The organism is Azospirillum largimobile (assembly GCF_977007025.2).
Genome location: NZ_CDRMUA020000004.1, coordinates 390,765 through 447,344 on the forward strand (window position 1 = coordinate 390,765; position 56,580 = coordinate 447,344).

The window sequence follows — 56,580 nt, forward strand, 5'->3', positions numbered from 1 at the left end:
TTTCGCGCGTGCGGTTGGAGGTGAGGATGACGATGGGCGGCTCCGGCGCGTGGACGGTGCCGAATTCGGGGATGGAGACCTGATAATCGGAGAGAATCTCCAGCAGATAGGCCTCGAACGGCTCGTCGGTGCGGTCCAGTTCGTCGATCAGCAGCACCGGCGGTCCGGCGAGGTCGGGTTCCAGAGCCTGCAGCAGCGGACGCTTGACCAGAAAGCGTTCGGAGAACAGGTCGGCGGCCAGCGAGTCGCGATCCTGTCCGCCCGACACCTCGGCCAGCCGGATCTCCATCATCTGGCGGGCATAGTTCCACTCATAGACGGCGGACGAGGCGTCCAGCCCTTCATAGCATTGCAGCCGCAGCAGCTTGCGGCCGAGCGTCGCCGACAGGACCTTGGCGATCTCCGTCTTGCCGACGCCGGCCTCGCCCTCAAGGAACAGCGGCCGCTTCAGCTTCAGCGCCAGGAACAGCGCGGTCGCCAGCGAGCGGTCCGCGACGTAATTGCCGCGGGTGAGAAGCGCCAGCGTGTCATCGACGGAGGCGGGGAGGGGGGTGGTCATGAAGGGCCTTTAGGAGCCAACCGGCAAATCCGCCTCTCCCCCCTGGGGAGAGGTCGGGCGGCGAAGCCGACCGGGTGAGGGGGGCGGACCCTCTCCCTCGGGGAGAGGGTGGCGCCGAAGGCGCCGGGTGAGGGACTTTGCATTGCTTGGACGATCCACGCAACGCATCCCCCTCACCCTAACCCTCTCCCCGCTTTCGGCGGACCAAAGGTCCGCCTGTCGCGTCAGCGCAAATAGAGTTTGCGCGAGAGCGGGGGGAGAGGGGACTCTCCACATCACCCAGCCGCTTCGACTGCGCGCTTCGCCATCACGGTGACGAGGTGGGCGCGGTAGTCGGCGCTGGCGTGGATGTCGGCGTTCAGGCCGGCGGCTTCCACCGACAGGCCGTTCAGCGCCTCCGCCCGGAAGTCGGCGGCCAGGGCCGTCTCGAACGCCGTGGCGCGGAAGACGGAGCCGGCGGCGCCGGTCACCGCCACCCGCACCTCGGCGCCGAAGCGGGCGACGAACACGCCGACGATGGCGTAGCGGCTTGCCGGGTTGCGGAACTTGGCGTAGGCCGCCTTGTCGGGCCTGGAGAAGCGCACCGACTTGACGATCTCGCCCGGCTCCAGCGCGGTTTCGAACATGCCGGTGAAGAACTCATCGCCGGAGATGGTCCGGCGGTCGGTCGTCACCACCGATTTCAGCGCCACGACCGCCGACGGATAGTCGGCCGACGGGTCGGCGTTGGCGATGGAACCGCCCATCGTGCCCATGTTGCGGACCTGCCGGTCGCCGATGCCCTCGGCGAGGCTGGCCAGCGCCGGGATCACTCGCTTGACGAGGTCGGAATGGGCGACTTCCGCATGGCGGGTGAAGGCGCCGATCTCCAAACCGCCATCCGCCTCGCGGATGCCCTTCAGCTCCGGAATTGCGCCGAGGTCGATCAGGTCGGTCGGCCGGGCGAGGCGCTGTTTCAGCGTCGGCAGCAGGGTCTGGCCGCCGCCCAGCAGCTTGGCCTCTTCCGCCTGGATGGCGGTCGCCGCGTCGGCAAGCGTTGTCGGCCGTTGGTACGTGAACGCGTACATTCTCTAGCCTCCTTCTTCTTCGGCCGTCTTATTCCGCCGCCATAGCCGGGGCAGGGGCGGGAGCAGCGTCGCGGATCGTCCGCCAGACCTTCTCCGGCGTCGCCGGCATGTCCATGTGGGTGACGCCGTACTCCGACAGCGCATCCACCACCGCGTTCATCACGGCGGCTGCGGCGCCGATCGTCCCGGCCTCGCCGCAGCCCTTCACACCCAGCGGGTTGTGGGTGCAGGGCTGGTCCTCGTGATAGCGCACGGTGAAGGATGGGACATCGTCCGCCCGCGGCATGCAATAGTCCATGTAAGACCCGGTGACGAGCTGCCCCGATTCCTCGTCATAGACACAATTCTCGTACAGCGCCTGCCCGATGCCCTGGACGAGGCCGCCATGCACCTGCCCCTCGACGATCAGCGGGTTGATGACGTTGCCGAAATCGTCCACCGCGGCGAAGCTGACGATGGTGGTGACGCCGGTGTCGGGATCGATCTCCACCTCGCAGACATGGCAGCCGTTGGGGTAGGTGAAGTTCTTGGGATCATAGAAGGCCTGCTCGTCCAGCCCCGGCTCCAGCTCGTCGAGCGGGAAGTTGTGCGGGACGTAGGCCTGCAGGGCGATGTCGCCGATGCCCAGGCTCTTGTCGGTGCCGGCGACGGTGAAGCGGCCCTCCTTCACCTCGATGTCGGTCTCGGCGGCTTCCAGCATGTGGGCGGCGATCTTCTTCGCCTTGCGCTCCACCTTGTCCATCGCCTTCACCAGGGCCGATCCGCCGACCGCGAGCGAGCGCGAGCCGTAGGTGCCCATGCCGAAGGGGATCTTGTTGGTGTCGCCGTGGACGATCTCGACATTCTCGATCGGGATGCCGAAGCGGTCGGCCACGATCTGGGCGAAGGTGGTCTCATGGCCCTGGCCGTGGCTGTGAGCGCCTGTGAAGACCGTCACCGAACCCGTTGGATGGAAACGGACTTCCGCGCATTCATAAAGTCCTGCGCGAGCGCCGAGCGCACCGGCGACGTTGCTGGGGGCGATGCCGCAGGCCTCGATGTAGGTGGCGAATCCGATGCCGCGCAGCTTGCCGCGCGCCTTCGATTCGGCCCGGCGCTGCTGGAAGCCGGGGTAGTCGACCAGCGGCAGGGCGATGTCGAGATTCTTGGCGAAGTCGCCGGTGTCGTATTGCAATGCTACCGGCGTCTGGTAGGGCATCGCCTCCTTGGGCACGAAGTTGCGGCGGCGGATTTCGGTCTTGTCCATGCCCATCACACCGGCGGCGACATCGACCAGCCGTTCGATCAGGTAGCAGGCCTCCGGCCGGCCGGCGCCGCGATAGGCATCGACGGGGGAGGTGTTGGTGAAGACCGCCTTCACCTCGGCGTAGATCGCCGGGGTCTTGTACTGGCCGGCCAGCAGGGTGGCGTAGAGGTAGGTCGGGATCGACGGCGCGAAGGTTGACAGATAGGCGCCGAGATTGGCGAGCGTCGAGACGCGCAGCGCCAGGAAATTGCCGTCGGCGTCCATCGCCAGTTCGGCATGGCTGACATGGTCGCGGCCGTGGGCGTCGGTCAGGAAGCTTTCGGAGCGGTCGGCGGTCCATTTCACCGGCCGGCCGACCTTGCGCGCCGCCCAGGTGACGACGGCCTCCTCGCCGTAATGGAAGATCTTCGACCCGAAGCCGCCACCGACGTCCGGCGCCACCACCCGCAGCTTGTGTTCGGGAATGCCCAGCACGAAGGCGCCCATCAGCAGGCGGGTGACGTGCGGGTTCTGGCTGGTGGTGGTCAGCGTGTATTCGCCGTTGGACTGGTCATATTCGCCCATCGCCGCGCGCGGTTCCATCGCGTTCGGCACTAGGCGCTGGTTGACCAGATCGATCCTGGCGACATGGGCGGCATTGGCGAAGGCGGCATCCACCGCCGCTTGGTCGCCCAGATGCCAGTCGTAGCAGACATTGTCCGGCGCATCGTCATGGACCAGCGGCGCACCGCCGGCGACCGCGCGGGTGGAGGAGCCCACGGCCGGCAGTTCCTCGTAATCGACCACCACCATCTCGGCGGCGTCGCGCGCCTGCTCGCGGGTTTCGGCGATCACCACCGCCACCGCATCGCCGACATAGCGCACGCGGTCGCGCGCCAGCGGATAGTGCGGAGGCTCCTTCATCGGCGAGCCGTCCTTGGAATGGATCTGCCAGCCGCAGGGCAGGCTGCCGACCTTGTCGGCCTCCATGTCGGCCCCGGTCAGCACGGCGACCACGCCCGGCATCGCTGCCGCGTCCGTGAAGTCGATGCCCAGGATGCGGGCATGGGCGTAGGGGGAGCGCACATGGACCGCATGGGTCATGTTCGGGCGCTTGAAATCATCCGTGTAGTTGCCGCGGCCGGTCAGAAAGCGCTGGTCTTCGCGCCGGCGCACCGAGGCGCCGATGCCATTGGGGTTCGCCATCTCGTGTTTCCTCCCACAGGAACGCGTAAGATGCGGGAATACCTGGACTTTGGGCTTTTCGCCCTTATTCGGCCGCGACCGGCGCCGGTTGTGCGCCCGCCATCGCGTCAGCCCCCGCCTTCACCGCCTTGACGATGTTGTGGTAGCCGGTGCAGCGGCAGATGTTGCCTTCCAGCCCCTCGCGGATTTCGGCCTCGGTCGGATTCGGGTTGTCGCGGACCAGATCGACCGCGCTCATCACCATGCCCGGCGTGCAGAAACCGCACTGCAGCCCATGATGCTCGCGGAAGGCGGCCTGCATCGGGTGCAGCGTGCCGTCGGCCGCCGCCAGCCCTTCGATCGTCGTCACCTCCGCCCCGTTGGCCTGGACGGCCAGCGTGGTGCAGGACTTCACCGACCGGCCGTCGACATGCACGACGCAGGCGCCGCACTGGCTGGTGTCGCAGCCGACATGGGTGCCCGTCAGGCCGAGATGCTCGCGCAGGAAGGCGACGAGCAGGGTGCGCTCCTCCACCTCGCGCGAGACCGTCTTGCCGTTGACGGTCATCGAAACGGTACAGGACATCGGTTTTCCTCCCGCTGGCTGAAGTCTGGCTTGCAGTCGTTTGGCGTGCAGTTGGGACTTGTGACTGTCGTGTGACGCGCCTTGAGCCGGAGCCGTGGTGGTGTCGGCTTCGGCCGGCGGTCTTCCGCCACAAGGATAGGGGGTGACTGGCCGTCGAGGTCAAGGAGCCTCTGCATGCCTTGGCCGAAAGAATGGTGCACGGACCTTCATTCTATCGGATTGTACGTACTGGCGCGCAATTTTGTGGCGCGTTACAGTGGGTTGGGGCTGCCCGCACACTTGCGGGCACACGAACAAATCAGCCCGGCACCGATCCGGGTGCAGCAACGATAATGGGGAGAGCCGCTATGAATCGCCCGTCCGTGAAACGTCACGTCCTGGCCCTGTGCACGGCCGCAGGCCTGGGACTCGGCCTCGCCGCTCTGCCGGCCAAGGCGGAGACCTTCATCACCGTGCTGACCGGCGGCACCAGCGGCGTCTATTACCCGCTGGGCGTGGCGCTGTCGAACGTGTACGGCAAGGCGCTGCCGGGGGCCAAGGTGACGGCGCAGGCGACAAAGGCATCCGTCGAGAACCTGAACCTGCTGCAGGCCGGCCGCGGCGAGATCGGCTTCACGCTGGGCGATTCGCTGAGCGACGCCTGGAAGGGCAACGAGGAGGTCGGGTTCAAGCAGAAGCTGGAGAAGCTGCGCACCATCGCCGCCATCTATCCCAACTACATCCAGGTGGTCGCCAGCAAGGAGTCCGGCATCAAGACCCTGGCCGACCTGAAGGGCAAGCGCGTGTCGGTCGGCGCGCCGAAGTCGGGGACGGAGCTGAACGCGCGAGCCATCTTCGGCGCCGCCGGGCTTGCCTACAAGGACTTCGCCAAGACCGAGTACCTGCCCTTCGGCGAATCGGTCGACCTGATCAAGAACCGGCAGTTGGACGCGACGCTGATCTCCGCCGGCCTCGGCGTGGCGGCGATCAAGGATCTGTCGGCCTCGCAGGAGGTCACCATCGTCAGCATTCCGGCCGATCTGGTCCAGAAGGTCGGCGACGCCGCCTACATCACCGAGACGATCCCGGCCGGCACCTATCCGGGCCAGACCGAAGCGGTGCCGACCGCCGCGGTCCGCAACCTGCTGGTCAGCCATTCCGGCGTGTCGGACGATGCCGCCTATGCCATGACCAAGACGCTGTTTGAGAATCTCGACGCGCTGGCCGCCGCCCATGTCGCCGCCAAGCAGATCAAGCTCGACCAGACCGCCACCCAGTCGCCGGTGCCGCTGCATCCGGGCGCCATCAAGTATTTCAAGGAAAAGGGGCTGATGTAAGCGGCGGCCGGGCGGAGAAGACGCAGTGAGCGCAAACAAGACGCAGGCGGACTCCGAGATTCGCCAAGCCATCGACCGGGAAAACCCCGCCACGGTCGCCGCATTCGAGGGGTTCGACGGGCGGGCCGTTTTCGCCATCGCCGTCGCCTTCTCCGCCTTCCAGATCTGGACCGCCGCCTTCAACCCGGTGTCCACCATGGTGGTGCGGGCGGTCCATGTCGGCTTCCTTCTGCTGATGACCTTCACCCTGTTCGGCTTCCGCCAGACGTCGGTGCGCAGACGGGTCCCCTGGTACGACTGGCTGCTGGGACTGACCGCCTTCGGCATCGGTCTCTATCATTACGTGTTCGAGGTCGACCTGATCCAGCGGGCGGGCGATCCCAGCACCACCGACCTGATCGTCGGCACCGTCGCCGTGGCGCTGGTGTTCGAAGGGGCGCGGCGGATCATGGGAATGGCCCTGCCGATCATGTGCGGCGTGTTCATTCCCTACGCCCTGTTCGGCCGTCATCTTCCCTTCGGGCTCGCCCACCGCGGTTACGACATCGATCAGGTGATCGACAATCTGTATCTGTCGACGGAGGGCATCTACGGCACGCCGACCTTCGTGTCGGCCAGCTACATCTTCCTGTTCATCCTGTTCGGCGCCTTCCTGGAGCGCGCCGGCATGATCAAGCTGTTCAACGACGTGTCGCTCGGCCTCGTCGGCCATGCCAAGGGCGGGCCGGCCAAGGTGGCGGTGATCTCGTCGGGATTGATGGGCACCATCAATGGCTCCGGCGTCGCCAACGTGCTGACCACCGGCCAGTTCACCATTCCGCTGATGATGCGATTCGGCTATCGCCCGGCCTTCGCCGGTGCCGTGGAGGCCACCGCCAGCATGGGCGGGCAGCTGATGCCGCCGGTGATGGGTGCCGCCGCCTTCATCATGGCGGAGACCATCGGCGTGCCCTACAGCGAGGTGGCCATAGCCGCCGCGATCCCGGCGATTCTCTACTTCGGCAGCGCCTTCTGGATGGTCCATCTGGAGGCGGGCAGGCACAACCTCGTCGGCCTGCCGAAGGACCAATGCCCAAGCGCCCTGCGCGCCGTGGTGGAGGGTTGGTACCTGATCCTGCCGCTGGCCGCCCTGGTCTACCTGCTGTTCTCCGGCTTCACCCCGCTGTTTGCCGGCGTGATCGGCATCGCGGCGACGGCAGCCCTGATCCTGGGCACCACCATCGTCGGCACCATTGGTCCTATCGCGCTGCGCATCGCCTTCTGGGTGGCGGTGGGGCTGGTCGCCGCCGGGCTGTGGAAGCTGGGATTCCGGACAGAGCATCTGGCCTTCGCCATGGTCGTCCTGCTGGTCGTTCCCTGCCTGCTGTTCAAGGGCGGGCGGCAGACCCTGGTGCTGGTGGTGAACAGCATCGCCGACGGTGCCAAGAACGCCGTCGGCGTCGGCGTCGCCTGCGCGCTGGTCGGCGTGCTGATCGGCATGATGACTCTGACCGGGCTGGCCTCCAGCTTCGCCTCCACCATCGTCGACTGGTCGGGCGGCAACCTGCTGGCGGCGCTGGTGCTGACGATGATCGCCTGCATCGTGCTGGGCACCGGATTGCCGACGACGGCGAACTACATCATCACCGCCTCCATCGCCGCGCCCGCCCTGCTGAGCATGGGCGTCCCGCTGATCGTCAGCCATATGTTCGTCTTCTATTTCGGCATCATGGCCGATCTGACCCCGCCGGTGGCCTTGGCGGCCCTGGCGGCTTCGTCGATCTGCAAGGCCAACCACATGGACATCGGCTGGATCGCGACGCGGGTGGCGATGGCCGGCTATGTCGTGCCCTTCATGGCGGTGTATGACCCCGCATTGGTGATGCAGACCGGAAGCTGGCTTGCAGTGGCCTACGTCTTCTTCAAGGCCTGTGTCGCCATCGCCCTGTGGGGTGCGGCCACCATCGGCTTCTTCTGGACGCCGTTGCCGCTGATCGCCCGCCTGTATGCCGCGGTCACCGCCTTCCTGTTCGTCGTGGCATTGCCGATCACCGACGAGGCCGCCTTCGTCCTGACCGGTCTGTTCCTGCTGTGGCAGCACCGCCGCCGGCGCAGTGTCCCGGCGCCCGCACCAGCCTGATTCAGGCAGGGTGACGTGGCCGGTCTCTGCCTGCTCGCCCTCGGCGGCGCGCTTCTCGCGTCGCTGCCGGGGACGGATTTCACCCTGTCCTGGACCCATTCCGTCGAGAAGACCGAATGGCGTGAACGCTGGTCGGTGGAAGGCGGACGGCTGCGGCCGGTGGAGGCCCGGATCCGCGGCACCGGCGCCGGCATGGAACCGGGGCCGGACGCCCGGCTGACCGGCGACGGCTGGCTGGCGTGGGTGCCCGGCCTGCCGCCGCAGGAGAGCGTCGCGCTGGCGGCCTCCGGCTTCACCGGCGAGCACCGGCTGTGCGCGGATGCCGATTGCCGGCCGCTGTCGGGCTGGACCGGGGTTGCGGATCAAGCGGTGGTGATGCGGGCCTGCCGGTGATGCGTTCCTGCGTCAGTCCGCGAAAGTTGGTATGGTAGCGTCCCTTCCGGCTTGGCTTACGTTCTGTCAGTCCGCATACTCCCGGTCCTTTCGTCAGCCTACCGTTCGGACCGATGACCAACTCCTCCCCCTCCCGCCGCCCATCATTTTTCCCGGCCTTCTTCGCCGTGGCGCTGGCCGCCGGCGGCCTGTTGCTGGGCACGCATGGTGCCCTGGCGGCGGAGGTCGCCCATGGCGGAGCACCTCATCTGGACGGTCGGATGCTGAGTGCCGTTTGGGTGGTGCCGTTCGCCGGCATCCTGCTGTCGATCGCGCTGTTTCCGCTGCTGGCGCCGGTGATGTGGCACCATCATTTCGGCAAGATCTCGGCCGTATGGGCACTCGCCTTCCTGGTGCCCTTCGCCGCGACCTTCGGGCCGGAACTGGCGACCTACGAGCTGCTGCATACGGTCCTGCTCGAATATATCCCCTTCATCGTTCTATTGACCGCACTGTTCACGGTGGCGGGCGGCGTGCGCGTGACCGGATCGCTGGTCGGGACACCGCTGGCCAACACGGTCGGGCTGGCGCTCGGCACCGTCCTGGCCAGCCTGATGGGTACGACCGGCGCCTCGATGCTGCTGATCCGCCCGATGCTGCGTGCGAACGAACACCGGCGCGATAAAGTTCACACGATGGTGTTCTTCATCTTCCTGGTGTCGAATGTCGGCGGATCGCTGACGCCGCTGGGTGACCCGCCGCTGTTCCTGGGCTTCCTGAAGGGCGTCGATTTCTTCTGGCCGACGGTCCACCTGTTCGCGCCGATGGCCTTCCTGTCGGTCCTGCTGCTGCTGATCTATTTCGTTCTCGACGTCGTGCTGCACACCCGTGACCCCGGCAAGCACCCGCTGATCGAAGGCGTGCACGAGCGGGAACCGATCCGCATTGAAGGTTCGGTCAACCTTCTGCTGCTGGTGGCGATCGTCGGTGCCGTGCTGCTCAGCGGCGTCTGGCATCCCGGGATCGGCGTCACGCTGTACCATGTGACGGTGCAGCTGGAGACCATCGTGTCGAACCTGCTGCTGCTGGGCATCACCGGCCTGTCGCTGGCCCTGACCAGCAAGCAGAGCCGCCGCATGAACGGCTTCAGCTGGGGACCGATCCTGGAGGTGGCGAAGCTGTTTGCCGCCATCTTCCTGACCATCATCCCGGCCATCGCCATCCTGAAGGCCGGCACCGACGGCGCGTTGGGCGCAATCATCTCTGCGGTGAACGAGGGTGGGAAGCCGAACCCGGCCGCCTATTTCTGGGCCACCGGCATCCTGTCCAGCTTCCTCGACAACGCACCGACCTACCTGATCTTCTTCAACACGGCCGGAGGCGACGCGAAGGTTCTGATGACCGACCTGTCGCTGACGCTGACCGCGATTTCCGCCGGCGCGGTGTTCATGGGCGCCAACAGCTACATCGGCAACGCCCCCAACTTCATGGTCAAGGCCATCGCGGAGGAGCGCGGCGTCGCCATGCCCAGCTTCTTCGGCTATATGGCCTGGTCCTGCGGCATCCTGGTGCCGCTGCTGGGCCTGACCACGCTGGTGTTCTTCGTCTGACGCAAGCGCCTGTCACACCCCGAAGGGATAGGTGTCGGGCACGTCCGTCCGGGCGTGCTCCGGCCCCAGCGGGGTGACGGCGGCCGTCTCGTCGAACCAGACCCAGGCGTCGAACTGGCCCGGCAGGGTGGCTTCCGAATAGTGGCTCCACAGCTCCGTCTCGGGCCGGTAGATGACGCCGATGAAGCGTTCCAGCCGCGGCGTCAGCAGGGCGCGCCGCACCGCCCCGTTCCGCTCCGCCTGAAGGTCGAGCAGGAAGCGCTGCACTCCCGCGTCGTGGCAGAGCCGTTCATAGCTGTCGCTGCGCGACGGGCGCACCCGCTTCACCTCCATGGCGCCGTTCCAGTCGGTGGCCGCGGCCACCGTGCCGCCATGGGTGCCGAAGCCGATCAGCGCCGCCTCCGCACCGAAGCGCTCGCGGCAGAGCTGGCCGATGTTCAGCTCGTCGCGGGTGATGCCCATGTCGGTCTGGCGGGCATCGCCGATGTGGGAATTGTGGGCCCAGACCACCGCCTTCGCGTCCGGCCCCTTGGCCTCCAGCAGGTTGGCGAGGGTTTCGAACATATGGGTGTCGCGCAGGTTCCAACTGTCCGCCCCGCCGTAATACATGATGCGGTAATAGCGCTCGGCCGAAGCGATCAGGCGGGCGTTCTGGGCGGCGTCGAGGAAGCGGTCGCCGTCCTCCCCCGCATAATCCAGCCGCTTTTCGAGCAAGGCCCGGCACTGCTCGATCACCGCCGCCTCGCATTTGCGGAATCCGCCGGACAGCGCCGCGCGGCCATAGGTGGCGGGATCGCGCTGCCAGGGCGTCAAGCAGCCGTAGCGCTCGCGCGCCGCCGCCGCCGCCTCCGGATCGACGCGGTCGAGATAGTCCAGCACCGCGGCGATCGAACCGCCCATGTTGTACATGTCCAGCCCATAGAATCCGGCGCGCCGCTCCGGCGGCTGGCTGCCGTTGCGGTCATGCAGCCAATCGAGGAAGGCGGCGACGTCGGTGTTCCGCCACATCCAACTGGGGAAACGCTGGAAGGGCGGCTCCTCCGCCCGGCCGCCGGGGCGCTGGCGGACATAGCGGTCGATTACGGCGGCGTCCGGCCAGTCGGCTTCCACGGCGACGATGGTGAAGCCGTGCTGCTCGATCAGCCTCTTCGTGATGGCGGCGCGGGCGCGGTAGAACTCCGAGGTGCCGTGGCTCGCTTCGCCCAGCAGCACGACGCGGCGGTCGCCCCAACGGTCGAACAGCCGGCCGAAGTCGGGGCTGTCGAAATCCGGCAGGGGTTCGGCGGCATCGGCGATCATCTCCGGCAGGGTGGCCGGTGGCTCTCCCGGCCGCCGTCCCGGGCTGTGGTTGCTGGCCGAGCGCGTGCCGTCCTCCGCCCAGCCCTGGGCGCCGATCAGCGGCACGAAGGACACGCGGTCCCGCTCCTCCCGCTCGAATTCGGTTTCACTGTGGCGGACGACCTTCACCAGCGTCTGGTCCCGGCGGGCGCCGACCGGGATCACCATCCGCCCGCCGATGGCGAGCTGGTCCATCAGCGCCTTCGGCACCTCCGGCCCACCGGCCGACACCAGGATGACGTCGAAGGGCGCTTCCTCCGACCAGCCTTCGGTCCCGTCGCCGGTGCGCACCGTCACGTCGCCGAACCCAAGATCCTGCAGCCGGCGCCGTGCCGATTGGGCCAAGCTGGGGTGCCGTTCGACCGCGAAGACGCGGCCCCGGCCCTGGCGGGCGATGTGGCCCAACAGCGCCGCGACATAGCCGGAGCCCGCCCCGACCTCCAGCACCCTGTCGTTCGCGCCGACCTCCGCCGCCTCGATCATCGCGGCGACGACGCTGGGCTGCGAGATCGTCTGCTCCTCCCCGATGGGCAGGGGCGAGTCCTCATAGGCGAACTCGACCATCTCGGGCGCGACGAAATGCTCGCGCGGGACGGCACGCATGGCGTTGAGGACGGGTTCGGCGCGGATGCCGCGGCGGGCGATCTGGGTGTCGACCATCCGCTGGCGCTGGCGATTGACGTTGGCCACGGTCTTCTCCCCGGGGCAGGAATGCGGCGATCAGCTGTTTGATGGCCCAACAGGTTGCGAGCCGCGGCGTTCCATCCCCCGTACCGGTGCGGACCGGATAAGGGGCAGCAAAAAAATGCGCCCGGAAGCCAATGCCGCCGGGCGCAAAGTCACAGTACGAAAGAGGATCATCAGCAGTGATGATGCAATCGGGAGATCGATTGTGGAGGCACCCTCGCATGGGGCGCGGGGGCATCCCTTGACCGCGGTCAAGCTTGAGCGAAAGAGTTGGTTATCAATCCCCCAGCGCTGGATTGGGCAGCGCGCCGTTCACCCCGGTGTCTTCCACCTCTTCCCTTTCCGGCCGGGGCACGCGGAACCAGGCGGCGTAGAGCGCCGGCAGGAAGAAGATCGTCAGCACAGTGGCGCCGGCCAGACCGCCCATGATGGCGACCGCCATCGGACCCCAGAAGACGCTGTGCGTCAGCGGGATCATGGCGAGGATCGCGGCGGCGGCGGTGAGCGCAATGGGGCGGGCGCGGCGCACCGTCGCCTCCACGATGCTGTCCCAGCGCGACCGGCCGCTGCGGATGTCCTGCTCGATCTGGTCGACCAGGATGACCGAGTTGCGCATGATGATCCCGGCCAGCGCGATGACGCCCAGCATGGCGACGAAGCCGAAGGGCAGGTTGAACAGCAGAAGCGACGCGGTGACGCCGATCAGCCCCAGCGGTGCCGTCAGCAGGACCATGAACACGCGCGAGAAGCTCTGCAGCTGCAGCATCAGCGTGGTCACCATGATCAGCAGCATCAGCGGCATCATGGCGTTGATGGAGTCCTGGCCCTTGGCGCTTTCCTCGATGGCGCCGCCCATGGTGATGGCGTAGCCGTCGGGCAAGGTGGCGCGGAGCGCGTTCAGCTGTCCGTTCAGTTGGGTGCTGACCACCGGGGCCTGCAGGCCGCCGGTCACGTCCCCCTTGATCGTCATCGTCGTCTCGCGGCCCCGGCGCCACAGCACCGGTTCCTCCAGCTCGTAGCGGACGGCGGCGACCTGGCTCAGCGGCACGGTGGTGCCGCGGCTGGTGCGGATGTTCAACTCGCCCAGGCGCGACAGGTCCGCCCGCTCGTCCGGCGTGGTGCGCAGCAGGACACCGATCAGCTCCGTCCCTTCGCGGTACTGGGTGACCGACATGCCGTTCAGCAGCAGTTGCAGGGCGTTGGACAGGTCCTGCTTCGACACGCCCAGCGCGCGGGCCTTGGCGGTGTCAACCTCCAGCCGGACGCGCTTGGACAGCTCGTCCCAGTCCAGATGGACGTTGGCGGTGTTGGGGTGGCCGCGCATGGTATCGCGCACCTGATAGGCGATCTTGCGGATGGTGGCCGGGTCGTCGCCGGTGACGCGGAACTGCACCGGATACCCGACCGGCGGTCCGTTCTCCAGCCGGCTGATGCGGACGCGGGCGGCGGGGAAGTCGGATTCCAGCGTCGGCTCCAACCGCTGCATGAAATGTTCGCGCTCCTCCAGCCCCTTGGTCATCACCATGAACTGGGCGAAGTTGGCGGTCTCCAACTGCTGGTCGAGCGGCAGGTAGAAGCGCGGGGAGCCGCCGCCGGTGTAGGCCACCCAGTAATCGACGTCCGGATCCTTGGCCAGCACCGCTTCCATCCGCTTCACCTCGGCGGACGTCGCCTCGAACGACGAGCCTTCGGCAAGGCGGATGTCGATCAGCAGCTCCGGCCGGCTGGCGGAGGGGAAGAACTGCTGCTGGACATGGCCGAAGCCGACCAGCGCGGTGACGAAGGCCGCCACCGTGACGCCGATGGTGAGCCAGCGCGCCCGGACGCAGGCCTCGATCATCCGGCGCAGGATGCGGTAGGTCCGCGTGTCGTAGATGTCCAACTCGTGCCCATCCGGCACCACATGCTTGGGCTTGGGCAGCAGGAGCCAGCCGAGATAGGGGGTGAAGATCACCGCCACCACCCAGGACAGCATCAGCGACAGCGCCACCACCCAGAAGATGGAGTTGGTGTATTCGCCGGCCGCCGACGCCGCGAAACCGACGGGCACGAAGCCGGCGGCGGTGACGATGGTGCCGCTCAGCATCGGGAAGGCGGTGGAGGTGTAGGCGAAAGCACCGGCCCTCAGCCGGTCCCATCCCTGTTCCATCTTCACCACCATCATCTCCACCGCGATGATGGCGTCGTCCACCAGCAGGCCCAGCGCGATGATGAGGGCGCCCAGCGAGATTCGCTGCAGGTCGATGTGCAGGATCTGCATCGCCACCAGCGTCATCGCCAGCACCAGCGGCACCGCCAGCGCCACGACGATGCCGGTGCGCCAGCCCAGACTGACGAGGCTGACCAGGATGACGATGCCGAGCGCTTCCGCCAGCGACTTCATGAACTCGCCGACCGAGTTTTCGACCACCGTCGGCTGGTCGGCGATCTGCGCCACCTCCAGCCCGACCGGAAGCTCCGCCTTGATCTTCTCCATCGCGGCGTCGAGCTTCTCGCCCAGCTTCAGCACGTTGCCGCCCTTCGCCATGACGACACCGAGCCCGATGGCGTCGCGCCCCTTGTAGCGCAGGGTGTAGCGGCGGGGTTCGACATAGCCGCGCTTGACGTCCGCCACGTCGCCGATGGTCAGCAGCCGCCCGCCGCTCTCCACCGGAATCGCGCGCACCGCCGCGGCGGTTTCGAGGCCGAGGTCGAGGCGGACATAGACCCGCTGCGATCCGGTATCGATGTCGCCCGACGCGGCGATGGCGTTCTCGCGCTGAAGCGCCTGGATCACCGACTCCACCGGCAGGCCGAAGCTGGCGAGCCGCTGGCTGGAGATCTCGACATAGACCCGCTCCTCCTGCGGGGCGATCAGGTCGATCTTCTCGACGCCCGGCAGCTTCAGCAGGCGGGCGCGCGCCTGTTCCGCCACCTTCTTAAGCTGGGCCGGCGTGAAATCCTCGCCCATGAAGCCGTAGATGGCGGAATAGACGTCGCCGAACTCGTCGTTGAAGAAGGGGCCGACCACGCCGTCGGGCAGCGTATAGGTGATGTCGCCGATCTTCTTGCGGACCTGATACCACAGGTCGGCCACCATCTTCGGCGGGGTGTAATCCTTCAGCTGGACGAAGACCACCGACTCGCCCGGCTTGGAATAGCTGCGGGAAACGTCGTAATAGGGCACTTCCTCCAGCTTCTTCTCGATGCGGTCGGTGACGAACTGCTCCACCTCGCGCGCGGTGGCGCCGGGCCATTGGGTACGGACCACCATCACCTTGAAGGTGAAGGACGGATCCTCCGCCCGGCCCAGATTCATGTAGGCGAGCGCGCCGGCCAGAACGCTGGCGAGCATCATGAACAGCACGAGCGTGCGGTGCGCCAGCGCCCAGGCCGACAGGTTCATGCGGGAGTGGTTCATCGCGCCGGCTCCGTCCAGATGCGGACCTTCTGCCCGGAATCGAGCTTGTGCACGCCGGCGGTGACGACGCGTTCGCCGTCCTTCAGCCCGCCGCCGATCAGCGCGAGGTCGCCGGCATAGGCGGCGACGGTGACGGGGCGCAGCTCCAGCCGGTTGTCGGGAGCGGCCAGCACCCAGACCGCCGGCTTCTGTTCGCGCTGGGTCAGCGCGCTGAGCGGCAGGCGGGCGACGGGCGCCCCGTGATCGGCGGCGGCGGTGACGGTCGCCGTCATGCCAAGCTGGACCGTCGCCGGCGGATCGGCCAGCGCGATCTTCGCCTGGAAGGTGCGGGTGCTGGCATCGGCGCTGGGCGAAACCTCGCGCAAGCTGCCGGCGATACTCTGGCCGGGGTGGGACCACAGCTCCACCGCCAGCTTCTGGCGGGGCAGGGCGCCCACCTGCTGTTCGGGGATGTTGGCGACCGCCTCCAGAGCGCCCAGCCGGGCGACGCGCAGGGCGGTCTGGCCGGATGCCACCACCTGGCCCGGCTCGACCAGCGTCGCGGTGACGATGCCGGCCTCATCCGCCACCAGCGTCGCATATTGGGCGGAATTGTTCAGGACGCGCAGCTGCGCCTCCACCTCCCGCACCTTGGAATCGGCCTTGTCGAGGGTCGTCTTGCGGCGGTCGTATTCCTGCCGCGTCGTCCATTCGCCGTTGCGCAGGCTGGCATAGCGCTGGAAGTCGCTGCGCGCGTTGGCCGCGTCGGCCTGCGCCGAGGCGAGTTGCGCCTGCGCGGCGCGGATCTGCAATTGAAGGTCGGTGGGGTCGAGGCGGGCGAGCGGCATGCCGGGTTCGATGCGGGTGCCGACCTCCACCAGCCGGGCGGTGACCTTGCCGCCGACGCGGAAGCCGACATCCGCCTCCACCCGCGGGCGGATCACCGCCGGGTAGCGCACGCTGTCGACCAGCGGCTCCAGGGCGACGGTGGCGACGCGTACCGGCCTGACCTCTCCCTCCGCGGGAGTGGAGGCGGAGTGCGTCTCGTTGCAGCCGGTCAGCAGGCCCGCCACCGTCAGCATGGCGGCGGTCGCCATCAAGGTGGACGCAAACCGTCTTACGCGGAATCGGGCCATACCACGTCTCCCCACTGGACTGGACTGTATCGTACTGCTACCGTCCTACTCCGGCATCCGAGCAACGTCAAGAGTGAACGGTACAGTTCAGTGCAGTCATTGGAGCAAAAAGCGTCCCAGCCGTCCGCCTCCCATGATGCGAAGGCGGAACAGATCGTTGCCGCCGCGCGGGAGGTGTTCCTGGAGCTTGGCTACGCCGCGACCTCGATGGATCAGGTGGCCCAGCAGGCGCGGGTATCGAAGACAACGCTCTACACCCGCTTCCCGTCCAAGGAGGAACTGTACACGGCGGTGATCTCCGCCGAGTGCGAACGGCGCGGCTTGAAATTCGCGCCGGACATGTTCGACGACATGCCGCTGCGCGAACTCCTGGTTCAGGTCGGCCGGCGCTTCGTCGACCTGATCTGGTCGGAAGCGGCGATCCGCGTCCACCAATCGGTGGCGGGGGAGGCGACGCGGATGCCGGTGGCGGCACAGCTCTATTTCCGGGCCGGGCCGGAGCAGGGCATCGCCAACTTCGTCGCATTGTTCACCCGGCTGGCCGAACGCGGCGTGATCGCGACCGACGATCCGGCCTTCGTCGCCCGGCAGTTCCTGGCGGTCCTGCAGGGCGGCTCATACTGCCAACTGGTGCTGGGCCTCTGCCCCCAGCCGACGGAGGAGGAGCGCTACGCCTTCGTCGACAAGGCGATCGACCTGTTCCTGCACGGCGTGGCACCTGCTACACGATAGCCTGTTGCGCTTGCTTCAGATGGAATGCCTGTCCATGTCCGCCTGCCCCTGCGGTTCCGGCCGCGCCTTCGACCTTTGCTGCGGCCCGATCCTGGCGGGGGAGCCCGCGCCGAGTGCCGAGGCGCTGATGCGGTCCCGCTACACCGCCTTCGTCCGCCACGACATCGACCATATCGAGCGCAGCTGCGCACCGGAAACCCGCGCCGCCTTCAGCCGTGACGATGCGGTCCGCGTGGCGCAGGAGTGCGAGTGGGGACCGCTGACGGTGATGAAGACGGAGGAGAACGGCGACGACGGCATGGTCGAGTTCTTCCTGACCTTCCGCCGCGACGGGGAGGACTGGCCGCTGCACGAACGGTCGCGCTTCCGCCGGATCGATGGCCGCTGGCTCTATGTCGACAGCGTGCTGAACCCGAAGGACCCGCCGCGCCGCGTGGTGAAGGTCGGCCGCAACGATCCGTGCCCCTGCGGGTCGGGGCGCAAGCACAAGGCCTGCTGCGGGCGGTGAGATGTGACGCAGAAGAGAATCCCCTCTCCCCGGGGGGAGAGGGAGATCTTTGCAGTGATGCCTCAGCTCATCCCCAAGTACCGCCCGGGCTTGTGGTTGATCGCCAGCGTCAGGTTGACGATGGCAGCCCCCACCACCGACAGCAGCAGCCGGTCCGGCGCCAGAACGAAGAAGGCGCCGGCCAGGATCGCCAGATCGACGCCCAATTGGAAATAGCCGGCGCGGATGCCGTGCTTCTCCTGCAGGTAGATCGCCAGGATGTTGACGCCGCCGAGCCCGGTGCGGTGGCGGAACAGCATCAGGAGGCCGGTGCCGCACAGGCCGCTGCCCACCACCGTCGCATAGACCGGATCGAGATGGGCGAATCCCACCCACTGCTCGGTCAGGCGCGAGAAGATCGTGACCAGCCCAACCGCGATGAAGGTGCGCGCGGTGAACTTCCAGCCCAGCCGCTTCCAGGCCAGCCAATAGAAGGGCAGGTTGATGACGAAGAAGATGATTCCGAACTGAACCTTGGTGACATAGCTCAGCAGCAGGGACAGTCCGGCGGTGCTGCCGGTCAGCAGCATCGTCTTCGAATAGATCAGCATGCCCAGCGCGATGAACAGCGTGCCCATCAGCATGGCGAGCGCGTCTTCATACAGCTGGTGACGCTCCACCGCCGCGGGCGGGGCCTGAAGGGTCGCGGCCATTCTGGTCGTCTCCCGGCTCAGCAAAGTGCGGCGAACTTCGCGACCACATCGTCCACCTCGGCCGTCTTCAGGCCGGCGATGTTGATGCGGCCGGAGGTCGGCATGTAGATGGCGTGGTCGGCGCGCAGGCGCAGCACCTCCGCCTCGGTCAGCGGCAGAAGGGAGAACATGCCCTCCTGCTCCGCCACCGCGGTCAGGGTGGGGAAGGTGCCGGCCAATCCGGCCGCCAGCTTGCGGCGGATGCCGGTGATGCGGGCGCGCATGCCGTCCAGTTCCGCCGTCCAGTCGGCAGTCAGGGCGGCGTCGCTCAGGATGGTGCGGACAACCGCGGCGCCATGGTCGGGCGGCATGGAATAGCTGGTGCGGGCCAGCGCCATCAGGTTCGACTTCGCGAGATCGGCCGGCGCCTGCGTCGCCGACACGGCGAAGATGGCGCCGGTGCGCTCGCGATAGAGGCCGAAGGACTTGGACGACGACACGGCGACCAGCGCCTCCGGAACCGCGCCGATCAGATGGCGCAAGCCCTCCGCATCCTCGTCAAGCCCGCGGCCGAAGCCCTGGTAGGCGAGGTCGACCAGCGGCAGCACGCCGCGCTTTTCCAGCACCGCCGCCAGGGTCTTCCACTGGTCGAGCGACAGCGGCGCGCCGGTCGGGTTGTGGCAGCTGCCGTGCAGCAGGGCGACGTCGCCGGGCTGCGCCGCCTCGAACGCCGCGACCATTCGGTCGAACAAAACGGTCTGGCTGGCGGTGTCGAAGAAGGGATGGCTGACCACCTCCAGGCCGGCGGCGGCGAAGATGCCGACATGGTTCGGCCAGGTCGGCTGGCCGACCAGCACACGCTTCGATCCGCCGCGCAGGACGAGGTCGGCGGCCAGACGCAGCGCGCCGGAGCCGCCGGGGGTCTGCACGCCGGCTGCGGCGACCTTTGTGCCGGCATCGCCGCCGACCAGCGACCACAGACGCTCCAGATACAGCGCGTCGCCTTCCAGCCCCAGGTAGGACTTGCTGTCCTGCCCGTCGAGCAGCAGGCGTTCGGCCGCCTTGACCGCGCGGAAGACCGGGGTGCGCCCCTCCTCGTCACGGTAGACCCCGACGCCGAGATCGACCTTGCCCGGCCGCGGATCCTGCTTGTACAGCCCGATCAGGGCGAGCAGGGCGTCATCGGGCTGGCGGGAGAGCGCGTTGAACATGGCGGTTCGTCCGGTCCTTGCAGATGGAAGAGGCGATGGCGGCGGGCAGGCCCTGATAACGGGAAGCCGGCCCGGCCGCGGCGATCCTCCACTTTTGCGGCCCCGCCGACAATGTCGAAGATCTCACCGGCGCATTGTCGCGGCGCATTGCCGCCGTGCGACACCTCCGCGCATGTCGGGCCGGTGCGACGGTCACTGCGTGAAGAACATCGCCGCGAACACGGCGACCGTGGCGGCGATGGCGGTCACCAGCCCGTTGCGCCCCAGCGCACGCTGGCGGTAGAGCGCCACCGCGAACACGATCACGGCAAGGCTGGCCACGAGCAGGCCGAGCTTGAATTCGGTCATCGTCCGTTATCCTTGAAGTTCATCAGTGCGGCCCGACCCAGCCCAGCGCCCCGGCGGCGGTGACAAGCAGGATGGCGCCGCACAACAGCACCAGCCAGACCGTCATCAACAGGCGCCAGCCCGGACCGGCATGGTCCAGTTCCAGGTAATGCAGAAGGATCTCCCTTCCCTTGGCCACGGCGAGCGCCAGCAGCAGGGCCGCACCGGCGATGCCGACCCCGCCGCCCGCATCGCCGTGGCGGGCGAACAGCAGGGTCACGGCGGTCAGCCCCATCAGCACCAGCCAGGACAGCGTCAGCCGGTCGATTTTCTTGAGCAATCCCATGGCCGGCCTCCTCAGCGGATCAGGTAGACGAGCGGGTAGAGGATGACCCAGACCAGATCCACCATGTGCCAGAAGGCGGCCCCGGTCTCCAGATTCTCCACCAGCGTCTCCGGTCCGGATCGGGAGACCAGCAGAAGGATGACGATGCCCAGCACGACATGCAGGGCGTGGAAGCCGGTCAGCAGGAAATAGAGGGTGAAGAAGGTGTCGCTGTCGATGGTCAGCCCGGCGCCGAGCGTCGCGGAATACTCCACCGCCTTCACCGCCAGGAAGACCGACCCGACCGCTGCGGCGGCCAGCATCGCCCGGCGTGCCTGCTTCGCGGCGCCGCGCCGTCCGGCGGCGACGGCACGGGCCGCCAGATAGCCGCTGGTGACCAGCACCATGGTGTTCAGCGCCCCCAGGGTACCATTCAGGTGCGCTTGCCCGGCGGCGAAGGTGGCGGGATCCAGCACGCGGGCGATCGCAAAGCCCAGGAAGGCCACGCCGAACACCGCCAGCTCGCTGAAGATCAGAATCCACATCATCAGGTTGCCGGGCAGGGCATCCAGTCCGCCCGGCCTGTCCTGCTGGGCCGTCATGTCGACGTCGGCCATGTCCGATCCTTCTCATCATGTGTGCGAACGATATGCCGGCACCGCTCCGGCCGGCTTGACCGCGGTCAAGGAATGCCCTCCTTCCACGGTCAATTATTCGCTCGACCCGTGGCGGTAAGACGCTGCGACGCCCGGCTTCCGGCCCCCGGCCTCGCGCACCCAACGCCTTCCGAACCGACCCCACTCGACGAAAATTCGAGATTGCCAGGGATCCCGAGCGATGACCGAACGCTTTACCAAGGCGGCCGCGCGAAACATCTTCTATGGCGGATCGCTGTTCTTCTTCGCGACCTTCATCGCGTTGACCGCGCTCAGCCACAATTACATCGTCAACACGAGCACGGACGAGAAGACGCTGTCCGATGCCGTCACCCGCGGCAAGCATGTGTGGGAAAAGAACTCCTGCATCAACTGCCACACGCTGCTGGGTGAAGGCGCCTATTTCGCCCCCGAGCTGGGCAATGTCTGGCTGCGCTACGGCGGCGACAAGGACCACGACGGCGCCGTCATGGCCCTGAAGGGCTGGATGGCCGCACAGCCGTCCGGGATCGAAGGGCGGCGCCAGATGCCGCAGTTCAACCTGACCGACGCCGAGGTCGAGGATCTGGCCGCCTTCCTGGAATGGACCAGCCGGATCAACACCCAGAACTGGCCGCCCAAGCTGTCCGGCTGAGGAGAATTCCGTCATGAAGTACGAATCGCAAAAAGTCGCCATCTATTACTTCGCGGCGGCGATGGGACTGTTCGGCGTGCAGATCCTGGTGGGTCTCCTGGCCGGGGTCGTCTATGTCCTGCCCAACACGCTTTCGGAACTGTTGCCCTTCAACGTTCTCCGGATGATTCACACCAACGCGCTGATCGTCTGGCTGCTGATCGGCTTCTTCGGCGCCGCATACTATCTGATTCCCGAAGAGTCGGAGACCGAACTGCACAGTCCGAAGCTGGCGCTGATCCAGCTGGGCCTGTTCGTCTTCGGCGCGCTGGCCGCCGTGGTCGGCTATGTCTTCCGCATCCATGAGGGGCGGGAGTTCCTGGAACAGCCGACCTGGATCAAGGGCGCCATCGTCGTCGTCGCGCTGATGTTCCTCTACAACATGACGATGACGGTCATCAAAGGCCGCCGCACGGTCATCACCAACATCCTGCTGGTGGGCATGTGGGGCATCGCCATCTTCTTCCTGTTCTCCTTCTACAACCCGTCGAACCTGTCGCTGGACAAGATGTACTGGTGGTACGTCGTCCATCTGTGGGTCGAAGGCGTGTGGGAACTGGTGCTGGCCTCCATCCTCGCCTTCCTGATGATCAAGATGACCGGCGTCGACCGCGAGGTGGTCGAGAAGTGGCTGTACGCCATCGTCGGGCTGGCCCTGTTCAGCGGCATCCTCGGCACCGGCCACCACTATTACTGGATCGGTACGCCCGGCTACTGGCAGTGGATCGGTTCGCTGTTCTCGACGCTGGAAGTCGCCCCCTTCTTCACCATGGTCGTCTTCGCCTTCATGATGGTGTGGAAGAGCGGCCGGCGGCATCCGAACAAGGCGGCGATGCTGTGGTCGCTGGGCTGCGCGGTGTTCGCCTTCTTCGGCGCCGGGCTGTGGGGCTTCCTGCACACGCTGGCCCCGATCAACTACTACACCCACGGCACCCAGGTGACGGCGGCGCACGGGCATCTCGCCTTCTACGGCGCTTATGCGATGATCAACCTCGCCATCATCACCTACGCCATGCCCTATCTGCGCGGCCGGCAGCCCTACAACCAGGTCCTGAACATGTGGAGCTTCTGGTTGATGAGCGGTGGCATGGCCTTCATGACCTTCGCCCTGACCGTGGCCGGCGTGGTGCAGACCCATCTGCAGCGCGTCCTGGGTATGGACTACATGGAGGTGCAGGCCCAGATCGCGCTGTTCTACTGGATGCGGCTCGGCGCCGGCGTCGCAGTGGCGGTGGGCGTGCTGGTCTACCTCTACGCCATCTTCGGTCCGGCCCGCGAGGAGCGGCCTGCATCGATCCCGGCCAGCTACCAGCCGGCCGAGTGACGTCCCCTCCGGCCCCTGCGCTCCGTCGGCCATCCGATACGCGCAGGGGCCGTCTTTTTTGGAGTTCCGCTGCGATGCCCGACGCCGCCGTCCCGATCCGTCCCTCCCTGTCCCTGCCCTTCTATCAGCCGACCGGCGACGAGTGCGCGCTGTTCGAGCATGCCTACCACCACCGGCTGCCCCTGCTGCTGAAGGGACCGACCGGCTGCGGCAAGACCCGCTTCGTTGCCCATATGGCGGCCAAGCTCGGCCGGCCGCTCTACACCGTGTCCTGCCACGACGACCTGACCGCCGCCGACCTGACCGGGCGTTACCTGCTGAAGGGCGGCGACACCGTTTGGGCGGACGGGCCGCTGACCCGTGCGGTGCGCGAGGGCGCCATCTGCTATCTCGACGAGGTGGTGGAGGCGCGCAAGGACGTCACCGTCGTGCTGCACCCGCTGACCGACGATCGCCGCATCCTGCCGCTGGACCGCACCGGCGAGACGCTGGAGGCGCCGCCGGGCTTCATGCTGGTGGTGTCCTACAACCCCGGCTACCAGAATGTGTTGAAGGCGCTGAAGCCCAGCACCCGCCAGCGCTTCCTGGCCGTCGAGTTCGACTTCCCTGAGCCAGAGCGGGAAATCCCCATCGTGGCGACCGAAAGCGGCTTGGCCGAGAACCGCGTGGTCCCGCTGGTCCGCCTCGCCAACGCATTGCGCGCGCTGAAGGGCCAGGATTTGGAGGAGGGCGTGTCGACCCGCCTGCTGATCTACTGCGCCACGCTGATCCGCTCCGGCATGAAGCCCGAACGCGCCATCCGCGCCGCCCTGATCGAACCACTGACCGACGACCCGGACATCCGCGCCGGCCTGCTGCGCGTGGCCGAGGTCACGCTGGGGTAGGGTGGCGGGTTCGAGTTTGAAACCGCTTACGAAGCCGGATCTCCCCACTGCAGCCGTCATCCCCGCGGAGGCGGGGATCCAGTCGTTTCCGCGGCCTGTCTGCCGGGAACGCATGGATTCCCGCCTTCGCGGGAATGACGGCCGACACAGATCCGTGCATTGGGCAGATGGGTTGGGAGTGTGCGCATCATGCTGGAAATCTTCGAGCCGGAAGAGACCGTCGGCCGCTTGTGGCACCGCCTGATCGGCGGACGGTCGAGCTATCCCCACCATCCGGACGCGGCGGTGACGCTGGAGACGATGCGGCCGCGGCTGGCGGTGTTCTTCCGCGCTCTCGGCGGCGACCGCGGGGTCCGGCTGGCGGCCGGCACGGCAGCGGTTTCGGGGCACCGGCTTCCGCTGCTCGACCGCATCGGGCTGGGGGCGGAGCGGGTGGAGCGGGCGTCGCTGGACGGCGATGTTCTTCAGCTGCCGGCCGCCATCGACCTGTTCCCGGATCCGGCGCTGAACGAACGTCTGTACGAATGGCTGGCCGCCTTCTTCGCCCATGCCGAACATGTTCCGCTTCCCGCCGACCCGCTGCAAGCCGACATACAGCTTCTGCGCAGCGCCGCGGCGACCACCGCGACGGTGCTGACCCGCTGGCCTGGCCTGCGCCGTCCCTATGAGGATCTTGCCCGCGCTGTCGCCGCCATCCGCCCGGTCCGGCGCCTGCCGCCGGTGGAAGCCGAAGTGGAGAGCGCCGTCTTGGCGCTGCTCGGCGCCGGAGCCGCCACGGCGGAAGCGGCGCGGATGCTCGCCCCGACCATCCCGCTGTCGGACTTCACCGCACCCTACGGCTACGCCCGCCTGCTGCCGGTTCCGTTGTGGGGACTGGTGGCGCCATCGAACGAGCGCTCGCTCGCCGCTGTTGCCGAAAGTCCGGGCGAGGGAGGACAGGCGGCGGAGGGCGACCAGCGCCGCCGTGCCGCGACCCGGCGGCAGACCGACCAGATCCAGCGCAACGACCCGCTGATCCTGAACCGTTTCGAGAAGATGCTGAGCCTCGCCGAGGCGCTGAACATCCCGCGCGCAGTCGACGACGACGATGCGGAGAACGCCCGCAAGGCCGCCGACGACCTGGACGAGATCGCCGTCGGCACGCACCAGCGCAAGGCCTCCACCACGCTGAAGCTCGACCTCGACCTCGGTGCGCAGGCCGTCGACGAGACTCCGCTGACGGCGACCCTGACCTATCCCGAATGGGACCACCGCCGCCGCGCCCATCTGCCGGACCATTGCCGGGTGGTTGCGGAGACGGCACCGGCGGACGGCGAGTCCTGGCAACCCGACGTCGCGGCGCTCCGCCGGATCCGGCAGGTCCGCCGCCAGTTCGAGGCTCTGCGCCCGAAGCGCATGCTGTTCACTGGACAGGCCGACGGCGACGAATTGGACCTGACCGCCCTGGTGCGCAGCCGCGCCGACTTCCAGGCCGGCGGATGCGGCAGCGACCGGGTGCATCAGCAGGCGCGCAACGCCGCCCGCGACCTCGCCGTCGCCGTGCTGGTCGACGGTTCGCTGTCCACCGACGGCTGGATCGACGGACGCCGCGTGCTGGACGTGGAGAAGGAGGCTCTGCTGGCCCTGACCCATGGCCTGACCGCCTGCGGCGACGACCATGCGATCTACGCCTTCACCTCGCGCCGGCGCGACTGGGTGCGGGTGCAGACGCTGAAGGGCTTCGACGAGCCGCTGGGCCCCACCGTGACCCGCCGCATCGGCGCGCTGAAGCCCGGCTACTACACCCGCATGGGCGCGGCGATCCGTCACGCCTCCGCCCAGCTGGCGGAGCGGCCGAACCGTCATCGGCTGCTGGTTCTGCTGACCGACGGCAAGCCGAACGACGTGGACCATTACGAAGGCCGCTACGGCATCGAGGACACCCGGCAGGCCATCCGCGAGGCGCGGCGCGACGGACTGGCCGTTTTCGCCATCACCGTCGATGCGATGGCCCGCGATTACGTGCCCTATCTGTTCGGACGCGGCGCCTATGCCATATTCCCACAGGTCTCCCACCTGACCAAGGCGCTGCCGGCACTGTACCGGCAGGTCGCCTGCGCCGCCTGACTCCATGAGGACCCTGGATTATGACCGACGCCAATGCAGCGACTCCCGCACCGGTGAAGATCGGAATCGTCACCATCTCCGACCGTGCCAGCCGCGGCGTCTATGAGGACAAGGGCGGGCCGGCGATCCGGGAGGAGCTGACACGCTTCGTCGCCTCGCCCTGGATCGCCGAGGCTCGGGTCATTCCGGACGAGCTGGACCTGATCGCGGCCACCCTGGTCGAGTTGTGCGATGTGGCCGGCTGCGATCTCGTCGTCACCACCGGCGGCACCGGACCCGCCCCGCGCGACGTGACTCCGGAAGCGACGGAGCGGGTCTGCGACAAGATGATGCCGGGATTCGGCGAGTTGATGCGATCGGTCAGCCTGCGGGTGGTGCCGACCGCCATCCTGTCGCGCCAGACCGCCGGCATCCGCGGCCGCAGCCTGATCGTCAACCTGCCGGGCAAGCCGTCCGCCATCCATGACTGCCTGGAGGCGGTGTTTCCCGCGATCCCCTATTGCCTGGACCTGATCGGCGCCGGCCGCATTGAAACGGACCCGGCCGTCTGTGTCGCCTTCCGTCCGAAATCGTAGTAGAAAAATCCTTATTGGTTGTAAGGAAATAAAAAAGGCCTGCGACAAAGTTGCGTCCGGGCCTTTCACTTGACGGCGGTCAAGAAGAGAGTGGGGGAACGGGAGGAGTATTACCTCACAAGAAACAAACCCCGAGACGACGCCATGAAGACCTCGCGCTCCCTCGTCACCGTCAGCGCCGCCGCCCTGATGATCCTCTCCGGTATCGGTGCCGCTTCGGCGGCGGACACGCTCTACGCCGACCCGAAGGTCAAGCAACCCACTCACAGCGTCGTCATGGACCCGGCGTCGGTTCCCGCCCCGGAAAAGGCCGGAAAACGGGCGCCGAAGACCCACAAGGTCTCGCTGTTGACCACGGAAGTCGAATCCAAGCTGGATGACGGCACCACCTACACCTACTGGACCTTCAACAACACGGTGCCCGGCCCGATGGTGCGGGTGCGGGTCGGCGACACGGTGGACGTCTCCATCGCCAACGCGCCGGAATCGACGATGAACCACTCCGTCGACTTCCATGCCGCGACCGGCTTCCTCGGCGGCGGCCAGATCACCCAGGTGGAGCCGGGCCAGACCAAGGCCTTCACCTTCAAGGCACTGACCCCCGGCGTCTATGTGTATCACTGCGCCACGCCGATGGTCGCCCACCACATCTCCAAGGGAATGTACGGCCTGATCGTGGTGGAACCGGAAGCCGGCCTGCCGCCGGTGGATCACGAGTTCTACGTGATGCAGCAGGAAATCTACGCCACCAAGGCGAAGAACATGACGAACGCCGAGGACGACTATGACGGTCTCGTCAACGAGCGTCCGAGCTATCTGGTGTTCAACGGCACGGTCGGCGCGTTGACCAAGGACAAGCCACTGAAGGCCAAGGTCGGCGAGACCGTTCGCCTGTACTTCGGCGTCGGCGGCCCGAACCTGACCTCCTCCTTCCATGTCATCGGCGAGATCTTCGACCGCGTCTACAACATGGGCGGATTGGAGACCGAACCGGCCAAGGGCATCCAGACCGTCACCGTCGCCCCCGGCGGCGCCACGATGGTGGAATTCAAGGTCGACTATCCCGGCAAATACGCCCTGGTCGACCATGCGCTGAGCCGCGCCACTAAAGGCCTGATCGGCATCCTGGAAGTCGAAGGCAAGGCCGACGACACCATCATCCTCGACAAGACCGGCGACTCCCGCAAGCAGATGGGCGAGATGCAGCACTGAGGGTCAGTTGGGCGGAAAGCTCGCGTCCCCTCACCCCAACCCCTCTCCCGCAAGGGGAGAGGGGCTTTCTACTTATCCTGTTGCTCGATAGCTGCCAGTATGGTTGCCAACACGTCATCGGTGCAGGTCAGGATGTCTGTGTTCCAAAAGCGCAGCACCCGCCACCCGTGCTCCGCCAGCCATACAGTGCGGCGCGCGTCGGAAACGCTGTCGGCGTGTTGTCCGCCATCGGCTTCGACGATCAATCGACATTCAAGACAGGCAAAGTCGGCGACGAAAGGACCAATCGGGAACTGTCGCCGGAACTTCGCGCCTGCAAGTTGGCGGTTGCGCAACCGCGCCCAGAGCCGACGCTCCGCATCGGTCATAGTAGTTCGCAACCGACGAGCTGTAGCTATGCCAGTCATGCAGCGAAAATGACGATACTGGTCCAAAAACACAACAAAAGCCCTTCTCCCCTTGCGGGAGAAGGGTTGGGATGAGGGGGGCGGCCGGCCGAAGGTCGGTGGAAGCATAGACTTGCAACCCCTCACCCCCAACCCGCGGGTCGGCAAAACGCCGTTGGCGTTTGGCCGATCCCGCCCCGCAAGGGGAGAGGGGCTTTGCAAGGCCCCACATCCTCGAAAAACAAAGAAGGGCTGCCGTTGCCGGCAGCCCTTCCATTGTCGATCCGTGTGTCGTCGACACCACGGCACAGTCCTTAGCGGACCGAAATCCCCTTCGCGAAGAAAGAGACCTCGGCCTTGGCGCTCGACGACGAGTGAGACGGACAATGAGACACGAGATCACCTCCTTTCTGTTGTTGGCGTAGGACACCCTATATAGGCCAGGTCGCGGAGGCTGCAAGACGCTTTGTTGACCGCCCCGCTGTGACATTTACCGGTGTGCTTACATCAGCGCGTTGGGCACGAACAGCACCACCCCAGGCCACAGGAGCAGCACCGCAACCAGCCCCACCACCGCCAGGACGAAGGGGATGGATTCGACGATGTATTCCTCGATGGGGCAATCCAGCAGGCTGCACACCGTGTACATCGCCACCCCCACCGGCGGGGTCATCGAACCCAGCGTGACGATGGTCATCATCAGGATGCCGAAATGCACGGGATCGACGCCCAGCGGCTGGACGATCGGCAGGAAGATCGGTGTCAGCAGAAGCACCAGCACCGTGCTTTCGATGAACAGACCGGCGATGAACAGGAAGATCAGGATCAGGGTCACCACCAGCACCGGCTCACGCGTCAGGTCGGTCATGGCGGCGGCGATGCTCTGCGGCGCCTGTTCGAAGACGATGGCGTAGCCGACCATGCCGGAGAACAGGATGATCAGCATGATCAATCCGGTATCCGTCACCGCCTCCACCAGCGCGTCGACCAGTCCCTGCATGGTCAGTTCCCGGTGGGCGAAGAATCCGACGAGGACCGCATAGACGACGGCGAAGGCACCAACCTCCGACGGAGTGAACAGGCCGCCGCGGATGGCAACCAGCAGGGCCACCGGGAACAGCAGGGCCCATTTCGCGTCGACCACCGCCGCCCAGATCGCCTTGGCGGTCGGCCGCTGGGTGGTGGCGGCGCGATAGCCGCGGCGCCGGGCAATCCACCAGACGGTGACCATCAGCACGGCCATCATCAGGAAGCCGGGAACGATGCCGGCCAGGAACAGCCGGCCGATCGACACGTTGCCGACGAAGCCGTACAGGATCAGGCCCAGGCTGGGCGGAATGGTTGCGGTGATCAGCGAACCAACCGCGATGACGGCCGAGGTGAAGCCCTTGGAATAGCCGCTGCGGATCAGGTCGGGACCCAGGATGCGCGCCTCCATCGCCGCGTCGGCGACGGCGGAGCCCGACACGCCGCCCATCAACGTGGACAGCACGATGCAGACCTGCGCCAAGCCGCCCGACATCCAGGACACCAGCACGTTCGAACAGGCGATCAGCCGGTGCGTGATGCCGGTCCGGTTCATCATGTGGCCGGCCAGCACGAAGAAGGGGACGGCCAGCAGCGGGAAGCTCTGCGACGCGGTGGCGACCTGCTGCACCCCGATCGACATCGGGATGATGCCGTTGGTCAGGAAGAAGGTGAAACCGGCGATGCCGATGGCGAAGGCGATGGGAACGCCCAGCCCCATCAGGACGAAAAAGGAAACGGCGAGCAGGATCACGGCATCACCTCCTCGGCGAGCGGAACTTCCGACGGCGTGTTGAAGATCGGGCGTGGGGTCCGGCGCAGCCGGCCGATGGCGGCCACCGTCTGCCCCAGCAGGGTGAAGGACAGCAGCAGGCAGCCGACCGGCACCGCCGCCGTGACGAAGGCATAGCTGATGCCGCTGTCGCCGAACTGCCGCTCAAGGTTCAGCATGGTCAGCTGATAGCCCTTGACCGCCATGGTCAGCAGGAAAGCCAGCACCACCAGCGCCAGCAGGATGTCCAGCACCGCGCGCGGCCGTGCCGGCAGGCGCTTGACCAGATAATCGATGCCGATATGCGCATGCTTGCGCAGCGCGAGGTCGGCGCCGAGGAAGCTGGCCCAGGCGAACAGCAGCTGGGCGACGTCCACCGACCAGACCAGGGGATAGCCGAACCAGCGGCTGACGCCGGCCAGGAAGACCAGCAGGACGATGACGGCGAGCAGCGTCGTCGCCAACACCGCCTCCGCCTTGACGTACAGGGATTTCATCGCAAGGGGGTGCTCCGGTCCGGCCCGCCGGGATCGTCAGCGACGACGAAGGCTGCGAGCGTCGGTTGTTTGGAAGGGGAGCGCGAGGGAAGGGGAGCCTTTGAAAGGGCCCCCCACTCCGATTACTGCTTCACGAGCGCTTCGACCTGCTTCTGCAGGTCGCCATAGCCGAGCTTCTCGTAAACCGGGGCCGTGGCGGTGCGGAAAGGCGTCACGTCGATCTCGACGACCTGCATGCCCTTGTCCTTCATCTGCTTCTCGAAGTCCGCAAGCGAAGCCTCGGTCGCCTTCGACGCGCTGTCGCCGGCCTTCAGCGATTCCTCGCGCAGCAGCGTCTGCATGTCCTTCGGCAGGCCGTCGAACCAGGCGGCGCTAGTGACGATGCCGGTGATCAGGTTGATGTGGCCGGTCTTGGTCAGATATTTCGCCACTTCGTACAGGCGGGAGCCGTAGATGGCCGGGTCCTGCGCCTCCGCCCCGTCGATCACCTGCTGCTGCATGGCGGTGTAGACCTCCGACCAGGGCAGCGGCGTCGGCGTGGCGCCCATCGCGCGGATCGTCTCCATCCACACCGGCGCACCGGGGGTGCGGACGCGCACGCCGCTGAGATCGGCCGGCACCTTCACCGGCTTGTTGGTCAGCATGTGGCGTTCGCCCTGCCACCAGTTGAAGGACAGCACCTGATGGCCCGACGCCTTGCGCAGCTTCTGCACCCACTCCTCGAACATCGGGGAGGTTACGACCTTGCGGATGCCGCCATAGCCCTGGGCGACGTAGGGCGCGCCCAGAACGCCGAACTCCTTCACGAAGACGGCCAGCCGGCCGCCGTCCACCACCACCGCGACGGGCGCGCCGGCCCGCGCCTGCTCCAGCAGATCCTCGTCCTTGCCCAGCTGCGAGGCGGGGAAGAGGCGGACGCTCATCTTGCCGGCCGACCGCTTCTCCACATTGGCCTTGAACTCCTCCAGGCCCTTGTAGAGCGGGTCCTGGGGCGACAGCGCCGTGTTGACGCTGAGGGTGTAGTCGGCGGCCGACGCGCCGAACGAGACCAGGGACATCACCGAACCGAACAGCGCCGCGCGCACGGCCTTTGCCATGACAGACATCTCGTTTCCTCCCAGCAAATTGGACTGTCGGCGGCATGGAAACCGCCGTTCGACTGGTGCGTGTTCGGCCCGACGCCGGGGTGCCGGCAGCGCCCGCGATCAGGGGGGCGCCGGCAGGGAAGGGAATGGCCGATGACCAGATTGTTGAAACACTGGTATGGTAGTATGTATGAACTGTCTTGGCAATAGCGTTTCCGGCGGACTGTACGTTTTGCCTGCATGATGGTCATCGAACGGTTCGCGCATAGGAAAAGGGCCGGCACCCGAGAAGGATGCCGGCCCCATTTCTCTCCGCGTTCGGCCCGCCTAGCGCAGTCGCGGCGTCATCCGGCTCATGGCGAAGCCCAGCCCGCCCGCCAGGATCAGCCCGGCAGCGACCGCCAGACCGCGGGCGGTGCCGCTGGCTGCTGCAAGCCGCAGGCTGTTGTGCGGCAGGCCGAAGCGTCCGCGGGTCCGATGCAGCCCGTCGACGGGGTGATAGAGATTGTCCGGCCGGCCCGGAATCTCGGTCTCTTCCGTCAACTGGCCGTCCACCGCGTTGGCGGCGAGGTAGCGGTCGGCAAAACCGGGAGCGAGAAAATTGCCGAGGATGGCCTGCATCGCCGATCCGCCCAGCCAATATTCGCGGCGGGGGTTCTCGGCAGCGTGCAGGATGGAGCGGGCGATGTCCTCCGGTTGGAAGATCGTCCCCATCGGCCGGGCACGGCGCGGCATGTGGCTGCGCGCCCAATCGAACTGCGGCGTATTGACCGCCGGCAGATGCACCGCCGTCAGCGTGATCCGGCTGTCCTCGTGGATCAGCTCCGACCGCAGGCTGTCGACGAAGCCCTGCACCGCATGCTTTGCCGCGCAATAGGCCGACTGCAGCGGAATCGAGCGGTAGGCCAGCGCCGATCCGACCTGCAGGATCGTGCCTTGCCCCCGCACCCGCATCCGCCGCAGCGCCGTCTGGATGCCGTAGGCGGAGCCGAGATAGGTCACCTCGGTCACCCGTCTCAATTCCTCCGCCGTCACCGCATGGACCGGACCGAAGACGGTGACCATCGCCGCATTGATCCAGACGTCGATGGGACCGAAGGCCTCCTCCACCCGGTCGGCGGCGCTGTCCAGCGCATCGGCATCGGCAACGTCCAGCGGCAGCACCAGCGCCCGCCCGCCCAGCCGTTCCACCTCCGCCTTGACCTCCTCCAGCGCTTCCTCGGAGCGGGCGATCAGGCCGATGGAAGCCTGCCGGTAGGCGGCGAAGGCCAGCGCCGTGGCACGGCCGACCCCGGCCGATGCGCCGGTGATGCAGACGACGGGGGCGGTCGGAAGGGGCATGGGCGTTGTCCTGATCATGGTGCCGTATGATTGTGCCGTCAGGCGGCCGGCGGGACGCGGCGGCCGCTCCATCCTGTCCAACGGCCGGTACCGCCCGCAGTTCCGTCCCGGCCGCTCAGCGCCTCCTCCTCCACCTGGATGCGGCGGCGGGTGAGAGGGATGTTCAGCAGCGTGGCGGCGACGGCGATCCAGACATTGCCGAACACCAGCGGCAGCACCACCAGTTCGCCCGCCACCACCAGATAATTGGGATGCCGGACCCAGCGGAACGGGCCGCGGCGGACCAGCGGAGCGCCGTCCAGCGTGATGATCCGCGTCGTCCAGAAGCGGCCGAGCGTCGCGATCACCCACACCCGCCCGGCCTGCAGCAGCAGGAACAGCGCCAGAAGCCAGCCATTGATCGGGGCATCGGCCGGCACCGCCAGGAACAGCGCCAGCAGCCATCCGGCATGCAGCACGACGAACAGCGGGTAATGGGCGGCCCCGACCTCCCGCGCGCCTTCGGCCAGCAGCCGGGCGGTGTTGCGGCGGGCGACCACCAACTCAAGCAGCCGCTGCGCCGCGACCGCCAGCAGGATGACCTGCGGCCAACCGAATGCTTCCATGGTCACAGATCCAGCAGGGTGAGGCCGGCGGTGAATCCGGGGCCGAGCGCCAGCATCAGATGCGCCCCGGTGGCGCCGCTCCGCATTCGGCGGTCGAGCACGAACATCACGCTGGCCGCCGACATGTTGCCGCAGTCGCCCAGCACCGCCCATGAGTCGTCCATTCCGGCGGTGGCGGGCGCCAGCACCTCGGTCAGCGCCTGAAGAACCTTGGCGCCACCGGTGTGGCAGATCACTCCGGACAGGTCCGCGCGGGTCATGCCGCGGCCGGTCAGGAAGCCGTCGACCACCGGGGCCAGCCGCTCGCGGATCAGGCGTGGAATGTCCTGGCTGAAGACGACGCCGAAGCCCTCGTCCTCGATCCGCCAGCCCATGATCCGCCGGGTGCCCGGCCAGGTGTGTTCGGCACTGTCGACGTAGCGCGGACCGGGGGCATCGTCGCCGGCGGTCGGCGCGCGCAGCAGGGCGGCGGCGGCACCGTCGGCAAACAGGGCGCTCGCCACCACATTGGTGGGGGAGGCCTCTTCCGGCCGGTGCGACAGGGTGCAAAGCTCGACCACCAGGAACAGCACATTGCGCCCCGGCATGGCGCGCGCCATCATGCCCGCCCGCGCCAGCCCCAGCGCCCCGCCGGCACAGCCCAGCCCGAAGACCGGCAGCCGCACCGTGTCCGGCCGGAAGCCCATGCGGTCGAGCAGCAGCGCCTCAAGGCTGGGCGTCGCGATTCCGGTGGTGGTGGCGCAGACGATGGCGTCCACGTCTGCGGGGCGCAGCCCGGCTGCATCCAGCGCCTTGCCCGCCGCCTCTTCCAGCAGGTCCAGCGCCACCCGCTCGAACACGGCGGCGCGCTCGCCCCAGCCATGGGGCTCCAGATACCAGGACAGCGGGCAGGCGGCATAGCGGCTGCGGATGCCGGTGTTGGCGAAGACGGGGGCCAGCCGGTCGAAGTCGCGCAGGCGATGGGCGAACACCGTCCGGGCGACGGCCAGCGTCTCCTCCTGCTCGAAGCGGTGGGGCGGCAACGCCGTGGCGACCGCCAACAGCCGCGGATCGAGTGACATCCTGCCTCCTGCATGCTGCGGCGGACCGGCATGCGCATCCGGTGGATGCGCAGTCCAACCCTTTCCGCCAACAGAAAGCTGCCCCTGCGGTTGCGCCCGCCCATCCTCCTCAAAAGGCGATAGCCTTCTGAGGAGGTGGTGGTGCCGTTCAGTGCGCCAGGGCGCGCTCCTCGGCCCCCGGCTTGTCGTGGGTCGCCAGCCGGTCGACGATGGTCTCGCTGGCCGCATTGAGGCCGATCAGCCGCAACTCGGTCCCGGCACGGCGGAACTTCAGCACGACGCCGTCCAGTGCAGCGACGCTGGAGATGTCCCAGATATGGGCGCTGGAAACATCGATGACCGCGGCGTCCAGGTCCTCCCGCACGTCGAAGGCGGCGGAGAAATCGTCGGCCGAGGCGAAGAACAGCTGCCCTTCGACCAGATAGGTGCGGGTGCGGCCATCCGCCGACAGGGTGGAGGAGACGCGAAACATCCGGGCGACCTTTCCGGCAAAGAAGATGCCGGACAGCAAAACGCCGATCAGCACGCCGATGGCGAGATTGTGGGTGAAGACCACCCCGGCCACCGTCGCCAGCATCACGGCGCTGGAACTGCGCGGATGCGTGACCAGGGTCTTCAGGGATTGCCAGCTGAAGGTGCCGACCGACACCATGATCATCACCGCCACCAGGGCGGCCATCGGGATCCGCTTCACCCAATCGCCCAGCACGACGATCAGGAACAGCAGGAACAGGCCGGCGCAGAACGTCGACAGCCGGCCCCGGCCGCCCGACTTCACGTTGATCACCGATTGGCCGATCATCGCGCAGCCGGCCATGCCGCCGAGGAAGCCCGAGACCATGTTGGCGACGCCCTGGCCGACGCATTCGCGGTTCTTGTCGCTACCGGTCTCCGTCATGTCGTCGACGATGGCCGCGGTCATCAGCGATTCCAGCAGCCCGACCACGGCGATGCCGGCGGAATAGGGCAGGATAATGCGCAGCGTCTCCAGCGTCAGCGGAATGTCGGGCAGCAGGAAGACGGGCAGGGTGCTGGGCAGTTCGCCCATGTCGCCGACGGTGCGCACATCGATGCCGAAGCCGATGGTGACCGCGGTCAGCACAAGGATGCTGACCAGCGCCGACGGCACCGCCCTGGTCAGGCGCGGCAGCAGGTAGATGATCGCCAGCCCCGCGGCGACCAGCGCATAGGTGACGGTCGGCACCCCCACCAGCTCCGGCAACTGGGCCAGGAAGATCAGGATGGCGAGCGCGTTGACGAATCCGGTCATCACCGATTTCGATACGAAGCGCATCAGCGCCCCCAGCCGCAGGAACCCGGCGCCGATCTGCAGCAGTCCGGCCAGCACGGTGGCGGCCAGCAGATATTGCAGGCCATGCTCCTTGACCAGCGTGACCATCAGCACCGCGGTGGCGGCCGTGGCGGCGGAGATCATGCCGGGACGGCCGCCGACGATGGCGATGGTCATGGCGATGGCGAAGGAGGCGTAGAGGCCGATCTTGGGATCGACCCCGGCGATGATGGAGAAGGCGATGGCCTCCGGAATCAGGGCAAGGGCGACGACAAGGCCGGACAGCAGGTCGCCGCGCGTGTTGCCGAACCACTCCTGGCGGAGCCGTTGCAAATCGATGGTCATGGGTCTCGCAAGCTCAAGACGGGACGGCGGCAGCGTTCGCGCAGCGGCAAAGGCCGGGCGGTGTGCCGCCATCGACGATGATCGGGAATGGAAGTCTGAAACTGGAATCGCTGCGAAGCGGCGGCCGGTCCGGGACTTGGACGGTCGGGCTTCAGGTCAATGCAGGGAGCAGGCCGTCAAGGCGGCGTGACGCGGTGCAGCATGGCGGCAGACGTAACAGAATGTCGCAGGCGCGGCAACCCCGTGCATGGCTGCCCGCCGCGGACGCAAAAAGGCGGCGCCCCGCAGAGCGCCGCCTTGTCTGTCAAACGATCCGTTCCGTCAGGCCTGACGCGGCTTCAGCGGCGCGGTATCGCGGAAGGGCTTGTCGACCCCGCCCTTGTCGTTGGTCTGGTTCTCGACATCGCCTTCGAAGGTGCTCTCGCCCTGTGCCAGATCCATGTCGTCCGGCGTCATGCCGGCGGCGCGGGCGCCCTTGGTCCCGCCGATCTGCGGGTTGTTCTTCAGGTCGGCATCGGTCGGCTTGTCGGTCTTCTCGTGCTTGCTTGCGCTCATGACGGCGTCTCCGTTCCGGTTCCGCGGGTTCCCTTGTCAACCGGCGCGGTGCCGGATCGTTGCGGCCCTGACCCTCCGTACAGACCATCTGCCGCAGCGATTGTCCCTTCTCGCCCCCGGAGAGAAGGATAGGATGGGCCGAAGATCATCCAAAGGGCTTCCATGTCCCACGACGACAAGCGGCTGAGGATCCGCGTGCGCGGACGGGTGCAGGGCGTGGGTTTCCGTCCGCACGTCCATGCGCTCGCCCGGCGTTTCGGCCTGACCGGCTGGGTGCTGAACGATCCGCAGGGCGTGCTGATCGAGGTGCAGGGCGGCGACACCTCCGCGTTCCGCACCGCCCTGTCCGATGAGGCGCCGCCGCTTGCCCGCATCGATGCGGTGGACTGCGAAACCGTCGTCCCGCTTCCCGGCGAGGACTCCTTCACCATCCGCCACAGCGAGTCCGCGGGCGCCGTCGCCACCGGGATCGGTCCGGACGCCGCGGTCTGCTCGGCCTGCCTTGCCGAACTGTTCGACCCGGCGGACCGCCGCTACCGCTATGCCTTCCTGAACTGCACCCATTGCGGCCCGCGCTACACCATCACGCGGCGGCTTCCCTATGACCGGCCGCAGACGGCGATGGCCGGCTTTGCACTCTGCCCCGACTGCATGAGGGAGTACAAGGACCCGGCCGACCGCCGCTTCCACGCCCAGCCGACTGCCTGCCCGACCTGCGGCCCACGCCTGTCCCATCCGCCGGAAGACATTCTGGCCGCCCTGCGCGCCGGCAGGATCGTTGCCATCAAGGGGCTGGGCGGTTTCCACCTCGCCTGCGACGCCATGCGCGCGGACGCGGTGGAGCGGCTGCGACGGGTCAAGCAGCGCAACGGCAAGCCCTTCGCCCTGATGGTCGCCAATGCGGAGTCCGCCGCCCGCCATGTCCGCATGGACGACGACGAACGCCGGCTGCTAGAGGGGGTGGCCCGCCCGATCGTCTTGCTGCGGCGGCGGGCGGACGCGCCGGAGTTGGCGCCCGACATCGCCCCCGGTCTGGCATGGCTCGGGGTCATGCTGCCCTACACTCCGCTGCATTACCTGCTGTTCCACGAGGCGGCCGGACGGCCGGACGGCACCGGCTGGCTGCGCGAGCCGCAGGACCTGACCCTGGTCATGACCTCCGCCAATCCCGGCGGGGAGCCGCTCGCCATCGGCAACGGGGAGGCGCGGGAGAGGCTGGCCGGCATCGCCGACCTGATCGTCGACCATGACCGCGACATCGTCATCCGCGCCGACGACAGCGTGGTGCGCAAGCTGGCCGGCGCGCCCGCCTTCCTGCGCCGCGGCCGCGGCCATGTGCCGGAGCCGATCCGGCTGGCCTGCCCCGTGCCGCCGATCCTGGCGGTCGGCGGCCACCTCAAGGCGACGGTCTGCGTCACCCGCGGCGACGAGGCCTTTCTGTCCCAGCACATCGGCGACCTCGACAACGCCGCGACGCTGGGCTTCCTGGAGGAGACCGTCGCCCATCTGCTGCACATCCTGGGCGTCGAGCCGGTGGCGGTTGCCCATGACAAGCATCCGGATTTCCAATCCACACGCTTCGCCGAGCGGAGCGGCCTGCCGGCCATCGCGATCCAGCACCACCACGCCCATGTCGCGGCCGTAGTGGCCGAACACCGGATCGACGGTCCGGCGCTCGGCCTTGCCCTCGACGGGCTCGGGTTGGGGGAGGGGGGAGGTTCATGGGGTGGGGAGATGCTGCTGGTCGACGGCTTGCGGTCGGAGCGCCTGGGCAGTCTGGCCCCGCTCGCCCAGCCCGGTGGCGATGTCGCCGCCCGCCAGCCCTGGCGGATGGCCGCAGCCGCCCTCGTCCGCATGGGCCGGGCCGACGAGATCGTTCCGCGCTTCGCCGGTCACGGTCCGGCCGAGGGCGTGCGGAGGATGATCGAGCGCGGCATCAACGCTCCGCTCACCAGTTCCTGCGGACGCTGGTTCGATGCCGCCTGTGGGCTGCTCGGCGTCCGTGCGGTCGCGGGTTTCGAGGGCGAGGCGCCGATGGCGCTGGAATCGCTGGTCCGCCGGCCACGGGTGGCGGAGGGTGCCTGGCGGATAGAAGGAGGCGAACTGGACCTGACGCCCCTGCTGGAGCGCCTGTTGTCGGTGACCGACGCGGCGGAGGGGGCGGAGTTGTTCCATGGCACGCTGGCCGCGGCTCTGGTTGGCTGGACGCTGCCGGTGCTGCACGCGCATGCCCTGGACCGGGTCGTGCTGTCCGGCGGTTGCTTGATGAACGCGGTGCTGGCGGAGGAACTGGTCGCCGGCTTCCGCGCCGCCGGGGTTGAGGCGCTGCTGCCGCGGCTGGCCCCCGCCAATGACGGCGGGCTCAGCCTCGGTCAGGCGTGGGCGGCCTCTTTCGCTTTGTAGGGGAAGAGCGGCATCTGGACCGGCGCCCGCAGCTTTTTACGAGGCGCCGGAACATCGACGCTACGGTTGGCCTTGTCGAACTCGTAGAGGCCGCGATACTTGCCGATGTAGCCCTTGCGGCAGGCACGGTGGAACCGCTGCGATGCGGTTTCCCAATCGTCGCCCGGCCGCAGCCAGCTGACATAGGTGGTGCCGCTGCGCGGATCGGTGCGCAGGAACCGCCCGCGTCCCTTCTCGCCCCGCACCCATTGGCCGGGGTTCAGCGTCAGCGCCCCGCGCGCCAGAAGCAGCTTCACCTGCGGGGTCAGGTCGATGGTCGGAAAATAAGGCATGACGTCCTCCGGCCGCACCCGGACGGGGCGGCGCTGATCTGGGAGACTCCGTTGTTTCGGAACCTCCCGGATATGGGAACGCATACGGAACAATTCAAGGTTTTCAAGGGGTGTGGGGTGCTGTAGGGGCGAAGTTTTGCCCCCACCCCGACCCTCCCCCGCTGGGCGGGGGAGGGAGCGAGTGCTTATGCGGGAGAGTGGCGGCAGTCCCTCCCCGCCCAGCGGGGGAGCAACCATGTTGTTTTTCATGGTGAGGCTAGGTTGTCCTGCCATTCCTTGTTGTCTCGGACCATGGCATTGAGGGTGACGATCATCTTTCGCATTGCGGCGACGATGATGAGTTTATGTGGCTTTCCAGCGGCTTTGAGGCGTTCGCAGAAAGCCTTGATGATGGGATTGCATCGTTTGGCGGTGGTGGCGGCCATGTAGAGCATGGTTCGGACCCGTTCTCGGCCGCCACTGCAGTATCGTCGTCCCTTATGCTGGCCGCTCTCGTCGTCGAAGGGAGCGACACCGATCAGACAGGCGATGGCGTGTCGCGTCAGCCGGCCGAGTTCGGGCAAACGGACAGCCAGCGTGACCGCACTCAGGAAGCCGATGCCCGGCATGCTCTGGAGGCGCTTCACCTGCTTATCCAAGTCCTGGTCCTCTTCGACCAGAGCCCGGATGCGGGCGAGCAACGTCCGCTTGTCGGCGGTCAGGCGCCTGATCTGCTCGACAACCAGCGCCCGCACCTCGTCGTCGACAAAGCCCTCAAGCTGGGTCTTGGTCTGTGCTGCGGCAGCGCTGAGCTGTTCGTAGTAGGTCAGGTAAGCCGCCAGACGCTCCAGAACCGGGGAGCGTGCCGGACGCTCCTCGCCGAACAGTGCGGCGAACTCGGCGATCACGCGGGCATCCAGCCGATCATTCTTGGCATGCCGGCGCCGCATCTGGGCGAACAGCCGCACGTCGCGGGGCTGCAGAACCAGCACGCGAAAGCCGGCCTGCCGCATCGCCTCGACCAGTTTGCGTTCATAGCCACCCGATGCCTCGACCGCGATGGCATCCACCGCCCGTTCGGCCAAGTGACGCAGCAGGGTGGTGAACCCTGCTTCATTGTTTCCGACGCTGACGCTCACGCCATCGGGCCAGAAATGGCCATCCAGCTGGCGTTTGGAGACATCCAGGCCAAGTGTCTTGGAAAAAGCAGCCATCTCCCAGCCCCTGCCTTGCAAATCCGGGCTCATGGCCCGCGCAACCATTCGGGTTTGTTGGAAGACAACCGGCTGGGACCTCGCTCCCCCACGGCCTCAAGCAGCCTCGGATAGGACGGCCTGCCAGCCGGCCCGCGCTGCTGGGGGTGGCCACCCCCAGCAGCGCGATCCGTCCAAGGCACTATAACGAAAAACAAACATACAAGGATAGGTGGGGGCATAGAATCACACCACATCACGCACTCACCTCACCCCACCCGCGCCGCCTTCTTCACCGGGCGCTCATGCTCCTCGTCGGCCGGGGCCTCGGCATCCTTGAAGGTGCGGACGCCGCTGATCATGGTGGAGATGATCGACTGGCGGGACATGATGTCCTCGCGCACCGCGGCATAGATGTGGACGATCACGAACAGCAGGATCGCCCACATGCCCAGATGGTGCCAGGTGTGGACGTCCATGCTCTGGCCGAACAGCGGGATGACCCAGCCGAACAGCCGGTCCTGCCAGCTGCCCAGCCCGGTTCCTTCGCTGTAGAGCGCAAAGCCGGTGACGATCATGAAGACGCTGCCGACCGCTATGGCCCAGAACATGGCGAACTGCGCCAGCGGGTTGTGGCCGACATACAGCTTCGGCTTGCGCTCCAGGAACAGGTACCAGCGCGCCTCCAGGAACAGCTCTCCCCACCAGTGACGGTCCCAGAAGGGGAAGCGGAACAGTTGGCGGGCATGGTGGTTGCCGGCGAACGCCCAATAGAGCCGGCCGATGAAGCCGATGGCGAAGATGTAGGCCGCCGCGAAATGCACGAAGCGGATGTAGCCCATCAGGAAATTGGCGCTCGCCTCGCCCGGCATGCTCGGCAGCGGGTTGGCGATCAGGTAGCCGGTGACCGACAGCACCGTGATCGCCAGCGCGTTGACCCAGTGCCAGACCCGGACCGGCACCTCATACACATAGATCGCCTTCAGGAAGCGGCCGGCCGCCGGAGCGGCCGTCCCTTCCTCGTCCGGTGTCGCGACCGGCTTCGCATCGTCGAGAGGAGCCATGACGTAATCCTCCTCGGTTGCCGGTCAGCGCACGGTGACGCGGGCCAGTTCGGCGCCGTCCGGCGCCATGACGTGGGTGGAGCAGGCAAGGCACGGGTCGAAGCTGTGCAGGGTGCGCAGGATCTCCACCGGCTCGTCCGGGCGGGCCATCGGGGTGTTCAGCAGCGAGGCCTCGAAGGCGCCGATGTTGCCCTTGGGATCGCGCGGGCTGCCGTTCCAGGTCGTCGGCACGACGCACTGGTAGTTGTCGATCTTGCCGTCCTTGATCTTGATCCAGTGGCCGAGCCCGCCGCGCGGGGCGGCGACGGTGCCGACGCCCTTGGCCTCCTTCGGCCAGGTCTTCGGATCCCACTTCTCGACGTTGGCGGTGGCGGTGTCGCCGGCCTTGATGTTGGCGATCAGGGCGTTCCAGTCGTCCATCATCATGGTGCAGCAGTACTGGCATTCCAGCGCGCGGGCCAGGGTGCGGCCGATTGTGGTCGGCAGCGCCTGCTGCGGCGTGAGGTTCGTGCCGGCCAGCGCGTTGAAGGCGCCCAGCGATTCGGTGATCTGGTCCTTCACGTAGCCGACGCCCTGGGCATAGGCCAGGATGTAGCGGGGCAGGGGACCGACCTCCACCGCATGGCCGCGCCAGCGCGGGGCCTTGATCCAGGAATACTTGGCGGCCTCGTCAAGTTCCTTGATGTCGGTGCGGGTGCCCTTGGTGTTGGCGCCGAGTTCGAACTTGGCCTCGGTCACGCCGTCCCATGGGTGCAGGCCCTTGCTCTCGTCCTCGTAATGGTACCAGCTGTGGGCGACGAACTCCTGCACCTGCGCCGGGTCGCGCGGGTCGATGGGATGGACCTCGTTCCAGTTGCCGTTCAGGATGACGCCGCCCGGCAGCTGGCAGGTCGAATGGTCGTACGGCACCTTCTCGTAATCGCCGTAGTCCATGACGTTGGTCGCCGCCAGCCCGCCGCCATAGAGCCAGTCCTTGTAGAAGCTGGCGATGGCGAGCACGTCCGGCAGATAGACGTTCTCGACGAAGGCCGTCGCTTCCTGGATGCGGGCGCGAATGAAGTTCAGCCGCTCCATGTTCAGCGGCGCGCCCGACGACCCGTTTCCGTCCATGTTGATGGCGCAGGGAACGCCGCCGACCATGTAGTTCGGGTGGGGGTTCTTGCCGCCGAGGATGGTGTGGATCTTGACGATGTCCTTCTGGAGATCCAGCGCCTCCAGGTAATGGGTCACAGCCATCAGGTCGGCTTCAGGCGACAGCTTGTAGGCCGGGTTGTCCCAATAGCCGTTCTTGAAGATGCCGAGCTGGCCGCTCTCCACGAACTTCTTCAGGCGGGTCTGGACGTCGCGGAAATAGCCGGGGCTGGACTTGGCATGGCGCGGCGACACCGCCTGCTGGAGCGCCGAGGTCGCCTGCGGATCGGCCTTCAGCGCGTTGACCGGATTGACCCAATCCAGCGCGTGCAGGTGGTAGAAATGGACGATGTGGTCATGGACCTGCAGCGTCTTCGCCATGATCTCGCGGATCAGGTGGGCGTTCTTCGGGATGCGGATCTGCAGCGCATCCTCCACCGCGCGGACCGAGGTCAACGCGTGGCAGCCGGTGCAGACGCCGCAGATGCGCTCCACGAAGGCCCAGGCGTCGCGCGGGTCGCGGCCCTTCAGGATCACTTCGAGGCCGCGCCACATCGTTCCGGTCGACACCGCGTTGCGGATGACGTTGTTGCTGTCGACATTCACCTCGCAGCGCATGTGGCCTTCGATGCGGGTGACCGGATCGACGACGATGCGCTTGCCGCCATTGTCGAGCGAGAACCCGTTCGGGGTCTGGACGATGCCCATGGTCAGACGTCTCCCTTGTGCTGTGCGCGCTTCAGGGCGCTGACCGCCGCGTGGGCGGCGATGATGCTGCCGACGCCGATGGCGGCGGTGGTGCCGATCTCGTCGGCGTTGGCCTCGACCCCGAACTGGAGGATGTCGGACTGGCGGGCGTACCAGGACCCCTTGTCCCAGAAGCCGTCCTCCGAGCAGCCGATACAGCCGTGGCCGGACTGGATGGGGAAGCTGGTGCCTTCGTTCCAGCGGACGGTGGAGCAGGCGTTGTAGGTGGTCGGACCCTTGCAGCCGACCTTGTAGAGGCAATAGCCCTTGCGCGCGCCCTCGTCGTCGAAGGATTCCACGAACTGGCCGGCGTCGAAATGCGGCCGGCGATAGCATTTGTCGTGGATGCGCTGGCTGTAGAACATCTTCGGCCGGCCCTGGCGGTCCAGTTCCGGGATGCGGTCGAAGGTCAGCATGTAGGTGATGACGCCGGTCATCACCTCGGCGATCGGCGGACAGCCGGGGACCTTGATGATCGGCTTGTCGGTGATGACCTCATGCACCGGGGTGGCGCGGGTCGGGTTCGGACGCGCCGCCTGGACGCAGCCGAAGGAGGCGCAGGAGCCCCAGGAGATGATCGCCTTGGCGTCCTTGGCGACCTTGCGCAGCTGATCGGTAAAGGGCTTGCCGCCGATGATGCAGGACATGCCGTCCTGGTTCAGCGGCGGATTGCCTTCCACCGCCAGGATGTAGTTGCCCTTGTACTTCTCCATCACCTCGTCGAGGATCGCCTCGGCCTGATGGCCGGCCGACGCCATCAGCGTGTCGTCGTAGTCCAGCGAGATCATCGACAGCACCACGTCCTTCACCAGCGGGTGCGCGGAGCGGATGAAGGATTCCGAACAGCAGGTGCATTCCAGCCCATGCAGCCACAGCACCGGGGTGCGCGGCTTGGTTTCCATGGCATGGACGATCTGCGGCACCAATTCCGGCCCCAGCCCGAGGGCCGCGGCGGTCAGCGAGCAGTATTTCAGGAATGAACGGCGTGTGATCCCCTGCCGCCGCATCACCTCGTAGAAGGTTTCCAGCGTTGCCATCGGTTTGTTTTCTCCCCTGGGGCGGCACCGGCGTGCGAGGGTCCGGTGCGCTTCTCCGCGGGGCATAGGCAACAACCGTGCCGTAATACGAACATTTGGCAAAGCAACGGTTTCATGCCCGGACGGGCCTTGGCCTGTGGCAAGCCCCCGGCCAATGCGGCGGCCGGGGTGGCAGGGAAGTTGCCGGCTGCGATCAGGCGGACTGGCTACCTTCTTCCGGCCGGCCGATCAGCCGGTGGAGCACCAGCCCTAGCGCGACACCTGCCGTATGCAGACCGGCGGTGCTGGTCAGGAAGCCGGCGGCGTAGCCCAGCGCCGCGGCGTCGGCCGGCATCTCCGCCCCATGGGCGAAACCGTGGAACAGACCGAAGGCGGCGGCGAACAGGGCGCCCACCACGCCGTTGCGCGACATCGGCATGACGCACAGCAGGGCCAGCACGACCGTGGAGGCGTAGATCGTCGGCTCGACCAGCGGCAGCTCGCCGCCTGTCAACGCGAACAACCCACCGGCCAGCATGGCGGCAAGGAACGCCCCCGGCACCGCCAGCACGGCGCGTCCGCCGATGGTGGCGCCATAGACGCCGACCGTGACCATGGCGATCAGGTGGTCGAGCCCGCCAAGCGGATGCGCGGCGCCGTCGAGGAAGCCGGCCCCGGCGAAATGGCCGGGATGGGCAAGGGCAGGGGTGGCGGCAAGCGCGACGGCAGCCGCGACGGCGGCAAGGCGGATGGTTTTCGACATATCGAACGGCTCCTCGGGGTTCTTGTGGTTTGGTGAACTCTCCCGCCCAGGCCTCCCTCTCCCCCCTGGGGAGAGGGTCGGGGTGAGGGGGGCGCACAGCGAGGATTCTCGTAATGGCCACGCTATGCATCCCCCTCACCCTAACCCTCTCCCCAGGGGGGAGAGGGGAACTGGGGCGGGAGAGGGCGTTTAAGTTATCAATGCCTCTGCGCGGGTCCGCGCTCGATGCCGTAGCGCTCCAGCTTGGCGCGCAGGCCCATGCGGGACAGGCCTAGTTCGTCGGCGGCCTTGCTCTTGTTCCAGCGGCAGCGGACCAGCGTTTCCATCAGGATGCCGGCCTCAACCCGCTCGATCCGCGACTTCAGCGGGCCGCCCTGGCCGATCAGGTCGAGCGGCGGCAGCGGACCGTCCTCCGGGGAGGCGGGGCGGGCGTTCAGCGCGGCGCCGCGCAGAACCTGGTCGGACAGCAGGTCGGCCCCCAGCGTGTCGCCCTCGCACAGCACCAGCATGCGCATGATCTCGTTCTGCATCTCGCGCACGTTGCCGGGCCAGCCATAGGCCTCCAGGCAGGCCAGCGTGTCGGGGGCGAAGCCGGCAACGGGCTTGCCATGGGCGGCCGACAGCCGCTCCAGGATGTGGCGGGCGAGCACCGGGATGTCGTCGGGCCGGTCGCGCAGGGGCGGCATGGTCAGCGTCATGGTGCTGAGCCGGTAATAGAGATCCTCACGGAAACGGCCGGCCTTCACCTCGGCGGTCAGGTCGCGGTGGGTGGCGGCGACGACGCGGACATCGACCCGCCGCGTCTCGTTGGAGCCCACCGGCCGGATCTCGCCCTCCTGCAGGAAGCGCAGAAGCCGGACCTGGAAGGCCGGGCTGATGTCGCCGATCTCGTCCAGGAAGATCGTGCCGCCGTCCGCCTGCTCCAGCAGGCCGAGGCGGTTGCTGTGCGCCCCGGTGAAAGCCCCCTTCTTGTGGCCGAACAGCTCGCTTTCCAGCAATTCGTCCGGGATGGCGCCGCAATTCTCGCAGTAGAAGGGCTGGTCGGACCGCGGGCTGCCGTAATGGATGGCGCGCGCCAGCAATTCCTTGCCGGTTCCGGTCTCTCCCAGCACCAGAACCGGCACGTTGAATCCTGCCACCCGCTCCGCCTGCCGGCAGACTTCCTCCACCGGGCTGCCTTCAGCACGGATCAGGCCGTCGAAGCGGTAGGACTGCCGCACCCGTTCGCGTCTTGAGGCCACGCGGGTCTCGGCGACCGGCGGCAGCAGCTTCAGCTCATTGGTCAGCCGGTCATGCTCGCGCTGCAGCTGGTACATCTTCGCCGCGTTGCGGGCGGTCAGCAGCAGATGGTCGGGATGCCAGGGCTTGGTGATGAACTGGTGGATGCCGGCGGTGTTGATGGCGCCGATGATGTCCTCGGGGTCGATGTAGCCGGTGATGACGATCCGCACCACCTCGGGCCAGCGTCCGCGCACCTGGGTGAGGAACTCGACGCCACTGACCTCCGGCATCCGCTGGTCGGAGAAGACCACCTGGATCCATTCGGTTTCCAGCAGGCGCAAGCCCTCCTCCGCCGACAGGGCGGTGAAGACCTCGAACTCCTCGTCCAGCAGGCGGGCGATGACCTCGACGGAGCGCGGTTCGTCATCCACCACCAGAATGCCGGGGCGGGTGGTGTCGGTCATCGCACGGGATCCTTCCTCATTCAACCGGCCTCATTCGACCTCGAGATCCTTGATCGTCATTTCGGTGCCGCCGTTGGGATGCAGCCGGCTGCCGCCGCAGTGTGGGCAGGGCGACAGCCGGTCGTCCAGGTCCACCGTGTCGCTGCAGTCGAAGCACCAGCCGCGGCCCGGCACATCCAGCACCACCAGTTCCGCCCCCTCGGCCAGCGAACCGCGCGTGACCACATCGAAGCCGAAGCGCAGCGCCTCCACCTCCACCCCGGCGAAGCGGCCGATCTCCAGCCGGATTTTGGTCACGCGGCTGAAGCCGTTGGCGCGCCCGGCCTCCTCCATCGCCTGGAGCAGGCTTTCGCAGAGCGCCATCTCATGCATCGCCGGCGTCCCCCGCCCCCATACCCAGCAGCGCCCGGCGCGACGGCCGCATCGGTTCCGCCGGTTCTGGAACGGCGTCCGCAGAAACCGTTTCCGGCGGCGCCAGTTCGGCCTCGCGGCGGCGGCGGATCTCGGCGGTCTGGGCGCCGTCCTCGCGGATGGACGGATCGAAGAGGGAGACCAGCGCCGCCGACGCCGTTTCCGTCGCCTGGAGCATGGAGGCGAACTCGAACATCGGCGAGAAGAGGGAGCAGGCCTTGTAGGCGCCCACGCCCTTGCGATTGGCATGGACGAACTCGTAGCGGCCGGACGGGAACTCGATCAGTTCCTTGGCGCCGGGGACCAGGGCCGACCAGTCGTCCTCCTCGCCCGGCAGCAGGACGAGGTTCAGGAACCATGGCGTCACCAGCGCGCCCAGCCAGCGGTCTTCATGCCGGCGGAATCCGACCGCCTTCACCGCCAGCGCATCGTTGACGATGGGCATGCCGCGCATCTGCGCGGTGTGGATTTCGCGGAAAGCCGCTTCCAGCCGGGCGATGGTCTCGACCGGCTGGGCGGGCGGGGCAGGCACGGAGGGAAGCGGCGCGGCGACCGTCTCCGCCACGGCGGCTTCGCCGTCCAGCGCCATGAACTGGTCGCGGGCGCCGTCGCAGACCGGACAGCGCCAATGGCCGGGCAGGGCGGCGAACCCTGTGCCGGGCGGCACCTGCCAGTGCTCACACCCTTCCGCCGGGTCGTAGACATGCCAGCAGATCTTGCATTCCATCCGCGTGGCCGCGCCGATGCGCGTGGCGTCGCCCAGATAGGAGCCCTCGAAACGGGCGGCGGCGGCGCTCATCGCGCCCGCTCCAGATCGGTCGCCAGCGCGTCGAGGATCTCGGCCAGCCGTTCGGCGCTGTCGGCGATATCCTCCGCGGCGGCACAGACCACCGCCGGCACGTCGACGATCTCCACCGTATCGAGAATCAGCGTGTCGACCGAGTTGTAATAGCGCACCCACCAGACGTTCGGCGTCGCCGTGGCGGTGACGCGACAGTTGCCGTAGCCGCGCGACAGGATGGTGGTGGCGCCGACGCCCAGCCGCTGTTCGACGAAGGCCAGATCCTCGGGCGTGTGGGGAAGCAGGCTGAAATTCACCGCGTGGGGGCCGTCGCCGCGGCGCCAGGCGGCGCTGCGGTCCAGCAATTCGGTCAGGATCGGCATGCCGTTCATCAGCCCGGCCGGGGCGGGCCCGGCGGCAGCCGGTGCAACGGCGGTGAAGGCGCGGTTCAGCGCCACCCGCGGGAAGGCGCCGATCAGCAGGCTTTCGCGCACCGTCCCATCACCGAAGCCACGCACGCGCCAGACGCCGGCCAGCGACGCCTCCTGAATCTCCAGCCGATCGCCGGCCCGCTCCACCTTGACTGCAACCTCGCCTTCGCCCAGCGCCTCGTCCACCAGGGCCAGCACCGGGGCGTCGAGATCGTCGACCTGAATGCGGATTTCCTCGCCCGCCGACCAGCCGGCCAGCGCCTGATGAATGCGGACCAGCACCGCGCGCGCCGCGGCGGCGCGGGCGGGATCGGCGACCTCCGGCAGGTGCGGTTCATAGACGCGCATGCCCGACGGCATCGGCAGATACTCCAACCCTTCCTCGGTCGCGTCGGGTTGGCTGCCGGGGCCGAAGCCGACCGGCGGATGGGTCATGCCGAACAGGGAGGTCATACCGCACCGCCTTCCGAAGCGCCTTCCAGAATCTCGCCGATCCTCTGGAGATAATCGTCCCAGTCGCGCACGCGGGGAATGCTGCCCAGCAACCGGTCGCCACGCAGGAAGACCAGGGCCGGCAGGCTCATCATGCCGGTCAGCGCCAGGATCGCGCGCTCCGCCGCCTCACCCGCCACCGCCGGAGTCAGGCGCGGGTGCAGGGCGCGAACCAATTCCGGCAGGATAACGGCCACGTCGGCGGTCTCCGCATTGCCCTTGCCATGGCCGGGCAGGAAGACCACCCAATCCTTGGGCGGATCGTCCAGCCAGGGGCGGTCGTCGGCATGGTCGAGCCGCATGTATCCATGGACGTCGGTCAGAAGATCGACCAGCGGCGGCAGGGGCAGGCGCGGTTTGACGAGCGGGGGTGCAAGGTCGGTCATGGCGTCAGGCCTCCGTCAGGCCGGCCGCACGGGCCGCCTCCAGGTGGGGGGGAAGGGTCGGTTCGCGGCCGGTCAGGTCGGCGAAGGCGCTGTCCAGCCGTTCCCCGTCCAGCGCCGCGGCCATCGCCGCCAGCGCATCGAGAATTTGGGCCGCCTCCTCTGGCTCCAACAGCCGGCGGGCGGCGCCCAGGAAGCCGAGCACCCAATCGCCGGGCCCCGCCTCCGGGACCAGCGACAGGTCGATGGCGGACCCATCCTCAACCCTGCCGATGACACCATCGAGGGTGGTCAGGCGCAGGGGAATGCCGATGCACATGCTGGCCGCGCTCCAATTAGGATGCCGTGGCGGACAGCGCCGCCAGAATGCGGGGATCGCCGATGCGGCAGGCATCCTCGGCGCTGGGCCGGCCGCCCTCATAGGCGTCGCGGGCGATGGCCGGCGCCGCAATGTCTGCAGCGGCATCCCGGCGTACGCCCTCCACGCCGAATTCACCGCGCAGCAGGTGCAGAATGACGTCGATGGTGGGGACGACCTGGGCCGCGACGGTATCGGTCAAGCCGCCGCCGTAATCCTCCAGGCATTCCGGCTGGACCCCGACCAGGATCAGCTTTTCCGGGCAGCGGCCGAGGAACATGGCGCTGGCCAGCACCTCCTGAAACCCGGTCTGGTGCAGGCTCATCTTCTTGGCGCCCAGGAAAGCCGGCACGTCGTCGCCATGGAAGACCCGGCGGGTGCCCGGCGGCAGCCCATAGTCGATGGCGTCGACCACGATCAGCGCGTCGGCAGTCTCCAGATGCGGCAGCAGATACAGCCCCTGTGTTCCGCCATCCATCAGCGTGACGGTGTCGGGAAACCGCCAATCGGCGGCCAGGCGCTCCACGGTGCGGACACCGAAGCCTTCGTCGGCCCACAGGATGTTGCCGATGCCCAACACCAGGATTCGCGCCGCCCCGCGACCGTCACCATCCCGCGTTCCGTCCATTCCCATGCCCCGGCATCTGTCCCATTCCGCGGCGTTCTGCCGCCGAGGCTTGTTCGTACAAGTTCCATGCCAGGACCGGCCATAAGGCCAGCGCCTTGATCGGACAGCATATTTCCCCACCCATCGCTCGTCAGGGCAGCGATTGTGGACATCAACATTACAGCATGCATGGAAAGTGGCAACTTACTTGCCGGTCTGGCTGCACACTTGCCGCAGACGGCGCGACCGCGATTGTTCGCCGCAGCCGAACGGTGAAACCAGGATCCGAGCGTTTATCCCGGCACCTCACGGATTTAGATCTTGTCCATCAGGGCGGACATCCCCGCCGGATGCTCCGCCCAATGGAGGTCGAAATGGCAAGACTGGTTTCTCTTCTGATGTTCGTCGGCGTCATGTCCTACGCGGCGTTCATTGTCTCGTGAGTGCCAACATGTGATGGCACTTCAACTTCTTCATTCAAAGGGTTGGCACAACGCCGATTTATCGAAGAGCCAAGCTGGCGAACCAAGCTCCTGAAGCGATGTGCAAAGGTCTAGGCTTCGTCATACCCCGGCTCCCGCGTCTGGCCTTCGCGGTCACTCGCCTTCTCCGAACCGGGCTTTTTTGGGGTATTCCCGGTCGGCTCCTCGTTTTGGCCGATCGACGGCGTCTCCGGCGCTTGCCTGTTACGCTCGCCCTCAGTGGGTTGGTCTTCGGTGGGTTTGTCGCTCATTACAATCTCCCGGGTTGGTGATCCAATCCCAACAGGTTTGGGACTGCTTCATCCCCGCTTATGGCCCACCTTTGATGGAAGTCGGCTATGCAGCCATCTGTCAGGTGCTGCTCCACGAACTTTGATGAACAGTGAAAAACGACACGCAACACATTGATATCTCTATACCTTCTTCAATGAACCGTGCAGACCATGCATGGGTCGAATGACCGCACGATGTGCTGCACCGACAGCGGCGTGCGCTCGCCCTCGAGCACCGGTGCGCCGACCAGAGCCTGCTCGAGCGGGCCGGGAACACCGTCGAGGTCGCGGGGGGAGAAGTTCCAGGTCGTGGGCGCGATGATCTGGTACCCGGCGATGCGCCCGCGCTCCACCCGCAGCCAGTGGCCGAGTGCACCCCGCGCCGCTTCGGTCAGGCCCACCGCCTGGGCGCTATCTGGCATCTCCGCCGTCATACACCACGAACCATTGGGTTCGATGGCACGCAGCCAGCCCTCCATGGCGCGGGTGGTACGGGCCAGTTCCAGCAGACGGGCGACAACCCGGCTGCGCACGGATCCGCCATCCTGCGCCACCAGTGCCCGGATCAGCGGATGGCCGTCCACCAGTTGCCGCGCGATGGCCCCGGTCTCATAGGGCAAGCCGGCCAGCCGCGGCGCCTTGCACCAGCTGTATCCCTCCTGGTCCGCCCCATCGGGCACGGTCGAGCTGGCAAAGGGCGGGTGGGGGCGGTCCTGCCCGGCCATGCGGCTGAAACGGTGATGCTCGGCCACCTGTTCGGGGTCGAAGGCGGCGTCCTGACCGTCGGCGAAGGTGCCGCGGCGGTAGAGATGCCCGCCATCCGCCTCCGGATAGGCGCCGTGGCTGAGAAACCGGCTATAGGCACGGCCGTAATGGGCGAGATCCAAATCCTCCGCGATTTCCAGGAACAGGCGGAAATCACCGGCCGGACCGGACAGGCGCCAGCGTTCCAGATCCTCCGGCGTAGCAAGCTCCAGAACGCGGTCCAGCGGAGCGCCGAACAGGCTGTCCTCCAGGAAGCGGCGGAAGGCGCCGACGGTGGCGAGCAGCCGAACCCGGTCGCGGGCATCCGCCGCGCGGGTCACGCCGCCGGGCTGGAGCGTCAGCGTGTGCGGCCACTTGCCGCCCAGGATGCCCAGCACATGGAACAGCTCCGCCCGCGCCGCGGTGGCACCACGCACGGCGCTGCCCTGCGCCGCCTTGAAGCGAGCCTCCGCCTGTTCGAACCAGGGGCGGCCTTCGTAGGCGGGCCGGGCGAAGTCGGGCATGAAGAACAGGTGGAAATGGGTCAGGTGATCGGCGGCATTCTCCGTCGCTGTCATCAGGTTGGTCGCCAGAACGCCATTGCGCGGCACCTCCACCCCCATGGCTCCCGCCAGAGCCAAGGCCGCCGCGTGGCTCTGCGAGACGGAGCAGATGCCGCAGATGCGTGGCGCCACCACCAGCGCGTCCATCGGGTCGCGCCCCTCCAGAATGCGCTCGAATCCGCGGAACAGGGGCGAGTTCACATAGGCGGCGGAAACACGTCCGCCGTCGATTTCAAGCTTTACCTCAAGATCGCCCTCTACGCGATTGAAAGGACCCACGATCAGGCGTCGTTTCGGTTCTTCGCTCACCGGTTCAGCCTTTCCGGGTGGGGCGGACGGTGGGCGGCACGACGATGCGGTCGGCGGCGGCGTTGCGGCGCACCCGTTCGGGCGTCGCCGCCTTGGCTAGGGAGGCAAGCGCCACGAACCATGCCTTCGGCATGTCGGTCGGCAAGCCGATGGGGATGCCGGCGAACTTCGGGGTCTGCTGGAACGGATGCCCCGGCTCTTCGAAACCCGGCGCCGTACAGTTGATGCAAGCCGACCCGCCGCGGGTGCAGGATCCCTCGCCGTTCCACAGGCGGGTGTTGCAGTCGGCATGCGCCTGTGTGCCCAGGCAGCCGAGATGCTCCATCAGGCAGCCGAGGTCCGACGGCTTTTCCGCACTGGCCTTGTATTCGTAATACTCGTTGCGCGGGCAGCCATGGTGGACCAGATGGTCGGCGTAGAAGCGTGGGCGCTGGTAGACGTCCAGATCGTCGGCTCCCAGGGCATCCTCGGCCAGCAGCATCAGCGTCTCGGTCACCCAGTTGGGGTGGGTCGGGCAGCCGGCGACATTCACCACCGGAAGGCCGCCGCGCGCGCGGAACTCCCCGCCCAGCGCCCCGCCGCGTTGCGCCCCCTCATACTGCAGCCCGCAGGCATCGGCGATGTTCTCGCCGCCCGCGGTGATGCCGCCATAGGCCGCACAGGTGCCGACCGCCACCACGGTGCCGGCGACGGCGGCCAGATCGCGCGCCCAGTCGATGGTGGGCCGGCCGGTTCCCGCCAGCACATGGAATCGCCCGGTGCCATTGGGGCCGCGCAGCAGCGATCCCTCTACGCACAGCACGTCAAGCGGCTCCGCCCCGGACAGGATGCGCTCGAACAGATCCAGCGCCTCCGCCCCGGTTTCCTCGGACAGGCTGGGGTGCCAGAGCAGGCGGATTCCGGCCGTCTCGAACAGCGCCATCAGATCCGGGGATTCGGCGCAGAGCAGCGACATGGTGCAGCCGCCGCAGCCGCCCGATTGCAGCCACAGCACCGACAGCGGACGCTCTCTCATCGCTTGGCCGTTCATCGCGTGGCCCCTTCCTTGTGCCCGGCCGCCGGCAGGGTCAGGGTGAACAGCGCCCCGCCATCGGGATGGTTGGCCGCGGCCAGAGCGCCGCCATGGTCGCGCACCAGCTGGTAGCTGATCGACAGGCCGAGCCCGGTGCCCTTGCCGACCGGCTTGGTGGTGAAGAAGGGGTCGAAGATCCGGCCCAGTATCGCCTCGGGAATGCCGTGGCCGGTGTCGCGGATGGTCACGACGACTTCCCCGGCCTCCTCCCGGCCATGCAATTCCAGCCGCTTGAGCGTGGAACCGGCCATGGCATCGATGGCGTTCTGGACGAGGTTCATGGCGACCTGATGCAGGTGGCCGGGATGCCCGGCGATCTCCAGCGTCTCCGGCAGGTCGAAGACGACGGTCAGGTCCGGCATCTGCGCCTTTGCCACCCAATTGATTGCCGATCTGAGAAGTGCCGTCAAATCAAAGCGTTCCGAGGCGTGCTTCTGTTCCGACGAGAAGCGGCGAAGCTCCGCCACGATGTCGCGCACCCGCTCCGTCCCCTCCAGCATGCCGTCCAGCGTCGCCGCCGCGTCCGCACGGGCACGGTCGATGCGCAGTTCCTTGCGCAGCGCCGCCAACTCGGCGGCGCCGGCACCCTCATGCACGCGGTCGAGATAGGCGGTCATCCGGTCGACATAACGGCGCATGGCATGGGCGTTGCCGTAGACGAAGGAGATCGGGTTGTTCAGCTCATGCGCCACGCCGGCGACCAGCCGGCCGAGCGAGGCCATCTTTTCCGAATGGACCAACTGCTGTTGGGTCTGCTTCAGCCCCTCATGGGCGGAGGCGAGGTCGCGGTAGGCACGGCGCAATTCTCCGATCGGCCGGCCGACCAGCACCAACCCGATGGCATGGCCGCGCTGGTCGTAGCGCACCGTGCTGTTGACCGCGACGGGGAATGGACCGCTCGGCCCACGCAGGGACAGTTCCACGTCGCTGCCGCCCTCGCGCTGGAGGGCGGCGCTGCACAGCCGGGCGAAGGCGGGGTGGGAGGCGGGGTCGAGGAAGTCGCGCAGCAGCCGGCCGGTCAGCTCCCGCCCGGTGCAGCCGAGCGCCCGTTCGGCGGCCGGATTGGTCTGCTCGATCCGGCCGTCGCGGTCGCAAGCGATCAGCACGTCGGTCATGGAGCCGAGGACGCTGGCTATGAAGGCCTGCGCCTCCTCCAGCTCGGCATTCTTGCGCTCCAGTTCCACCTGCTGCGACACCAGATTGGCGTAGGTCTCGTCCATCTTCCGGATCACCTCGATCCAGGCGCTCTCGGCGTCGGCATCGGGCAGCATGCCGGGGATGGAAAAGGGCTGCGACAGGGGGGCGGTCATGGGACGCAGCCTAGCATGCTCCGCCCGCTTTGGGTGTGGAGGATTTCGCCCGGGCCTCAGGCGGTCCAGACCGACCACAGCCCGGCGAGGCCGCTCAGCACCAGCACATAGAGCGCGAAGTCGAACAGCGGCGGGTGCCAGACCCAGCCATAGGCGCCGACCGCTCGCAACACCCGGCGCAGCAGTGCCGACACAGCCCAGGCCACGACGGCCAGCACGAGGAGCGGCGGAAGGAACAGGCCGTAGATGTCGATCTCGCCGATCATGCGCGTGTCCTTTCAGGAAAATGCATCTCGTCCGCCGGCCGCAAGTTGCCGATTGCGGCGTCGGGGAACAGGCTGCGCCGCAGCGACGCCAGCGCCACCACCGCCCGGTCGCGTTCGGGGCAGCGCGGAGCGGTGCCGACCGCCGACAGAAACGCGTCCATGCTGCCCAGCAGTTCGGCCGGGGCAGGGTCGGGACGCTTGGCCGACAGGGCGCGGAAATGGGCGGCGACGCCGCGCAACAGCCGGTCCAGCACCGGTCCGGCTGCTACACCCAGCACCGGCCTGACCCGCTGAAGCTCCACCACGTTCAGCCCGACCCGCAGGTCACGCACCGCGTCGATGGCGTCCACATCCACCGAGCCGCCGGCCTGCGCCAGCCGGGCCGAGAGCAGCCCGACACGGTCCAGCATGCGGCTTTCGAAGCCGTCCGCCGACGGTGCGGTCCTGCGACCGGCCAGATCGGCGATCTCGCGCCAGCCGACATGCAGCAGGCGGCGGGCGCTCCAGGCGGCGCCGACCGACCGGCACAGGCGGGTGACCAGCATGGCGGTGACGATGCCGACGATCTGCCCGGCGCTGCTGTTCAGGAATGAGGCGAAATCGCCGGTCCCGGTATCGAGCAGGCTGAGCGTGCCGCCGACGCCGAAGATCAGCGCCATCGCCTTGCCCATCGTCGCCGGCCGGGCGACGAACACGCCGAGCGTCACCAGCGTCGGCGCCAGGCAGAGCGCCAGGATCGGGAAGCTGTCGAAGGACGGCAGCACCACCAGTAGGTAGAAGGCCGACAGCGGCATCGAGGCCAGCGTATAGACCAGGAACAGGCGGATGCCCGGCACCGGATCGTCGAAGGACGCGAAGAAGCAGGTGAAGACCGCTACCATCATCGCCGCCACCGAACCGGAGGACCAGCCGGTCAGAATCCAGAAGGCACAGATGACGGTGATCCCCAGCAGCGCCGCCGCCGCCGACCACAGGGCCATGCCATGGTCGAGATGGAAGACTCCGCGCGACCGCTTGCGCGCCAGCGGGTCCAGATGGT

53 protein-coding genes (2 of these 53 running past the window's edge) are annotated in these 56,580 nt (G+C 67.4%); 13 read left to right on the forward strand and 40 right to left on the reverse strand.

What is annotated here, in order from left to right; all coding sequences use genetic code 11:
* The 4 genes from ACWPKK_RS23290 to ACWPKK_RS23305 all read right to left on the reverse strand — a co-directional run.
* A protein-coding gene (locus ACWPKK_RS23290) for an AAA family ATPase (protein ID WP_452008994.1) crosses the window boundary here: on the reverse strand, window positions 1-559 show its 5' portion. Its footprint begins 365 nt before the window's first position; the window shows 559 of its 924 coding nt (coding positions 1-559); the start codon lies at window positions 557-559; its stop codon lies beyond the left edge, outside the window.
* A gap of 275 nt (window positions 560-834) precedes the next feature.
* Window positions 835-1,626, reverse strand: a complete 792-nt coding sequence (locus tag ACWPKK_RS23295; RefSeq protein ID WP_452008997.1) for an FAD binding domain-containing protein — start codon at window positions 1,624-1,626, stop codon at window positions 835-837.
* Between the two features lie 28 nt (window positions 1,627-1,654).
* Complete coding sequence (locus ACWPKK_RS23300; RefSeq protein ID WP_452009000.1) at window positions 1,655-4,057, reverse strand: xanthine dehydrogenase family protein molybdopterin-binding subunit; 2,403 nt, start codon at window positions 4,055-4,057, stop codon at window positions 1,655-1,657.
* Window positions 4,058-4,121: 64 nt separating this feature from the next.
* The gene (locus ACWPKK_RS23305; protein WP_452009002.1) at window positions 4,122-4,622 is read right to left on the reverse strand and encodes a (2Fe-2S)-binding protein; all 501 of its coding nucleotides are present in this window, start codon (window positions 4,620-4,622) and stop codon (window positions 4,122-4,124) included.
* Window positions 4,623-4,969: 347 nt separating this feature from the next.
* On the opposite strand from ACWPKK_RS23305, the gene ACWPKK_RS23310 reads away from it, so the two are divergent.
* The 4 genes from ACWPKK_RS23310 (at window position 4,970) to ACWPKK_RS23325 (ending at window position 10,039) form a co-directional block, all read left to right on the forward strand.
* A complete protein-coding gene (locus ACWPKK_RS23310; RefSeq protein WP_452009005.1) occupies window positions 4,970-5,938 on the forward strand; it encodes a TAXI family TRAP transporter solute-binding subunit in 969 nt (322 codons plus the stop codon).
* A gap of 25 nt (window positions 5,939-5,963) precedes the next feature.
* Entirely contained in the window at window positions 5,964-8,057 is a 2,094-nt protein-coding gene (locus ACWPKK_RS23315; RefSeq protein ID WP_452009007.1) for a TRAP transporter permease, read from the forward strand.
* Between the two features lie 15 nt (window positions 8,058-8,072).
* Window positions 8,073-8,450 (forward strand): DUF1850 domain-containing protein, encoded by a 378-nt coding sequence (locus ACWPKK_RS23320; protein WP_452009009.1) that lies wholly within the window; start codon window positions 8,073-8,075, stop codon window positions 8,448-8,450.
* 113 nt (window positions 8,451-8,563) lie between these two features.
* On the forward strand, window positions 8,564-10,039 hold the full coding sequence (locus ACWPKK_RS23325; RefSeq protein ID WP_452009011.1) for a sodium:proton antiporter: 1,476 nt from the start codon (window positions 8,564-8,566) through the stop codon (window positions 10,037-10,039).
* Between the two features lie 12 nt (window positions 10,040-10,051).
* Here ACWPKK_RS23325 and ACWPKK_RS23330 read toward each other — a convergent pair whose 3' ends face one another.
* From ACWPKK_RS23330 to ACWPKK_RS23340, 3 genes are all read right to left on the reverse strand, one after another.
* Window positions 10,052-12,067 (reverse strand): protein-L-isoaspartate(D-aspartate) O-methyltransferase, encoded by a 2,016-nt coding sequence (locus tag ACWPKK_RS23330; RefSeq protein WP_452009014.1) that lies wholly within the window; start codon window positions 12,065-12,067, stop codon window positions 10,052-10,054.
* A gap of 274 nt (window positions 12,068-12,341) precedes the next feature.
* Window positions 12,342-15,464: an efflux RND transporter permease subunit gene (locus ACWPKK_RS23335; RefSeq protein WP_452009017.1), complete on the reverse strand. Its 3,123-nt coding sequence runs from the start codon at window positions 15,462-15,464 to the stop codon at window positions 12,342-12,344.
* Window positions 15,461-16,540: an efflux RND transporter periplasmic adaptor subunit gene (locus tag ACWPKK_RS23340; protein ID WP_452009020.1), complete on the reverse strand. Its 1,080-nt coding sequence runs from the start codon at window positions 16,538-16,540 to the stop codon at window positions 15,461-15,463. Before ACWPKK_RS23340 ends, ACWPKK_RS23335 begins: the two co-directional genes overlap by 4 nt.
* Before the next feature lie 129 nt (window positions 16,541-16,669).
* On the opposite strand from ACWPKK_RS23340, the gene ACWPKK_RS23345 reads away from it, so the two are divergent.
* A complete protein-coding gene (locus ACWPKK_RS23345) occupies window positions 16,670-17,311 on the forward strand; it encodes a TetR/AcrR family transcriptional regulator (RefSeq protein WP_452009022.1) in 642 nt (213 codons plus the stop codon).
* Between the two features lie 34 nt (window positions 17,312-17,345).
* Window positions 17,346-17,819, forward strand: a complete 474-nt coding sequence (locus tag ACWPKK_RS23350) for a YchJ family protein (protein ID WP_452009025.1) — start codon at window positions 17,346-17,348, stop codon at window positions 17,817-17,819.
* 62 nt (window positions 17,820-17,881) lie between these two features.
* Here ACWPKK_RS23350 and ACWPKK_RS23355 read toward each other — a convergent pair whose 3' ends face one another.
* From ACWPKK_RS23355 to ACWPKK_RS23375, 5 genes are all read right to left on the reverse strand, one after another.
* A complete protein-coding gene (locus ACWPKK_RS23355; RefSeq protein ID WP_324870377.1) occupies window positions 17,882-18,511 on the reverse strand; it encodes a YitT family protein in 630 nt (209 codons plus the stop codon).
* A gap of 17 nt (window positions 18,512-18,528) precedes the next feature.
* Window positions 18,529-19,701, reverse strand: a complete 1,173-nt coding sequence (locus ACWPKK_RS23360) for an amino acid aminotransferase (protein WP_452009028.1) — start codon at window positions 19,699-19,701, stop codon at window positions 18,529-18,531.
* A 192-nt stretch (window positions 19,702-19,893) separates the two neighbouring features.
* Window positions 19,894-20,049, reverse strand: a complete 156-nt coding sequence (locus tag ACWPKK_RS23365; RefSeq protein ID WP_310118372.1) for a hypothetical protein — start codon at window positions 20,047-20,049, stop codon at window positions 19,894-19,896.
* Window positions 20,050-20,071: 22 nt separating this feature from the next.
* Window positions 20,072-20,374: a cytochrome C oxidase subunit IV family protein gene (locus ACWPKK_RS23370; RefSeq protein ID WP_324870374.1), complete on the reverse strand. Its 303-nt coding sequence runs from the start codon at window positions 20,372-20,374 to the stop codon at window positions 20,072-20,074.
* Window positions 20,375-20,385: 11 nt separating this feature from the next.
* The gene (locus tag ACWPKK_RS23375) at window positions 20,386-20,970 is read right to left on the reverse strand and encodes a cytochrome c oxidase subunit 3 (protein ID WP_452009032.1); all 585 of its coding nucleotides are present in this window, start codon (window positions 20,968-20,970) and stop codon (window positions 20,386-20,388) included.
* Window positions 20,971-21,190: 220 nt separating this feature from the next.
* On the opposite strand from ACWPKK_RS23375, the gene ACWPKK_RS23380 reads away from it, so the two are divergent.
* The 6 genes from ACWPKK_RS23380 to nirK all read left to right on the forward strand — a co-directional run bounded on the left by ACWPKK_RS23380 (window position 21,191) and on the right by nirK (window position 27,783).
* Window positions 21,191-21,643 carry a c-type cytochrome gene (locus tag ACWPKK_RS23380; RefSeq protein WP_452009035.1) on the forward strand — a complete coding sequence of 151 codons (453 nt, stop codon included), beginning with the start codon at window positions 21,191-21,193 and terminating at the stop codon, window positions 21,641-21,643.
* A 13-nt stretch (window positions 21,644-21,656) separates the two neighbouring features.
* Window positions 21,657-23,006, forward strand: coding sequence for a cbb3-type cytochrome c oxidase subunit I (locus ACWPKK_RS23385; RefSeq protein ID WP_452009038.1), 1,350 nt, complete (start codon window positions 21,657-21,659; stop codon window positions 23,004-23,006).
* 74 nt (window positions 23,007-23,080) lie between these two features.
* Entirely contained in the window at window positions 23,081-23,890 is an 810-nt protein-coding gene (locus ACWPKK_RS23390; protein WP_452009040.1) for an AAA family ATPase, read from the forward strand.
* A 189-nt stretch (window positions 23,891-24,079) separates the two neighbouring features.
* On the forward strand, window positions 24,080-25,996 hold the full coding sequence (locus ACWPKK_RS23395) for a VWA domain-containing protein (RefSeq protein ID WP_452009043.1): 1,917 nt from the start codon (window positions 24,080-24,082) through the stop codon (window positions 25,994-25,996).
* A gap of 20 nt (window positions 25,997-26,016) precedes the next feature.
* Window positions 26,017-26,571, forward strand: a complete 555-nt coding sequence (gene mog, locus ACWPKK_RS23400; RefSeq protein ID WP_452009046.1) for a molybdopterin adenylyltransferase — start codon at window positions 26,017-26,019, stop codon at window positions 26,569-26,571.
* Between the two features lie 144 nt (window positions 26,572-26,715).
* Window positions 26,716-27,783 (forward strand): copper-containing nitrite reductase, encoded by a 1,068-nt coding sequence (gene nirK, locus ACWPKK_RS23405; protein ID WP_324870368.1) that lies wholly within the window; start codon window positions 26,716-26,718, stop codon window positions 27,781-27,783.
* 68 nt (window positions 27,784-27,851) lie between these two features.
* Here the strand turns inward: nirK and ACWPKK_RS23410 are convergent, their stop codons facing one another.
* The 9 genes from ACWPKK_RS23410 to ACWPKK_RS23450 form a co-directional block, all read right to left on the reverse strand.
* Complete coding sequence (locus ACWPKK_RS23410) at window positions 27,852-28,190, reverse strand: endonuclease domain-containing protein (protein WP_452009643.1); 339 nt, start codon at window positions 28,188-28,190, stop codon at window positions 27,852-27,854.
* Between the two features lie 481 nt (window positions 28,191-28,671).
* Window positions 28,672-29,949: a TRAP transporter large permease gene (locus ACWPKK_RS23415; protein ID WP_324870367.1), complete on the reverse strand. Its 1,278-nt coding sequence runs from the start codon at window positions 29,947-29,949 to the stop codon at window positions 28,672-28,674.
* Window positions 29,946-30,464, reverse strand: coding sequence for a TRAP transporter small permease (locus tag ACWPKK_RS23420; RefSeq protein ID WP_149225931.1), 519 nt, complete (start codon window positions 30,462-30,464; stop codon window positions 29,946-29,948). The genes ACWPKK_RS23415 and ACWPKK_RS23420 overlap by 4 nt, the downstream gene beginning before the upstream one ends.
* Window positions 30,465-30,586: 122 nt before the next feature.
* Window positions 30,587-31,570, reverse strand: a complete 984-nt coding sequence (locus ACWPKK_RS23425; protein WP_452009050.1) for a C4-dicarboxylate TRAP transporter substrate-binding protein — start codon at window positions 31,568-31,570, stop codon at window positions 30,587-30,589.
* 306 nt (window positions 31,571-31,876) lie between these two features.
* The gene (locus ACWPKK_RS23430; RefSeq protein WP_452009053.1) at window positions 31,877-32,890 is read right to left on the reverse strand and encodes an SDR family oxidoreductase; all 1,014 of its coding nucleotides are present in this window, start codon (window positions 32,888-32,890) and stop codon (window positions 31,877-31,879) included.
* A 38-nt stretch (window positions 32,891-32,928) separates the two neighbouring features.
* A complete protein-coding gene (locus tag ACWPKK_RS23435; protein WP_452009056.1) occupies window positions 32,929-33,495 on the reverse strand; it encodes an isoprenylcysteine carboxyl methyltransferase family protein in 567 nt (188 codons plus the stop codon).
* Window positions 33,496-33,497: 2 nt separating this feature from the next.
* A complete protein-coding gene (locus tag ACWPKK_RS23440; protein WP_452009059.1) occupies window positions 33,498-34,556 on the reverse strand; it encodes a type III polyketide synthase in 1,059 nt (352 codons plus the stop codon).
* A gap of 148 nt (window positions 34,557-34,704) precedes the next feature.
* The gene (locus ACWPKK_RS23445; protein ID WP_452009061.1) at window positions 34,705-36,192 is read right to left on the reverse strand and encodes a SulP family inorganic anion transporter; all 1,488 of its coding nucleotides are present in this window, start codon (window positions 36,190-36,192) and stop codon (window positions 34,705-34,707) included.
* A 321-nt stretch (window positions 36,193-36,513) separates the two neighbouring features.
* A complete protein-coding gene (locus ACWPKK_RS23450) occupies window positions 36,514-36,747 on the reverse strand; it encodes a hypothetical protein (RefSeq protein WP_310118400.1) in 234 nt (77 codons plus the stop codon).
* A 162-nt stretch (window positions 36,748-36,909) separates the two neighbouring features.
* On the opposite strand from ACWPKK_RS23450, the gene hypF reads away from it, so the two are divergent.
* Complete coding sequence (gene hypF / locus ACWPKK_RS23455; protein ID WP_452009064.1) at window positions 36,910-39,150, forward strand: carbamoyltransferase HypF; 2,241 nt, start codon at window positions 36,910-36,912, stop codon at window positions 39,148-39,150.
* Here hypF and ACWPKK_RS23460 read toward each other — a convergent pair.
* From ACWPKK_RS23460 to ACWPKK_RS23550, 19 genes are all read right to left on the reverse strand, one after another.
* The gene (locus ACWPKK_RS23460) at window positions 39,120-39,482 is read right to left on the reverse strand and encodes a hypothetical protein (RefSeq protein WP_452009067.1); all 363 of its coding nucleotides are present in this window, start codon (window positions 39,480-39,482) and stop codon (window positions 39,120-39,122) included. The genes hypF and ACWPKK_RS23460 overlap by 31 nt on opposite strands.
* Before the next feature lie 245 nt (window positions 39,483-39,727).
* Window positions 39,728-40,708 carry an IS110 family RNA-guided transposase gene (locus ACWPKK_RS23465; RefSeq protein ID WP_452002605.1) on the reverse strand — a complete coding sequence of 327 codons (981 nt, stop codon included), beginning with the start codon at window positions 40,706-40,708 and terminating at the stop codon, window positions 39,728-39,730.
* A 215-nt stretch (window positions 40,709-40,923) separates the two neighbouring features.
* Window positions 40,924-41,718 (reverse strand): Ni/Fe-hydrogenase, b-type cytochrome subunit, encoded by a 795-nt coding sequence (gene cybH / locus ACWPKK_RS23470; RefSeq protein ID WP_452009070.1) that lies wholly within the window; start codon window positions 41,716-41,718, stop codon window positions 40,924-40,926.
* Between the two features lie 24 nt (window positions 41,719-41,742).
* Window positions 41,743-43,557: a nickel-dependent hydrogenase large subunit gene (locus ACWPKK_RS23475; RefSeq protein ID WP_324870358.1), complete on the reverse strand. Its 1,815-nt coding sequence runs from the start codon at window positions 43,555-43,557 to the stop codon at window positions 41,743-41,745.
* 2 nt (window positions 43,558-43,559) lie between these two features.
* Window positions 43,560-44,633, reverse strand: a complete 1,074-nt coding sequence (locus ACWPKK_RS23480) for a hydrogenase small subunit (RefSeq protein ID WP_452009073.1) — start codon at window positions 44,631-44,633, stop codon at window positions 43,560-43,562.
* A 193-nt stretch (window positions 44,634-44,826) separates the two neighbouring features.
* Entirely contained in the window at window positions 44,827-45,375 is a 549-nt protein-coding gene (locus ACWPKK_RS23485) for a HupE/UreJ family protein (RefSeq protein WP_452009076.1), read from the reverse strand.
* Window positions 45,376-45,572: 197 nt separating this feature from the next.
* Window positions 45,573-47,060, reverse strand: a complete 1,488-nt coding sequence (locus ACWPKK_RS23490; protein WP_452009078.1) for a sigma-54-dependent transcriptional regulator — start codon at window positions 47,058-47,060, stop codon at window positions 45,573-45,575.
* 30 nt (window positions 47,061-47,090) lie between these two features.
* Window positions 47,091-47,432, reverse strand: a complete 342-nt coding sequence (gene hypA, locus ACWPKK_RS23495; RefSeq protein WP_194914987.1) for a hydrogenase maturation nickel metallochaperone HypA — start codon at window positions 47,430-47,432, stop codon at window positions 47,091-47,093.
* Window positions 47,425-48,270 carry a [NiFe]-hydrogenase assembly chaperone HybE gene (locus tag ACWPKK_RS23500; protein ID WP_452009081.1) on the reverse strand — a complete coding sequence of 282 codons (846 nt, stop codon included), beginning with the start codon at window positions 48,268-48,270 and terminating at the stop codon, window positions 47,425-47,427. The genes hypA and ACWPKK_RS23500 overlap by 8 nt, the downstream gene beginning before the upstream one ends.
* Window positions 48,267-49,136, reverse strand: coding sequence for a hydrogenase expression/formation protein (locus ACWPKK_RS23505; protein WP_452009084.1), 870 nt, complete (start codon window positions 49,134-49,136; stop codon window positions 48,267-48,269). The genes ACWPKK_RS23500 and ACWPKK_RS23505 overlap by 4 nt, the downstream gene beginning before the upstream one ends.
* Window positions 49,133-49,561, reverse strand: a complete 429-nt coding sequence (locus ACWPKK_RS23510) for a hydrogenase (protein ID WP_452009087.1) — start codon at window positions 49,559-49,561, stop codon at window positions 49,133-49,135. The genes ACWPKK_RS23505 and ACWPKK_RS23510 overlap by 4 nt, the downstream gene beginning before the upstream one ends.
* Window positions 49,562-49,565: 4 nt before the next feature.
* Window positions 49,566-49,877 carry a HypC/HybG/HupF family hydrogenase formation chaperone gene (locus ACWPKK_RS23515; RefSeq protein WP_452009089.1) on the reverse strand — a complete coding sequence of 104 codons (312 nt, stop codon included), beginning with the start codon at window positions 49,875-49,877 and terminating at the stop codon, window positions 49,566-49,568.
* Window positions 49,878-49,893: 16 nt separating this feature from the next.
* Window positions 49,894-50,544, reverse strand: coding sequence for a HyaD/HybD family hydrogenase maturation endopeptidase (locus ACWPKK_RS23520; protein WP_452009092.1), 651 nt, complete (start codon window positions 50,542-50,544; stop codon window positions 49,894-49,896).
* A 532-nt stretch (window positions 50,545-51,076) separates the two neighbouring features.
* A complete protein-coding gene (locus tag ACWPKK_RS23525; RefSeq protein ID WP_452009095.1) occupies window positions 51,077-51,256 on the reverse strand; it encodes a hypothetical protein in 180 nt (59 codons plus the stop codon).
* Between the two features lie 173 nt (window positions 51,257-51,429).
* On the reverse strand, window positions 51,430-52,893 hold the full coding sequence (locus tag ACWPKK_RS23530) for a nickel-dependent hydrogenase large subunit (protein ID WP_452009097.1): 1,464 nt from the start codon (window positions 52,891-52,893) through the stop codon (window positions 51,430-51,432).
* Window positions 52,894-52,897: 4 nt separating this feature from the next.
* On the reverse strand, window positions 52,898-53,908 hold the full coding sequence (locus tag ACWPKK_RS23535) for an NADH-quinone oxidoreductase subunit B family protein (RefSeq protein ID WP_452009099.1): 1,011 nt from the start codon (window positions 53,906-53,908) through the stop codon (window positions 52,898-52,900).
* Between the two features lie 11 nt (window positions 53,909-53,919).
* Window positions 53,920-55,275 (reverse strand): sensor histidine kinase, encoded by a 1,356-nt coding sequence (locus ACWPKK_RS23540; protein WP_452009101.1) that lies wholly within the window; start codon window positions 55,273-55,275, stop codon window positions 53,920-53,922.
* 56 nt (window positions 55,276-55,331) lie between these two features.
* Entirely contained in the window at window positions 55,332-55,541 is a 210-nt protein-coding gene (locus ACWPKK_RS23545; RefSeq protein WP_452009103.1) for a DUF1656 domain-containing protein, read from the reverse strand.
* A protein-coding gene (locus ACWPKK_RS23550; RefSeq protein WP_452009106.1) for an FUSC family protein crosses the window boundary here: on the reverse strand, window positions 55,538-56,580 show its end. Its footprint extends 1,069 nt past the window's final position; 1,043 of the gene's 2,112 nt are visible here — the last part of the coding sequence; its start codon lies off the right edge, out of view; it ends in the stop codon at window positions 55,538-55,540. Before ACWPKK_RS23550 ends, ACWPKK_RS23545 begins: the two co-directional genes overlap by 4 nt.

Coding starts and splice junctions, on each gene's coding strand:
- ACWPKK_RS23295 (WP_452008997.1), bottom strand. CDS start 1,626: ATGTACGCGTTCACGTACCAACGGCCGACAACGCTTGCCGACGCGGCG.
- ACWPKK_RS23300 (WP_452009000.1), bottom strand. CDS start 4,057: ATGGCGAACCCCAATGGCATCGGCGCCTCGGTGCGCCGGCGCGAAGAC.
- ACWPKK_RS23305 (WP_452009002.1), bottom strand. CDS start 4,622: ATGTCCTGTACCGTTTCGATGACCGTCAACGGCAAGACGGTCTCGCGC.
- ACWPKK_RS23310 (WP_452009005.1), top strand. CDS start 4,970: ATGAATCGCCCGTCCGTGAAACGTCACGTCCTGGCCCTGTGCACGGCC.
- ACWPKK_RS23325 (WP_452009011.1), top strand. CDS start 8,564: ATGACCAACTCCTCCCCCTCCCGCCGCCCATCATTTTTCCCGGCCTTC.
- ACWPKK_RS23335 (WP_452009017.1), bottom strand. CDS start 15,464: ATGAACCACTCCCGCATGAACCTGTCGGCCTGGGCGCTGGCGCACCGC.
- ACWPKK_RS23340 (WP_452009020.1), bottom strand. CDS start 16,540: ATGGCGACCGCCGCCATGCTGACGGTGGCGGGCCTGCTGACCGGCTGC.
- ACWPKK_RS23350 (WP_452009025.1), top strand. CDS start 17,346: ATGTCCGCCTGCCCCTGCGGTTCCGGCCGCGCCTTCGACCTTTGCTGC.
- ACWPKK_RS23355 (WP_324870377.1), bottom strand. CDS start 18,511: ATGGCCGCGACCCTTCAGGCCCCGCCCGCGGCGGTGGAGCGTCACCAG.
- ACWPKK_RS23360 (WP_452009028.1), bottom strand. CDS start 19,701: ATGTTCAACGCGCTCTCCCGCCAGCCCGATGACGCCCTGCTCGCCCTG.
- ACWPKK_RS23365 (WP_310118372.1), bottom strand. CDS start 20,049: ATGACCGAATTCAAGCTCGGCCTGCTCGTGGCCAGCCTTGCCGTGATC.
- ACWPKK_RS23370 (WP_324870374.1), bottom strand. CDS start 20,374: ATGGGATTGCTCAAGAAAATCGACCGGCTGACGCTGTCCTGGCTGGTG.
- ACWPKK_RS23375 (WP_452009032.1), bottom strand. CDS start 20,970: ATGGCCGACGTCGACATGACGGCCCAGCAGGACAGGCCGGGCGGACTG.
- ACWPKK_RS23380 (WP_452009035.1), top strand. CDS start 21,191: ATGACCGAACGCTTTACCAAGGCGGCCGCGCGAAACATCTTCTATGGC.
- ACWPKK_RS23385 (WP_452009038.1), top strand. CDS start 21,657: ATGAAGTACGAATCGCAAAAAGTCGCCATCTATTACTTCGCGGCGGCG.
- ACWPKK_RS23390 (WP_452009040.1), top strand. CDS start 23,081: ATGCCCGACGCCGCCGTCCCGATCCGTCCCTCCCTGTCCCTGCCCTTC.
- ACWPKK_RS23395 (WP_452009043.1), top strand. CDS start 24,080: ATGCTGGAAATCTTCGAGCCGGAAGAGACCGTCGGCCGCTTGTGGCAC.
- mog (WP_452009046.1), top strand. CDS start 26,017: ATGACCGACGCCAATGCAGCGACTCCCGCACCGGTGAAGATCGGAATC.
- nirK (WP_324870368.1), top strand. CDS start 26,716: ATGAAGACCTCGCGCTCCCTCGTCACCGTCAGCGCCGCCGCCCTGATG.
- ACWPKK_RS23410 (WP_452009643.1), bottom strand. CDS start 28,190: ATGACTGGCATAGCTACAGCTCGTCGGTTGCGAACTACTATGACCGAT.
- ACWPKK_RS23420 (WP_149225931.1), bottom strand. CDS start 30,464: ATGAAATCCCTGTACGTCAAGGCGGAGGCGGTGTTGGCGACGACGCTG.
- ACWPKK_RS23425 (WP_452009050.1), bottom strand. CDS start 31,570: ATGTCTGTCATGGCAAAGGCCGTGCGCGCGGCGCTGTTCGGTTCGGTG.
- ACWPKK_RS23430 (WP_452009053.1), bottom strand. CDS start 32,890: ATGCCCCTTCCGACCGCCCCCGTCGTCTGCATCACCGGCGCATCGGCC.
- ACWPKK_RS23435 (WP_452009056.1), bottom strand. CDS start 33,495: ATGGAAGCATTCGGTTGGCCGCAGGTCATCCTGCTGGCGGTCGCGGCG.
- ACWPKK_RS23440 (WP_452009059.1), bottom strand. CDS start 34,556: ATGTCACTCGATCCGCGGCTGTTGGCGGTCGCCACGGCGTTGCCGCCC.
- ACWPKK_RS23445 (WP_452009061.1), bottom strand. CDS start 36,192: ATGACCATCGATTTGCAACGGCTCCGCCAGGAGTGGTTCGGCAACACG.
- ACWPKK_RS23450 (WP_310118400.1), bottom strand. CDS start 36,747: ATGAGCGCAAGCAAGCACGAGAAGACCGACAAGCCGACCGATGCCGAC.
- hypF (WP_452009064.1), top strand. CDS start 36,910: ATGTCCCACGACGACAAGCGGCTGAGGATCCGCGTGCGCGGACGGGTG.
- ACWPKK_RS23460 (WP_452009067.1), bottom strand. CDS start 39,482: ATGCCTTATTTTCCGACCATCGACCTGACCCCGCAGGTGAAGCTGCTT.
- ACWPKK_RS23465 (WP_452002605.1), bottom strand. CDS start 40,708: ATGAGCCCGGATTTGCAAGGCAGGGGCTGGGAGATGGCTGCTTTTTCC.
- cybH (WP_452009070.1), bottom strand. CDS start 41,718: ATGGCTCCTCTCGACGATGCGAAGCCGGTCGCGACACCGGACGAGGAA.
- ACWPKK_RS23475 (WP_324870358.1), bottom strand. CDS start 43,557: ATGGGCATCGTCCAGACCCCGAACGGGTTCTCGCTCGACAATGGCGGC.
- ACWPKK_RS23480 (WP_452009073.1), bottom strand. CDS start 44,633: ATGGCAACGCTGGAAACCTTCTACGAGGTGATGCGGCGGCAGGGGATC.
- ACWPKK_RS23485 (WP_452009076.1), bottom strand. CDS start 45,375: ATGTCGAAAACCATCCGCCTTGCCGCCGTCGCGGCTGCCGTCGCGCTT.
- ACWPKK_RS23490 (WP_452009078.1), bottom strand. CDS start 47,060: ATGACCGACACCACCCGCCCCGGCATTCTGGTGGTGGATGACGAACCG.
- hypA (WP_194914987.1), bottom strand. CDS start 47,432: ATGCATGAGATGGCGCTCTGCGAAAGCCTGCTCCAGGCGATGGAGGAG.
- ACWPKK_RS23500 (WP_452009081.1), bottom strand. CDS start 48,270: ATGAGCGCCGCCGCCGCCCGTTTCGAGGGCTCCTATCTGGGCGACGCC.
- ACWPKK_RS23505 (WP_452009084.1), bottom strand. CDS start 49,136: ATGACCTCCCTGTTCGGCATGACCCATCCGCCGGTCGGCTTCGGCCCC.
- ACWPKK_RS23510 (WP_452009087.1), bottom strand. CDS start 49,561: ATGACCGACCTTGCACCCCCGCTCGTCAAACCGCGCCTGCCCCTGCCG.
- ACWPKK_RS23515 (WP_452009089.1), bottom strand. CDS start 49,877: ATGTGCATCGGCATTCCCCTGCGCCTGACCACCCTCGATGGTGTCATC.
- ACWPKK_RS23520 (WP_452009092.1), bottom strand. CDS start 50,544: ATGGACGGAACGCGGGATGGTGACGGTCGCGGGGCGGCGCGAATCCTG.
- ACWPKK_RS23525 (WP_452009095.1), bottom strand. CDS start 51,256: ATGAGCGACAAACCCACCGAAGACCAACCCACTGAGGGCGAGCGTAAC.
- ACWPKK_RS23535 (WP_452009099.1), bottom strand. CDS start 53,908: ATGAGAGAGCGTCCGCTGTCGGTGCTGTGGCTGCAATCGGGCGGCTGC.
- ACWPKK_RS23540 (WP_452009101.1), bottom strand. CDS start 55,275: ATGACCGCCCCCCTGTCGCAGCCCTTTTCCATCCCCGGCATGCTGCCC.
- ACWPKK_RS23545 (WP_452009103.1), bottom strand. CDS start 55,541: ATGATCGGCGAGATCGACATCTACGGCCTGTTCCTTCCGCCGCTCCTC.